At 69.9% G+C, this 55,302-nt stretch carries 55 protein-coding genes (1 of these 55 running past the window's edge); 36 read left to right on the forward strand and 19 right to left on the reverse strand.

Going from position 1 to position 55,302, the window contains the following annotated elements; all coding sequences use genetic code 11:
• On the reverse strand, window positions 1-297 hold the 5' portion of the coding sequence (locus EBE87_RS10230; protein ID WP_120636794.1) for a CaiB/BaiF CoA transferase family protein. It extends 894 nt beyond the left edge of the window; only the first 297 of its 1,191 coding nucleotides appear in the window; it begins with the start codon at window positions 295-297; the stop codon falls past the left edge of the window.
• A 247-nt stretch (window positions 298-544) separates the two neighbouring features.
• Between EBE87_RS10230 and EBE87_RS10235 the strand changes: the two genes are divergently transcribed.
• Entirely contained in the window at window positions 545-1,474 is a 930-nt protein-coding gene (locus EBE87_RS10235) for a LysR family transcriptional regulator (protein ID WP_158600807.1), read from the forward strand.
• Window positions 1,471-2,235: an enoyl-CoA hydratase/isomerase family protein gene (locus EBE87_RS10240; protein ID WP_120636796.1), complete on the forward strand. Its 765-nt coding sequence runs from the start codon at window positions 1,471-1,473 to the stop codon at window positions 2,233-2,235. The genes EBE87_RS10235 and EBE87_RS10240 overlap by 4 nt, the downstream gene beginning before the upstream one ends.
• Here EBE87_RS10240 and EBE87_RS10245 read toward each other — a convergent pair.
• A complete protein-coding gene (locus tag EBE87_RS10245; RefSeq protein ID WP_120636797.1) occupies window positions 2,222-3,019 on the reverse strand; it encodes a glycosyltransferase family 2 protein in 798 nt (265 codons plus the stop codon). The two genes, EBE87_RS10240 and EBE87_RS10245, sit on opposite strands and share 14 nt — an antisense overlap.
• 38 nt (window positions 3,020-3,057) lie before the next feature.
• Window positions 3,058-3,957, reverse strand: a complete 900-nt coding sequence (locus EBE87_RS10250; RefSeq protein WP_120636798.1) for a lysophospholipid acyltransferase family protein — start codon at window positions 3,955-3,957, stop codon at window positions 3,058-3,060.
• 69 nt (window positions 3,958-4,026) lie between these two features.
• On the opposite strand from EBE87_RS10250, the gene EBE87_RS10255 reads away from it, so the two are divergent.
• From EBE87_RS10255 to EBE87_RS10360, 22 genes are all read left to right on the forward strand, one after another.
• Entirely contained in the window at window positions 4,027-4,785 is a 759-nt protein-coding gene (locus EBE87_RS10255) for a class I SAM-dependent methyltransferase (RefSeq protein WP_120636799.1), read from the forward strand.
• 4 nt (window positions 4,786-4,789) lie between these two features.
• Complete coding sequence (locus EBE87_RS10260) at window positions 4,790-5,593, forward strand: polysaccharide deacetylase family protein (protein WP_120636800.1); 804 nt, start codon at window positions 4,790-4,792, stop codon at window positions 5,591-5,593.
• Between the two features lie 74 nt (window positions 5,594-5,667).
• Entirely contained in the window at window positions 5,668-6,369 is a 702-nt protein-coding gene (locus EBE87_RS10265; protein WP_120636801.1) for a methyltransferase domain-containing protein, read from the forward strand.
• Window positions 6,366-7,229, forward strand: coding sequence for a MipA/OmpV family protein (locus EBE87_RS10270; RefSeq protein WP_158600808.1), 864 nt, complete (start codon window positions 6,366-6,368; stop codon window positions 7,227-7,229). The genes EBE87_RS10265 and EBE87_RS10270 overlap by 4 nt, the downstream gene beginning before the upstream one ends.
• A 13-nt stretch (window positions 7,230-7,242) precedes the next feature.
• The gene (locus EBE87_RS10275; RefSeq protein WP_120636803.1) at window positions 7,243-8,478 is read left to right on the forward strand and encodes a cation:proton antiporter; all 1,236 of its coding nucleotides are present in this window, start codon (window positions 7,243-7,245) and stop codon (window positions 8,476-8,478) included.
• Window positions 8,479-8,538: 60 nt separating this feature from the next.
• The gene (locus EBE87_RS10280) at window positions 8,539-8,805 is read left to right on the forward strand and encodes a phosphopantetheine-binding protein (RefSeq protein ID WP_120636804.1); all 267 of its coding nucleotides are present in this window, start codon (window positions 8,539-8,541) and stop codon (window positions 8,803-8,805) included.
• A 23-nt stretch (window positions 8,806-8,828) separates the two neighbouring features.
• Window positions 8,829-9,467: a hypothetical protein gene (locus EBE87_RS10285; RefSeq protein WP_147465026.1), complete on the forward strand. Its 639-nt coding sequence runs from the start codon at window positions 8,829-8,831 to the stop codon at window positions 9,465-9,467.
• A complete protein-coding gene (locus EBE87_RS10290) occupies window positions 9,460-10,809 on the forward strand; it encodes an AMP-binding protein (RefSeq protein WP_120637620.1) in 1,350 nt (449 codons plus the stop codon). Before EBE87_RS10285 ends, EBE87_RS10290 begins: the two co-directional genes overlap by 8 nt.
• A gap of 2 nt (window positions 10,810-10,811) precedes the next feature.
• On the forward strand, window positions 10,812-11,099 hold the full coding sequence (locus EBE87_RS10295; RefSeq protein WP_120637655.1) for a hypothetical protein: 288 nt from the start codon (window positions 10,812-10,814) through the stop codon (window positions 11,097-11,099).
• Window positions 11,096-11,989, forward strand: coding sequence for an LpxL/LpxP family acyltransferase (locus EBE87_RS10300; RefSeq protein WP_120637621.1), 894 nt, complete (start codon window positions 11,096-11,098; stop codon window positions 11,987-11,989). The genes EBE87_RS10295 and EBE87_RS10300 overlap by 4 nt, the downstream gene beginning before the upstream one ends.
• The gene (locus EBE87_RS10305) at window positions 11,986-12,555 is read left to right on the forward strand and encodes a LolA family protein (RefSeq protein WP_120637622.1); all 570 of its coding nucleotides are present in this window, start codon (window positions 11,986-11,988) and stop codon (window positions 12,553-12,555) included. Before EBE87_RS10300 ends, EBE87_RS10305 begins: the two co-directional genes overlap by 4 nt.
• Window positions 12,552-14,903 carry an MMPL family transporter gene (locus tag EBE87_RS10310; RefSeq protein WP_120637623.1) on the forward strand — a complete coding sequence of 784 codons (2,352 nt, stop codon included), beginning with the start codon at window positions 12,552-12,554 and terminating at the stop codon, window positions 14,901-14,903. Before EBE87_RS10305 ends, EBE87_RS10310 begins: the two co-directional genes overlap by 4 nt.
• Before the next feature lie 8 nt (window positions 14,904-14,911).
• Window positions 14,912-16,111, forward strand: a complete 1,200-nt coding sequence (locus EBE87_RS10315) for a beta-ketoacyl-[acyl-carrier-protein] synthase family protein (protein ID WP_120637624.1) — start codon at window positions 14,912-14,914, stop codon at window positions 16,109-16,111.
• A complete protein-coding gene (locus EBE87_RS10320) occupies window positions 16,108-16,902 on the forward strand; it encodes a beta-ketoacyl synthase chain length factor (RefSeq protein ID WP_120637625.1) in 795 nt (264 codons plus the stop codon). Before EBE87_RS10315 ends, EBE87_RS10320 begins: the two co-directional genes overlap by 4 nt.
• On the forward strand, window positions 16,896-17,339 hold the full coding sequence (locus EBE87_RS10325) for a hydroxymyristoyl-ACP dehydratase (protein ID WP_120637626.1): 444 nt from the start codon (window positions 16,896-16,898) through the stop codon (window positions 17,337-17,339). The genes EBE87_RS10320 and EBE87_RS10325 overlap by 7 nt, the downstream gene beginning before the upstream one ends.
• Window positions 17,336-18,055, forward strand: a complete 720-nt coding sequence (fabG, locus tag EBE87_RS10330) for a 3-oxoacyl-ACP reductase FabG (RefSeq protein WP_120637627.1) — start codon at window positions 17,336-17,338, stop codon at window positions 18,053-18,055. Before EBE87_RS10325 ends, fabG begins: the two co-directional genes overlap by 4 nt.
• A gap of 76 nt (window positions 18,056-18,131) precedes the next feature.
• Window positions 18,132-19,457, forward strand: a complete 1,326-nt coding sequence (locus tag EBE87_RS10335; protein ID WP_120637628.1) for an NAD(P)/FAD-dependent oxidoreductase — start codon at window positions 18,132-18,134, stop codon at window positions 19,455-19,457.
• A 24-nt stretch (window positions 19,458-19,481) separates the two neighbouring features.
• A complete protein-coding gene (locus EBE87_RS10340) occupies window positions 19,482-20,063 on the forward strand; it encodes a hypothetical protein (protein WP_147426000.1) in 582 nt (193 codons plus the stop codon).
• A gap of 99 nt (window positions 20,064-20,162) precedes the next feature.
• Window positions 20,163-21,266: a TRAP transporter substrate-binding protein gene (locus EBE87_RS10345; protein WP_120637630.1), complete on the forward strand. Its 1,104-nt coding sequence runs from the start codon at window positions 20,163-20,165 to the stop codon at window positions 21,264-21,266.
• Window positions 21,267-21,336: 70 nt separating this feature from the next.
• Window positions 21,337-21,885, forward strand: coding sequence for a TRAP transporter small permease subunit (locus EBE87_RS10350; protein ID WP_120637631.1), 549 nt, complete (start codon window positions 21,337-21,339; stop codon window positions 21,883-21,885).
• 21 nt (window positions 21,886-21,906) lie between these two features.
• Window positions 21,907-23,319: a TRAP transporter large permease gene (locus tag EBE87_RS10355; RefSeq protein ID WP_120637632.1), complete on the forward strand. Its 1,413-nt coding sequence runs from the start codon at window positions 21,907-21,909 to the stop codon at window positions 23,317-23,319.
• Between the two features lie 299 nt (window positions 23,320-23,618).
• The gene (locus EBE87_RS10360; RefSeq protein ID WP_147426002.1) at window positions 23,619-24,644 is read left to right on the forward strand and encodes an FkbM family methyltransferase; all 1,026 of its coding nucleotides are present in this window, start codon (window positions 23,619-23,621) and stop codon (window positions 24,642-24,644) included.
• A 21-nt stretch (window positions 24,645-24,665) separates the two neighbouring features.
• Here the strand turns inward: EBE87_RS10360 and pcaF are convergent, their stop codons facing one another.
• Genes pcaF through EBE87_RS10375 form a run of 3 tightly spaced genes read right to left on the reverse strand, consistent with a single transcriptional unit; the run spans window position 24,666 to window position 27,237 of the window.
• Complete coding sequence (gene pcaF, locus EBE87_RS10365) at window positions 24,666-25,874, reverse strand: 3-oxoadipyl-CoA thiolase (protein ID WP_120637634.1); 1,209 nt, start codon at window positions 25,872-25,874, stop codon at window positions 24,666-24,668.
• Window positions 25,875-25,891: 17 nt separating this feature from the next.
• On the reverse strand, window positions 25,892-26,548 hold the full coding sequence (locus EBE87_RS10370; protein WP_120637635.1) for a 3-oxoacid CoA-transferase subunit B: 657 nt from the start codon (window positions 26,546-26,548) through the stop codon (window positions 25,892-25,894).
• Complete coding sequence (locus EBE87_RS10375) at window positions 26,545-27,237, reverse strand: 3-oxoacid CoA-transferase subunit A (protein ID WP_120637636.1); 693 nt, start codon at window positions 27,235-27,237, stop codon at window positions 26,545-26,547. The genes EBE87_RS10370 and EBE87_RS10375 overlap by 4 nt, the downstream gene beginning before the upstream one ends.
• Before the next feature lie 68 nt (window positions 27,238-27,305).
• On the opposite strand from EBE87_RS10375, the gene EBE87_RS10380 reads away from it, so the two are divergent.
• A complete protein-coding gene (locus tag EBE87_RS10380) occupies window positions 27,306-28,052 on the forward strand; it encodes an IclR family transcriptional regulator domain-containing protein (RefSeq protein WP_120637637.1) in 747 nt (248 codons plus the stop codon).
• Window positions 28,053-28,094: 42 nt separating this feature from the next.
• Here EBE87_RS10380 and rpoD read toward each other — a convergent pair whose 3' ends face one another.
• Window positions 28,095-29,897 (reverse strand): RNA polymerase sigma factor RpoD, encoded by a 1,803-nt coding sequence (rpoD, locus tag EBE87_RS10385; protein WP_120637638.1) that lies wholly within the window; start codon window positions 29,895-29,897, stop codon window positions 28,095-28,097.
• Window positions 29,898-30,450: 553 nt separating this feature from the next.
• Here rpoD and EBE87_RS10390 point away from each other — a divergent pair.
• Together EBE87_RS10390 and EBE87_RS10395 are read left to right on the forward strand one after the other, a co-directional pair.
• The gene (locus EBE87_RS10390; protein WP_158600845.1) at window positions 30,451-31,203 is read left to right on the forward strand and encodes an IclR family transcriptional regulator; all 753 of its coding nucleotides are present in this window, start codon (window positions 30,451-30,453) and stop codon (window positions 31,201-31,203) included.
• A gap of 200 nt (window positions 31,204-31,403) precedes the next feature.
• Window positions 31,404-32,558 carry an acyl-CoA dehydrogenase family protein gene (locus tag EBE87_RS10395; protein WP_120637640.1) on the forward strand — a complete coding sequence of 385 codons (1,155 nt, stop codon included), beginning with the start codon at window positions 31,404-31,406 and terminating at the stop codon, window positions 32,556-32,558.
• Window positions 32,559-32,576: 18 nt separating this feature from the next.
• Here the strand turns inward: EBE87_RS10395 and EBE87_RS10400 are convergent, their stop codons facing one another.
• On the reverse strand, window positions 32,577-33,152 hold the full coding sequence (locus EBE87_RS10400; RefSeq protein WP_120637641.1) for a DedA family protein: 576 nt from the start codon (window positions 33,150-33,152) through the stop codon (window positions 32,577-32,579).
• Window positions 33,153-33,592: 440 nt separating this feature from the next.
• Between EBE87_RS10400 and EBE87_RS10405 the strand changes: the two genes are divergently transcribed.
• From EBE87_RS10405 to EBE87_RS10425, 5 genes are read left to right on the forward strand one after another with little or no spacing between them, the layout of a single operon-like run.
• Window positions 33,593-34,645 carry an extracellular solute-binding protein gene (locus tag EBE87_RS10405; RefSeq protein WP_120637642.1) on the forward strand — a complete coding sequence of 351 codons (1,053 nt, stop codon included), beginning with the start codon at window positions 33,593-33,595 and terminating at the stop codon, window positions 34,643-34,645.
• Between the two features lie 2 nt (window positions 34,646-34,647).
• A complete protein-coding gene (locus EBE87_RS10410; RefSeq protein WP_120637643.1) occupies window positions 34,648-35,754 on the forward strand; it encodes an ABC transporter ATP-binding protein in 1,107 nt (368 codons plus the stop codon).
• Window positions 35,751-36,587, forward strand: a complete 837-nt coding sequence (locus tag EBE87_RS10415) for an ABC transporter permease (protein WP_120637644.1) — start codon at window positions 35,751-35,753, stop codon at window positions 36,585-36,587. Before EBE87_RS10410 ends, EBE87_RS10415 begins: the two co-directional genes overlap by 4 nt.
• Window positions 36,584-37,372 carry an ABC transporter permease gene (locus EBE87_RS10420; RefSeq protein WP_120637645.1) on the forward strand — a complete coding sequence of 263 codons (789 nt, stop codon included), beginning with the start codon at window positions 36,584-36,586 and terminating at the stop codon, window positions 37,370-37,372. Before EBE87_RS10415 ends, EBE87_RS10420 begins: the two co-directional genes overlap by 4 nt.
• A complete protein-coding gene (locus EBE87_RS10425) occupies window positions 37,372-38,037 on the forward strand; it encodes an RraA family protein (RefSeq protein WP_120637646.1) in 666 nt (221 codons plus the stop codon). Before EBE87_RS10420 ends, EBE87_RS10425 begins: the two co-directional genes overlap by 1 nt.
• A 20-nt stretch (window positions 38,038-38,057) precedes the next feature.
• Here the strand turns inward: EBE87_RS10425 and EBE87_RS10430 are convergent, their stop codons facing one another.
• Window positions 38,058-38,492: a DUF4174 domain-containing protein gene (locus tag EBE87_RS10430; RefSeq protein WP_158600846.1), complete on the reverse strand. Its 435-nt coding sequence runs from the start codon at window positions 38,490-38,492 to the stop codon at window positions 38,058-38,060.
• A 184-nt stretch (window positions 38,493-38,676) separates the two neighbouring features.
• On the opposite strand from EBE87_RS10430, the gene EBE87_RS10435 reads away from it, so the two are divergent.
• Complete coding sequence (locus EBE87_RS10435) at window positions 38,677-40,047, forward strand: LTA synthase family protein (RefSeq protein WP_120637648.1); 1,371 nt, start codon at window positions 38,677-38,679, stop codon at window positions 40,045-40,047.
• 91 nt (window positions 40,048-40,138) lie between these two features.
• Window positions 40,139-41,140 (forward strand): LLM class flavin-dependent oxidoreductase, encoded by a 1,002-nt coding sequence (locus EBE87_RS10440; protein ID WP_120637649.1) that lies wholly within the window; start codon window positions 40,139-40,141, stop codon window positions 41,138-41,140.
• Window positions 41,141-41,148: 8 nt separating this feature from the next.
• Here EBE87_RS10440 and EBE87_RS10445 read toward each other — a convergent pair whose 3' ends face one another.
• Entirely contained in the window at window positions 41,149-41,355 is a 207-nt protein-coding gene (locus EBE87_RS10445) for a hypothetical protein (protein ID WP_120637650.1), read from the reverse strand.
• 179 nt (window positions 41,356-41,534) lie between these two features.
• Between EBE87_RS10445 and EBE87_RS10450 the strand changes: the two genes are divergently transcribed.
• Window positions 41,535-42,026 (forward strand): hypothetical protein, encoded by a 492-nt coding sequence (locus EBE87_RS10450; RefSeq protein ID WP_199707251.1) that lies wholly within the window; start codon window positions 41,535-41,537, stop codon window positions 42,024-42,026.
• Between the two features lie 15 nt (window positions 42,027-42,041).
• A complete protein-coding gene (locus tag EBE87_RS10455; protein WP_120637651.1) occupies window positions 42,042-42,866 on the forward strand; it encodes an NADPH-dependent oxidoreductase in 825 nt (274 codons plus the stop codon).
• Window positions 42,867-42,909: 43 nt separating this feature from the next.
• Here the strand turns inward: EBE87_RS10455 and EBE87_RS10460 are convergent, their stop codons facing one another.
• The 9 genes from EBE87_RS10460 to upp form a co-directional block, all read right to left on the reverse strand.
• Window positions 42,910-43,935 carry a YihY/virulence factor BrkB family protein gene (locus tag EBE87_RS10460; RefSeq protein ID WP_199707253.1) on the reverse strand — a complete coding sequence of 342 codons (1,026 nt, stop codon included), beginning with the start codon at window positions 43,933-43,935 and terminating at the stop codon, window positions 42,910-42,912.
• Window positions 43,936-44,038: 103 nt separating this feature from the next.
• On the reverse strand, window positions 44,039-47,122 hold the full coding sequence (locus tag EBE87_RS10465; RefSeq protein ID WP_120637653.1) for an efflux RND transporter permease subunit: 3,084 nt from the start codon (window positions 47,120-47,122) through the stop codon (window positions 44,039-44,041).
• 3 nt (window positions 47,123-47,125) lie between these two features.
• Window positions 47,126-50,221 (reverse strand): efflux RND transporter permease subunit, encoded by a 3,096-nt coding sequence (locus tag EBE87_RS10470; RefSeq protein ID WP_120637654.1) that lies wholly within the window; start codon window positions 50,219-50,221, stop codon window positions 47,126-47,128.
• Window positions 50,218-51,546: an efflux RND transporter periplasmic adaptor subunit gene (locus EBE87_RS10475; protein WP_122139986.1), complete on the reverse strand. Its 1,329-nt coding sequence runs from the start codon at window positions 51,544-51,546 to the stop codon at window positions 50,218-50,220. The genes EBE87_RS10470 and EBE87_RS10475 overlap by 4 nt, the downstream gene beginning before the upstream one ends.
• 20 nt (window positions 51,547-51,566) lie before the next feature.
• Window positions 51,567-52,964, reverse strand: a complete 1,398-nt coding sequence (locus EBE87_RS10480) for an efflux transporter outer membrane subunit (protein ID WP_120641127.1) — start codon at window positions 52,962-52,964, stop codon at window positions 51,567-51,569.
• Window positions 52,961-53,392, reverse strand: a complete 432-nt coding sequence (locus EBE87_RS10485) for a periplasmic heavy metal sensor (protein ID WP_120641126.1) — start codon at window positions 53,390-53,392, stop codon at window positions 52,961-52,963. The genes EBE87_RS10480 and EBE87_RS10485 overlap by 4 nt, the downstream gene beginning before the upstream one ends.
• Window positions 53,389-53,790, reverse strand: coding sequence for a hypothetical protein (locus EBE87_RS10490; RefSeq protein ID WP_147465027.1), 402 nt, complete (start codon window positions 53,788-53,790; stop codon window positions 53,389-53,391). Before EBE87_RS10490 ends, EBE87_RS10485 begins: the two co-directional genes overlap by 4 nt.
• A gap of 16 nt (window positions 53,791-53,806) precedes the next feature.
• Entirely contained in the window at window positions 53,807-54,436 is a 630-nt protein-coding gene (locus EBE87_RS10495; RefSeq protein WP_120637449.1) for a sigma-70 family RNA polymerase sigma factor, read from the reverse strand.
• 81 nt (window positions 54,437-54,517) lie between these two features.
• The gene (gene upp, locus EBE87_RS10500) at window positions 54,518-55,171 is read right to left on the reverse strand and encodes a uracil phosphoribosyltransferase (protein WP_120637450.1); all 654 of its coding nucleotides are present in this window, start codon (window positions 55,169-55,171) and stop codon (window positions 54,518-54,520) included.
• Window positions 55,172-55,302 lie beyond the last annotated feature (131 nt).

The raw sequence follows: 55,302 nt of genomic DNA on the forward strand, positions 1-55,302 counted from the left end.
GATGTCGGACTTCACCGCCAGGGCGCGGATCACCGCCTGGCCTTCCGGCGTCGCGAGGTCGATCGCGACCGAGCGCTTGCCGCGATTGACGCTGAGGAAATAGCCGCTCTCCCGCGTGTCCTGGCCATCCTGGTCCTTCAGGAAAGGCGGGCCCCAGGCGCGGGAGTCATCGCCCACCTCGGGTCGCTCGACCTTGATGACATCGGCGCCCAGGTCGGCCAGCACCTGCCCGGCCCAGGGGCCCGCCAGGATGCGGCTGAGATCGAGCACGCGGATATGCGAAAGCGGACCTGCCACCTGGTGATCTTTCCTCGAAGCCGTGGTTCTTGGGACCGCGGGAGGCGGCCTTTGCCCCCATGCTACCAGCCCGCCGCGCCGGCGCCCTGGCGTGACGTGGCACAGCATCTGTGCAACAACAGCACAAGCTCTGCGGCACCAGGCCCGCGATGGTGGGCCGGCCAGCACGATCTGGGCTGGACATCGCGGCGCTGATGCGGCGAGATCAGGCAACACGACGGGCACACGTCGGATGAGGAAACCGGACTTGAATTCGCTGGCTGATCTGCAGCTCTTCATGAGTGTCGCGAGCGCGGAGAATTTCTCCGCGGCGGCGCGGCAGCTTGGGCTGCCCCCATCGTCTGTCTCCCGCCGCATCGGCGCGATCGAGAAGCGGCTGGGCGTCGCATTGTTCAAGCGCACGACACGGGACGTGACGCTGACCGATGCCGGCAGCGCCTACAGCAAATCCGTCACCCGTATCCTGGCGGATCTGCAGGAGGCGGACCTCGCGGTCTCCCGCTTTTCCCGCATGCCGGAAGGGATGCTGCGGATCGAGAGCCGCCCCGGCCTTTCGGCCTGGCTGCTGGCGCCGGTGCTGCCGCAGTTCCTGGAGCAGTACCCCACCATCCAGGTGGACCTGAAGCTGACCAACGGCACGCTGGAGACGCTTTCCCCCGGCACCGATGTCGGCATCCGCTACGGGCTGGCCAAGCCTTCCTCGCTGGTGACACGCAAGATCGTCACCACCCGGCAGGGGCTCTATGCCTCCCCGCGCTACCTGCAACGGCATGGCGAGCCGAGATCGCCGGACGAACTGCACGAGCACAATTGCCTGGTCTTCAGCCTGGGCGAGAGCCCGGTGAGCTGGCGCTTCCGGCGCGGCGACTATGATCGCACCCTGCAACTGCGCGGCAGCCTGCGCAGCAACGACGTCAGCACCCTGGCCACCGCCGTGGCCGGCGGCCTCGGCATCAGCGTGGCGCATGAATGGGTGGCGGAGGAGCATGTCCGCCAGGGGCAGGTGGTGCGCGTGCTGCCCGATTACGAAGTCACCACCATGAACAGCTTCGACCTGCATGTCTGCGCGCTGTATTCGCCGGCGCTGAAGAACGTGCAGAAGGTGCGGGTCTTCATCGACTTCCTGATGACGACGCTGCGCGCCTCCGCCGCCGCTTCGGCCGCCGCCGCCGGATGACGCCGGAACAGGGGCAGCTTCCCAGCCTCGTGCTGGAGGGCGAGCGCGCGACCATTACCCTCCGCCGCCCGCGCCACCACAACCGGCTGGAGCCGCCGGACCTCACGGAACTGCTGCGCCTGTTCCGCACCGTGGAGGAAGCGCCGGATCTGCGCGTGCTGGTGCTGACCGGCACAGGCGCCTCCTTCAGCGCCGGCTTCCATATCGGCGCCTTTGGCGAGGGTGCCGGCGCCGCCACGCTGGAAGCGGTGGTGGAGGCGCTGGAGCGGCTGCGGGTGCCGACCATCTGCGCCCTGAACGGCAGCGTCTATGGCGGCGCCACCGACCTCGCCCTGGCCTGCGACTTCCGCCTGGGGGTGGAGGGCATGCGGCTGGTGATGCCGGCGGCGCGGCTGGGGCTGCATTACTATCCCAGCGGCATGCACCGCTTCGTCAGCAGGCTGGGCCTGGCCACAGCCAAGCGGCTCTTCCTGCTGGCCGAGCCGCTGGACACCGCCGGCCTGCTGGCCTGCGGCTATCTGGACGAGGCCGTGCCCGCCGCCGAGCTGCCCGCCCGCACCGCCGCGATGGCGGCGCGCCTGGCGGAACATGCGCCGCTGGCCGTGCAGGGCATGAAGCAGGCGCTGAACGACATCGCCTGCGGCCGGGCGGAGGATGCCGCCATCGGCGCCCGCGCCGCCGCCGTTTCCCGTTCGGAAGACTTCGCCGAGGGCCGCCGCGCCTGGGCGGAAAAGCGTCCGCCGCGCTTCAGCGGCCGCTAAGGCGCTGCGTGGGCGCCGGGCCCGCCGCCGCCCCAACCCGGTGGGCCAGCAGCCAGGGCAGGCGCAACAGGAAGCCGGCACCGAGGCGCAGGTGCATCCAGCTCAGCAGCACATTGTCCCGTCCGTAGCGGAAGTGGGAGACGCCGCCTTCCTCCGGCCGCAGGTAGCGCACCGGCACGGCGACGTTGATGGCCGGCACCTGCCGCCAGCTCAGCCGCACGGCGGCCTCGGCATCGAAGTCGTAGCGCCGCATCCAGCGATGCGCCCGCATCACCTCCAGCAGCGGCCGCACCGGATAGACCCGGAAGCCGAAGAGTGAGTCGCCGATGCCGTGCCAGAGCGTCTCGAGGTCGGTGCAGAAATTCGAGATGCGACGCCCCCGCACCCGCTCGATCGGCGCCTCGGGCCCGAAGATCGGCGTGCCCAGCACCATGGCTTCCGGATGGGTGCCGGAGAGCGCCATGAATTCCGGGATGCGGTCGGCCGGGTGCTGCCCATCGGCATCCATGGCCAGCACATGCGTGAAGCCGGCGGCGGCGGCGGCCTCCAGCCCATGCAGCACGGCGGCGCCCTTGCCCTGGTTGCGCGGCAGCACCATCACCCGCAGGCCAGGGTCTGTCGCGGCGGCCGCGGCCAGTGCCTCCGCCGTGCCGTCGGTGCTGCCATCCACCACCACCCAGACCGGGTCCCAGCGCGCCCGCGCGGCCTTCACGGTGTCCAGCACCAGCGGCCCGCTGTTGAAGGAGGGGATCAGAACCAGGTGGGTGGCGGAGCGGCTGGGCATGTGGGTCAGTTCTACGGCAGAATGGTCTTAGCGCAACCTTAGCCGGCGCAGCGGCCGAGCAGCCGGGCAGGGGAGGCGAGGCTGCCACGCAGATGGCGTTCCACCTGGGTGGAAAGGCTGCGGGCATCGCCTTCCGGCTCGAAACGCCTGCCCAGGCGGACACGGTAGCGCAACGGCAGCGCCGGCTGGCGCCAGAGCGAGACGCCCTTGCGCAGGTAGGAGGATTCGCACTCGATCAGCACCGTCTGCACCGGCGCCCCCGCCTGCTGCGCGATCAGCGCGAAGGAGCGGCTGAAGGGGCCGAGATGCTCGCCGTCCGGGCCGCGCGGCGGGCTGCGCGTGCCTTCGGGGAAGATCAGCACCTGCCGGCCTTCCAGCACCGCCTGGGTGGCGTGGCGGATCATCGGCAGCGGCGCGTCGTTGCGGACATAGCCGGCCAGCCGCATGCCGCCGCCCAGCAGCAGGTTGTCCCAGATGGAGGCCTTGGCGATGCAGACCACGCGCGGCAGGCGGGAGGCCACCAGCACCGCATCCAGCAGCGAGGGGTGGTTGGGGGCGATGACGATGCCCGGCTCGTCGCGCAGCGCATCCAGCGCCGAAAGGTCGCAGCGCAGCAGCCCGGTGGCGCGCAGCATGGCCAGGAACATGCGGAAGCCGCGGCCGATGGCGCGTTGCCCCAGCGGCTGCCCCACCGAGGGCGGCAGCAGCCGCGCCAGCAGCGCCGCCGGCAGGCTCCAGATCAGGCACATGGCCGCGAAGCAGAAGAGCAGCAGGTAGAAGAGCATGAAGTGCCGCAGCGCCCGCAGCCGGCGCCGGGCAGCAGCCAGTCCGCCTTCCGGGCGGGGTGGCCCTGGCACAGGCCCGCAGACTTCGGGCGCAGGAGATTTCATCAGGTTGATGCTGGCATTGTTACGGCGCTGCAGGCGTGTTTCCCGCATCAACCCTAGCCGAGGCGGGGCGAGCCGGTCTATCGCTGCGGTTGCCGGAACCGCGCAGGAGTTGCCCTTTTGAACGCTCCCCCTCCGACCGAGGACAGGCTCGCGCCGGCACAGGCGCCGCACCCGGATCTCACCGGCTATTACCGTGACGCGGAAGCGCGGCCCGGCTTCGTGCGGCGGCTGTTCGACGACACCGCCGCGCATTACGACCGCATCAACACCGTCTTCTCGCTGGGCACCGGCGCCTGGTACCGCCGCCATGCGCTGAAGCGCGCGGGGCTGAAGCCGGGGGCACGGGTGCTGGATGTCGCCTGCGGTACCGGGCTGGTGACGCGGGAGGCGCTGCGCCTGGCCGGCCCCGGCGGCACCGTGATGGGCCTGGACCCCAGCGCCGGCATGCTGGCCGAGGCCCGCGCCACCGGCGCGCCGCTGCTGCAGGGGCGGGCGGAGCAGGTGCCGCTGCCCAGTGGCAGCCTGGACATGCTGACCATGGGCTATGCGCTGCGCCACGTGGCCGACCTCGGTGCCGCCTTCGCGGAATTCCACCGCGTGCTGCGCCCCGGCGGCCGCGTGCTGCTGCTGGAGATCGGGCGGCCGGAAGGGCGGCTGGCCCATGGGCTGGCCCGTGCCTACCTGGGCGGCGTGGTGCCGGCGCTGTGCCGGCTGGCGGCGCCGCGCGCCGGCACGCTGATGACCTATTACTGGGACACGATCGAGGCCTGCGTGCCGGCGGAGACCATCCTGCACCACCTGCGCGGCGCCGGCTTCGGCGATGTTGGCTGCGAAACCTCGCTGGGCATCTTCCGCGCTTATACGGCCACGCGCTGAGGTCATGGCGGCAGGGCGGCCCCGCAGCTGGTCTCCCCCGGCCGCCATCCGTGCCTCGGCGGGGCTGCATCTGGGTGCGGCGGCGGCCACCCTGGCCATGCCCGCCATCTGGCCCTGGATGCTGGGCGCGGTGACGCTGAACCACGCGGCGCTGACCGTGGCCGGCATGATCCCCCGCTGCGCCCTGCTGGGGCCGAACCTGCGGCGGCTGCCGGATGTTCAGGCCGCGCGGGGGGAGGTGGCCCTGACCTTCGATGACGGCCCCGACCCCATGCTGACGCCCCGCGTGCTGGCCATGCTGGCCGAGGCCGGCGCCCGCGCCTCCTTCTTCCTGATCGGGGAGCGGGCACGGCGGCATCCGGACCTGGTGCGCGCCATCCTGGCCGCCGGCCACCGTGTCGAGAACCACACCGACACCCACCCGAACTTCTTCGCCGCCCTCGGCATGGCGGGGCAGCGGCGGCAGATCCTGCGCGCGCAGCAAAGCCTGCGGGAAGCCGGCGCCGAGCCGCGCTGGTTCCGCCCGCCCATGGGCCTGCGCAGCCCGCTGCTAGACCCGGTGCTGGCGGGGGTGGGGCTGCACCATGCCTCCTGGACTTGGCGCAGCGCCGATGCGGTGCTGTCGGATGCCGGGGCCATCCTGCGCCGGCTGCGTCGCGCCGGCGCCGGAGATGTGGTGCTGCTGCATGACGGCACCTGGCGCGCCGATGCCAGTGGCCAGCCGCCGCTGCTGCAGGTGCTGCCCACCCTGCTGGAGCGGCTGCGGCGGCAGGGCCTTCGCGGCGTGCCGCTGCCCGCGCCGGAGTAAACCGTTGCCCGGCCGTGTCAATAACGCTGCGCAACGCCTTGCCGTGACCTTGGCCGCCTTCCATAATCCGGCCGATGCCTGAGGCCGCCGTGCCGTACCCTTCTCTGCAGCCAGCCGCCTTGCCGCGGCTGATCGGCGCCGTGGCGGCCCGCTACGCTGGCGCGTCGCGCCATACGCGCCATTACGTCGGCACCAAGCTGCGGCGGGACCCGGCGACGGAGGCCATCCTGACCCTGGCGGTGGAACTGGGCGGCTTCGGCACCGTGGCCGACCTGGGCTGCGGGCGCGGGCAACTGGCGCTGCTGCTGCTGCTGGCCGGCGGTGCCGATTCGGTGCTGGGAATGGACCGCAACGGCCCGGCACTAGCCGAGGCGCAGGCCGCCGCCGAGGGCCTGCCCGCGCGCTTCACCGCCGCCGACCTCGCCACCGCGCCGCTGCCGGACTGCGACACGCTGCTGCTGGTGGATGTGCTCTACCAATTGCCGCTGGCGGCGCAGCGGGCGCTGCTGGACCGCATGGTTGCCGCTGCCCGCCGCCGCATCGTGATCCGCGCCTTCGACCCCGACCTCGGCTGGCGTTCCCGCTGCGGCTTCGTCATGGAATGGCTGAACCGCGCCGGGCGGGGCGACCTGCGCCGGGCCGCCATCGAGCCCATGAAGCTGCCCGCCCTGCGCGCCGTGCTGGAGCAGGCGGGCTTCCGGGTATCCATCACGCCCTGCTGGGGCGGCATGCCCCTGCCCAATGTTCTGCTGCTGGCCGAGAAAGGTTCGGCGTGACGATCCGACCGATCTGGGCCCCGACCCTCTGCGCGGCCATGGCGCTGGCGGGCCCCGCCCTGGCGCAGCCGGCCGTGACACGCCAGCCGGTGCTGGAAGCCGGCATCGGCGGTGGTGGCGGCTGGCTGCCGGACTACCCCGCCGCTGGCCAGAACCACCTGCAAGGGCTGGCCTTCCCCTACGTGATCTATCGCGGCGAGATTTTGCGCAGCGACGACCGTGGTGTCCGTAGCCGCTTCTACAGCAGCGAAGGCATCGGGCTGGACCTCAGTTTCTCCGGCGCCTTTCCCAGCCGCTCGGACGACAACAAGGCCCGGCGCGGCATGCCGGACCTGGACTGGCAGGCCGAGGTCGGTCCCTCCCTGCGCCTGACGCTGTGGCGGGACATGGACACGCCGCAGCGGCTGAACCTGGAACTGCCGGTGCGGGCGGTCTTCTCCACCGACCTGTCCTCCATTCACTACCGGGGCATCACCCTTTCCCCCGAACTGGCCTGGGAGCGGTTGAACCTGGGTGGTGCCGGCACCCGGCTGCGGCTCGGCCTCGGGCCCATCTTCGCCACCAACCGGCTGATGGACTATTACTACGAGGTGCAGCCGCAATACGCCTTGCCCGATCGCCCGGCCTATAACGCCAAGGGCGGCTATCTTGGCACGCGCCTGCAATTCTCCTACCGCCTGCCGCTGACGGAGCGGATCGCCATGGTGGCGGGCGGGCGGCTGGAGAATTTCAGCGGCGCCCGCAACGACGACAGCCCGCTGTTCCGGCGCGACTGGAACCTCAGCCTGGCGCTGGGCTTCTCCTGGACCCTCTACCGGTCGGAGGCCACGGTGGCCTCCACCGCCAGCCCCTTCGACTGAGGCTTCCGCGCGCATGACCCCCAAGGTTGCCCTGCTGCTGGTGACGCTGCTGCTGGTGTTGGGCCCCTGGCTGCTGTGGCGGGTGCGGGCCGTCCGCCGGATGGCGCCGCTGGCGGTGCTGCAGATCATGGCCGGCGTGCTGCTGGGGCCCACGCTTTTTGGGCGGCTGGCGCCGGAGGCCCATGCGGCGCTCTTCTCGCCCTGGGTGCTCAATGCGCTGAACGGCCTCTCCAACCTCGGCGTGGCGCTCTACGTCTTCTGCTCCGGCCTGCACCTGGATACCGCGGGGCTGCGGGACAGCGCGCGGCGCCTGGGGCCGATGGCCGCCGGCAGCATGGGCCTGCCGCTGCTGCTGGGGCTGGGAGCCGGATTCTGCATCGCCGCCTTGTGGCCGGATGCCATGGGGCCGCGCTCGGATATCGTGGGCTTCGCCACCGCCATCGCCATCTGCGTCGCCGTCACCGCCCTGCCGGTGCTGGCGGCCATCCTGCAGGAGATGGGGCTGATCACCGGCCGTCTCGGCCAGACCGCGCTGGCCCTGGCGGCGCTGAACGACATGGCGCTCTGGCTGGCCATTGCCGCGCTGCTGGCCCTGGCCCAGGGTAGTGCCGCGCATTCGCTGGCTGTTTCCGCCATGGCCCTGGCCTGGATGGGCGGCATGGCGCTGGTGGTGCGGCCGCTGCTGGCACGCCTCGCCGCCCGCGCGCCCGGAGAGGACATGGTGCTGACCCTCGCCCTGGGCGTGGCCTTCGCTTCCGCCGCCGTGGCGGAGGCGATCGACCTCGGCCTGATCATCGGTGCCTTCGGTGCCGGCGTCGCCATGCCCGCCGCCTGGCGCGCCACGCTGCTGGCGCGGGTGGAATCGCTGACCGCCGCCGTGCTGCTGCCCTTCTTCTTCGTCTCCACCGGGCTGCGCGCCTTCATCGAGCCCGGCTCCGGCGCTTTCCTCGGCATGCTGGCGTTGGTGACGGCGGCGACCGTGCTGGGCAAGGTGGCGGGCACCGCCATTCCCGCCCGTGCCGGCGGTGAAAGCTGGCGGAATGCCCTGGCGCTCGGCGCCCTGATGCAGACCAAGGGGCTGATGGAGGTGGTGGTGCTGGCGGTGCTGCTCGATGCCGGGCTGATCGCGCCCTCCATTTTCTCCGCCCTGGTGGCCATGGCGGTACTCTGCACCCTGGTAACGGCGCCCCTGGTGCGGCTGGCGCTGGCGCGGCGGAGAACCAAGGCCATCAGTTCTGTTTCGTGTTAATGGTCCCATGCGCTGGGACAGGTTATAGTGCCACCGTTATCGGCCCCTGGGAGGTTCGCGTTGAGTTCTGTTGTTGCCACTGAGGCCGAAGTCGCCGAGCTGATCGTGGAGGCCCTGCACCTGGAGGTCTCGCCCGCCGAGATCGACCCGGAAGCGCCCCTGTTCGGCGAAGGGCTGGGCCTCGATTCCATCGACGCGCTGGAAATCGCCCTGGCTGTCTCCAAGCGCTACGGCTTCCAGCTCCGCTCGGACGATGAGCGCAACGGCCAGATCTTTGCCTCCCTGCGCAACCTTTCCGCGCATATCGACAAGAACCGGGTCAAGTGATGCCGGGCGGGGTTCCGCCCCGCATGGCTTCGGCCGGTCCCTGGGGCCGGCTGCTGCGTCATGTGGCGCCGGCGCTGCCGCTGGCCGGCGGTGCCCTGGCGATGCGGTTGCTGGACCGGCCCGGCCCGGCGGCACTGCTGGCGGCCGGGGCCGTGGCGCTCTCCCTGGGGCGGCGGCTGGGCCTCGGTGCCCGGCTGGCCCTGGCGGCGGCGCTCGGTGCCCTGGCGCTGGCCTGCGCCGCCTGGCCGGAGCGCATGGCCCTGCTGGCTCGCCTGCTGCCCGTGGCCGGCGACCTGCTGCTGGCCGCGCATTTCGGCGCCACCCTGCGCCCGGGGCGGGAGCCGCTGATCAGCCGCTATACCCGCCATGATGCCGGCTCCCGCCTCGCGGAATGCGCCGGCTATACGCGCGGGCTGACCTGGCTCTGGACCCTGCTGTTCCTGGCCGTGGCGCCGCTGCACGCGGCCGCGCTGCTGGGCCTGCCGCCTTTCCCCGCCCCGGTCGCCGCGCCGCTGGTGCTGGGCCTCACCGCCGCCGTCATGCTGGCCTTTTTCCTTGGTGAGCACGTGATCCGCACCCTGCGCTTTCCCCAGTTCGGCATCGCCACCCCGGCCCGCACCCTGCGCGCCGTGCTGGCCGCGACCCTTGCCCACCATGCGTGACACCGCCCCGCTGACCGACCGCGCGCGGGGCGAGGTGATGTTCCGCCGTGGCGCCGAGGCCATCACCGTCGGCCGCTTCTTGGCCGATGTCGCGGCCCTGGCGGCCCGGCTGCCGGAGAAGCCCTTCGCGCTGAACCTCTGCGCCGACCGGTACCACGCCTTGCTGGGCCTCGCCGCCGCGCTAAGCCGCGGCCATGTGATGCTGCTGACCGCCGACCGTTCCGAGCGGCGGCAGCGCGAGATCCTGGCCGCCTATCCCGACAGCTACGTGCTGGCCGATGCCGGGGAGGAGCCGGGCTGGGCCGCGCCGCCCGGCGCCCTGCGCGTGGCCGCCGAGGGCGGGGGCGAGGACGGCCCCAACCCCGAGATCCCGCTGCAACAGGTGGCCATCATCGGCTTCACCTCCGGCAGCACGGGGGAGCCGGCGGCGCACCCCAAGCCCTGGGGGGCGCTGGTGGCCGCGACGCGCGCCGCCGCCGCGCGCTTCGGCCTGCAGGGACCGGCGGTGACGACGCTGGTGGCCACCGTGCCGCCGCAGCACATGTATGGTTTCGAGACCACCATGGCCATGCCGCTGCACGCGGTCACCGCCAGCCATGCCGGGCCGCATTTCTACCCTGTGGAAGTGGCCGAGGCGCTGCATGCGGCGCCCGCGCCGCGCGTGCTGATCACCACGCCCTTGCAGATGCGCGCGCTGCTGGGTTCCGGCGAGCCGTTGCCGGAACTGGCGGGGGTCATCTCCGCCACCGCGCCCCTGGCCACGGAACTGGCCGCCGCCTGCGAGGTGGCCTGGGATACCCGCGTGCTGGAGATCTACGGCGCCACCGAGATCGGCTCCGTTGCCAGCCGCCGCACCAGAGCCGGGGAGATCTGGAGCCTGTACGACGGCGTCGAGCTGCGGCGGGAAGGGGAGAGCGACACCGTCTGGGTCGAGGTGCCCGGCATGCCCGCCCCGGTGCAACTGGCAGATGCGGTGGAATTCCAGCCGGAGCGGCGCTTCCGCCTGCTCGGCCGCCGGGCCGACATGGTGAAGCTGGGCGGCAAGCGCGCCTCGCTGGCCAGCCTGAACCGGCTGTTGATGCAGGTGGAGGGTGTGGAGGACGGCGTCTTCGTCGCGCCCGACGACCTCGACAGCAACCCCGCCGCGCGGCTGATGGTCTATGCCGTCGCCCCTGGCCGCGACCCCGCCGCGATCCTGGCCGGCTTGCGAGAGCGGATGGAGGCGGTGTTCCTGCCCCGCCGGGTGCTGCTGGTGCCCTCGCTGCCGCGCAATGCCATCGGCAAGCTGACTCGGCAGGCGCTGGAGGATCTGCGCCGGCAGCCGGTGGCGGGCGGCGGATGAACATGGCCCGCTACAGCATGCCGGCCGCGCATCCCTGCCTGGCCGGGCATTTCCCCGGGCGCCCGCTGGTGCCGGGGGTGGTGCTACTGGATGCCGTCTTCAGCGCCATCGCGGCGGCGGGGCACGGCGCGGTGGCCCGCCTGCGCCACGCCAAATTCGTCGCGCCCGTGGGGCCGGAACAGCCGGTCGAGATCGCCCTGACCGAGCCCGGCCCCGGCCGCATCGCCTTCCGCTGCCTCTGCGCCGGCGCCCTGGCGCTTTCGGGCGAGGTGGAACTGGCACCGCCGTGATCTGGACCCGGCAAAAGGAGCGCGGCAGCATCGCCGCCCTGCGGCTGATGGCCTGGATCGTCACCAGGCTGGGCTATGGCTTTGGCTATGCGCTCCTGTGGCCGATCGCGCTGTACTTCTTTCTCTCCTCGCCCCGGCAGCGCCAGGCGGTGCGGCGGTTCCAGCGCCGGGCCCTGGGGCGGGAGCCGGGGCTCCGGGACATCTTCCGCACCTTCTTCGTCTTTTCGGCGACACTGCTGGACCGGCTCTTCCTGCTGGGCAACCGCTTCCAGGATTACGAACTGAAGGTCTTCGGCCTGGACCTGCTGAACGAGCGCATCGCGCGCGGGGAAGGCTGCATCCTGCTCGGCGCCCATCTGGGCAGTTTCAATGCCATGCATGCCGTGGCTGATACCGGCTGCCCGGTGGAGGTGGTGGCGCTGATGCACACGCAGAACGCCACCAAATCCGCCAGCTTCTTCGCGGAGCTGGACCCGAGGCAGGCCGCCGCCATCATTCCGCTCGGCCAGCCGGACGCGATGCTGAGGGCCAAGGAATGCCTGGAGCGCGGCGGGCTGGTGGGCATCCTGGCCGACCGCACCCCCGGCACCGGCAAGGTCACGCGCGTCCCCTTCCTGGGCGACCCTGCGGCCTTTCCGCTGGGGCCGCATATCCTGGCCGGCGTGCTGGGGGCACCGGTGATGATCGCTTTCGGCGTCTGGACCGGGCGCCGCCGCTACGAGGTGCATTTCGAGCCCTTCGCGGACCGCATCACCATTGACCGCCGGGACCGGCAGGCGCAGCTGGAACTGGTCGCCACCCGCTACGCCGCCCGGATCGAGCAGGTCGCGCGGCGCTTTCCCTATAACTGGTTCAATTTCTACGATTTTTGGGAGGAGATGGACGCATGATGCTCCGTCCCCTGGCAGCCTTTCTCCTGTGTTTCACCCTGGCTGGCCCGGCCATGGCCCAGGCCACGCTGGACGGCACGATGCGGGACCTGGCCAGTCTGCGGCAGGGCCTTGCCGAATTCAGCGAGCAGAAATCCATCCCCGAGCTCAGCTCGCCGCTGCCCAGCACCGGCACCCTGTCCTGGACCGCGCCGGACCGGCTGGAGAAGCACACCACCTGGCCCGCCGAGGAGACCCTGCGGGTCGAGGGCGACCGCCTGCTGCTGGCGCGCCCGGCGCAGGGCATCCGGCAGGAGCTGAGCCTGGACCAGTCCCCCGAGATCCGCCCCTTCGTCGAGGCGATCCGCGCCACCCTGGCCGGCGACCTCGCCACCCTGCGGCAGTATTACGAGGTCTCCTTCTCGCCGGAAGGCGAGGGCTGGCACATGGTGCTGACACCGCTCTCCGCCCGCATCCGCGTGGCGCTGCAACGGGTCGATATCTATGGCAGCGGCGGCTTCGTGCGGCAGGTCGAAACCCGCGGCAATGACGGCATCACCACCCTGCGGATCACGCCCCGCCCGTGAGGCCTCTGCTGCTTCGCCTGGGTGGCGCGCTGCTGGTGCTGGCGCTGGTGGGGGTCGGGCTGTTCCGCACCATTCCCATCCGCGCCGAGATGACCGACCTGCTGCCGCCCGGCCGCACCCCCGCCGCCGAATTCCTGCTGCGGGAACTACGTTCGGGCGCCGCCACCACCTTGCTGCTGGCCGGCATCGAGGGCGCGGCGGAGCCGGAGCTGGCCCGCATCAGCCGCGCCGTCGGCGACCGGCTGCGGGAGTCGGGGCAGTTCAGCTTCGTCGGCAATGGCAGCCTCGACCTCTCCGAGACCGAGAGGGACCTGATCTTCCAGTACCGCTATCTGCTCTCACCCGCCGACCCGGCGAGCTTCGAGGCGGCGGGACTGAAGGGCAAGCTTTCCGGCCTGCTGGAAGGGCTGCGCTCCGCCGCCTCGCCGCTGCTGGCGCGCTTCGGCTTCGCCGATCCGACCGGCGCATTCTTCGACCTGCTGCGCGGCTGGCTGGGGCAGAGCCGGGTGCAGTTGCGCGCTGGCGCCTGGTTCGCGGAAGGCGCCAGCCCGCCCCGTGCGCTGATCGTGGCCCGCAGCCGCGCTTCCGGTCTGGACACCGAGGCCCAGGCTGCCGCCGTCGCCACCTTCCAGGCCGCCTTCGCCGCCGCCAGCCCTGGCGATGCGCGGTTATTGCTGAGCGGCCCTGGCGTCTTCGGGGCCGAGGCCGCCGCCGCCATCCGTGCCGATGTGGAGATGATCTCCATCCTGTCCGGCCTGCTGATCCTGGGCTTCCTGTGGCTGCGCTACCGTTCGCTGCTGATGCTCTTCGCCGTGGCGGTGCCGCTGGGGGCGGGCACGCTGGCGGGGGTGGCGGCGGTGGGGCTCGGCTTCGGCGCGGTGCATGGCGCCGCCCTTGGCTTCGGCATGACCATGCTGGGCGTGGTGGTGGATTACCCCCTGCTGTTGATCACGCAGCGCCGGCCGGCGGAAAGCCTGCGCGACACGGCCCGCCGCATCTGGCCTACCCTGCGGCTGGCCGCCGGCGCCGCCGCCCTGGGTCTGACCGGCATGATGCTTTCTGGCTTTCCCATCCTGGCGCAACTGGGCCTTTTCGGGGCTGCGGGCCTGCTGGTCGGCGTGGTGGTCACGGCGGGGCTGCTGCCCTGGCTGCTGCCGGGCACTGCTCTGGTGCCAAGGCCCTTGCCCCGCGCGCTGGCCCGGGGGCTGGGCGCGGTGCGGGGCTGGCGCTGGCTCGCCCTGGTGGTGCCGCTGGCGGCGCTGGTGCTGCTGGCGCTCGGCGGCCCGCGCTGGGAGGACGACCTCGCCCGCCTCAGCCCCGTGCCGCCGGCGCAATTGCGGCTGGATGAGGAACTGCGCGGCCAGCTCGGCGCCCCGGATGTGCGTGGCATCGTCGCCCTGGCCGGCCCGGATGCCGAAGCCGTGCTGCGGAAGGCCGAGGCGGTGGAGCAGGCGCTGCAGCCTCTGGTCGCCCGTGGCCAGTTGGGTGGCTTCGACAGCCCCGCCCGCTATCTGCCCAGCGCCGCCACCCAGCGCGCCCGGCAGGCCGCCCTGCCTTCGGCGGACATCATGCGCCCCAGGCTGCAGGAGGCCTCTGCCGGGCTGCCCTTCCGGCCGGAAGCCTTCAACCGCTTCCTGGACAGCCTGGCGGAAAGCCGCACCCTGCCGGTGCTGACGGTGGAGGGCCTGCCGCGCCTGCCCATCCTGGCGGCCCGGCTGGACCCCTTGCTCTCGCCGCGTGGGGATGGCTGGCAGGGGCTGGTGATCCCGCAGGACTTGCGCGACATCGGCGCCCTCCGTGCCGCGCTGGCGGGGCTGGACGATCCCGGCATCCTCTGGGTGGACGTGAAGGCGGAAACGCAGGGCGTGGTGACCCTGGCCACGCGGCAGGCGCTGCTTTGGTGCGGGCTGGGCGGCCTCGCGGTGCTGCTGCTGCTGGCGGTGGGGCTGCGGCGCGGCTGGCGCGGCCTGCCGGCGGCGCTCTGGACCGCGGCGCCGATCGCCGGAGCCCTGCTGGTGACGGTGGCCGCCCTGGCGCTGCTGGGCCAGCGGCTGACGCCCTTTCATCTCGCGGCGCTGTTGCTGGCGGCGGGGGTCGGAATGGATTATGCGCTCTTCTTCGGCAGCGCTGCGCGGCAAGGGGCCGAGGAAGCCGACCGCACCCTGGGCGCCGTGTTCAATTGCACCATGACCACCTTGCTGACCTTTGGCCTGCTGGCCTTCTGCGCCACCCCGGTGCTGCGCGGCATCGGGCTGACGGTCGCCATCGGCGTCAGCAGCGCCTTCCTGCTGGCCCTCGCCCTTTCGCCGCCATCCGCCCTGGCGGCTTCTGAAAAGATGCCCAACTGAAATCGGACATGCCAACTTCTTTCACTCCCCTGGCGCTTTCCGCCGTCACGGCCGTCAGCGCGATGGGCACCGGCATCGCCGCCACGCGCCGGGCTCTGCATGAACGCCTGGGCGGGCTGCGGCCCGCCAGCCCCGAGGACCGGCCCGCCGCCTTTGTCGGCCGTGTGGAAGGGGTGGATTCGGTGGCGCTGCCGCCGGAACTGGCGCGCTACAACTGCCGCAACAACCGGCTGGCCGAGATGGCCCTGTTGCAGGACGGCTTTCTCGCCGCCGTGGCGGAGGCGCGGGAACGGCTGGGCGCCACGCGCATCGCCGTGGTCATGGGCACCAGCACCTCCGGCATCGCGGAAACCGAGGCCGCTTATCGCCGCCGCCCCGAGGGCAGCTTCGAGCTGCCGGAGGATTTCGACTTCGCCGCCACGCATGACCTGTTTTCGCTGCCGCGCTACGTGCGGGCGCGGCTGGGGCTGGCGGGGCCGGCGCTGACCATTTCCACCGCCTGCACCTCCGGCGCCCGCGCCTTCCTGGAGGCCGCCACCATGATCTCCGCCGGGCTCTGCGACGCGGCGGTGGTAGGTGGGGTGGATACGCTTTGCCGCATGACGGTGGAGGGCTTCGGCTCGCTGGCCCTCCTGGCGCCGGGCCCGACCCGCCCCTGCGCCGCCGACCGGGACGGCATCACGGTGGGGGAGGCCGCCGCCTTCGTTCTGTTGACCCGCCCGCAGGACGCGGCGCCTGATGCGGTGCAACTGCTCGGCGCCGGCGCCAGCAGCGACGGGCACCACATGTCCTCGCCGCATCCGGAGGGGCTGGGCGCCGTATCGGCCATGCGGGCGGCGCTGGACGCGGCGCAACTGGATGCCGCGCAGATCGACTACATCAACCTGCACGGCACCGGCACCCGCGCCAATGACGCCATGGAGGACCGGGCGGTGTCGCATCTCTTCGGCAATGCCGTGCCCTGTTCCTCCACCAAGGGCTGGACCGGGCATACGCTCGGCGCTTCCGGCGCGCTGGAGGCGGTGGTGGCCGCGCTCTGCCTGCAGGACGGGCTGGTGCCGGGTTGCCTGGGCGTGGAGCGCGTGGACCCGGAGTTCCAGGCGGATGTGGCTGTTGAGAACCGCCGGGCGCCGCTGCGCCGGGTGCTGAGCAATTCATTCGGCTTCGGCGGCAGCAATTGCAGCTTGGTCCTGGGCCACGCGGCGTGAGCGGCGTGCATTGCCATATCGGCGGCCTGGCGCTGCTGGGCCCGGGCCTGCCGTGCTGGGCGGAATCCAAGCCCGTGCTGGCGGGCCGGGTGCCGTGGCAGGAGGCGCCGCCGGTCGTGCCGCCGCCCGCCATGCTGGCGCCCACCGAACGCCGTCGCACCAGCCTGGTGGTGCGCTTGGCCCTGGCGGCGGCCTCGGGTGCCGTGGAGGCCGCCGGTGTCGCGCCGGAGGCGCTTGAGACGGTCTTCGCCAGTTCCAACGGGGATGGCGCGGTGGTCGGCGCCATCCTGGACAGCCTGGCGGCGCCGGATGGCGAGGTCTCGCCCACCCAGTTCCACAACTCCGTGCACAATGCGGCGGCGGGCTATTGGGGCATCGGCGCGCATTCCACCAAGCCTTCCATCAGCATCGGCTGCCACCAGGACAGCTTCGCCCTCGGCCTGTTGCAGGCGGCGGTGCAGGTGGCGGGCCGCGGCGTGCCGGTGCTCTTCTGCGCCTATGACGCGCCCCTGGCCGGGCCGCTGGCGCCGATGCATCCCACGGCCTTTCCCTTCGCCATGGCCTGCGTGCTGACGCCGGAACCCACCCCCGCCACCCGCGCCGCGCTGACCCTGCGGCACCTGCCCGGTGGCGCGCCCGCCGCGCCATCTCCTTGGCAGAAGCTGGCGGAAGGCAATCCGGCCGCCCGTTCCCTGCCGCTGCTGGCCGCCCTGGCGGCTGGCGGCGCCGCCAGCCTGGTCTGGCCGCTGCTGGATGATGCGCGGCTGGAGGTCGAGGTTTCACCATGCTGACGCCGCCGCTGGAGCATGAGGCGATCGCGGCCCTGGTGCCGCATGCCGGCAGCATGTGCCTGCTGGGCCGGGTCCTGGGCTGGGATGCGGAGAGCATCCGCTGCGCCGCCACCTCCCACCGCGATGCCGGCAATCCGCTGCGGCGGGACGGGATGCTGCCGGCGGTCTGCGGCGTGGAATACGCGCTGCAGGCCATGGCGGTGCATGGTGCGCTGACAGGGGGCGAGGGGCCGCAGCCGCCGGGCTATCTCGCCAGCCTGCGCAACCTGACGCTCGGCGCCGCGCGGCTGGACGACGTGGTGGAGGATCTGGCGGTGCAGGCCACGGCCCTGGCGCGGGAAGCGCGGTCCTTTGTCTATGCCTTCGAGGTCTCGGGCGGGGGCAGGGTGCTGTTGTCCGGCCAGGCCGCCATCATCCTGCCGCAGGGGGAAGCATGAAGCGCGCGCTTGTCACCGGCGGCGGCAGCCTGATCGGCGCCGCCATCGCCAGCCGCCTGGTGGCGGATGGGCTGCATGTCATCCTGCATGCCAATGCCAATATCGACCGTGCCCGCGCCCTGGCGCATGAGATCCGCGAGAGTGGCGGCAGCGCCGAGGCGGTGCAGTTCGACCTGACCAATGCCGCCACTTGCGAGGCCGCGCTGAACCAGTTGCTGGAAGCCGGCCCGGTGCAGGTGCTGGTCCATAACGCCGGCACGCATGACGACGCGCCCATGGCCGGCATGACGGCGGCGCAGTGGCACGGCGTCATCGACGTCTCGCTGAACGGCTTCTTCCATGTGGCGCAGCCGCTGCTGCTGCCGATGATCGGCACGCGCTGGGGGCGGATCATCGCCATCTCCTCCGTCTCGGCCATCATGGGCAACCGGGGGCAGGCGAATTACGCGGCCGCCAAGGCGGGGCTGGGCGGCGCGATCCGCTCGCTCTCTCTGGAATGCGCGCCGCGCGGCGTCACGGCCAATGTGGTGGCGCCGGGCGTGATCGAGAGCCCCGCCGTGGCGGCGGTGATGACCAGGGAGCAGATCGCGAGGATGGTGCCCGCCCGCCGCGCCGGGCGGCCAGAGGAAGTGGCTGATCTGGTTGGCTTCCTGGCCTCCGAACAGGCCGGCTACATCACCGGGCAGACCATTTCCATCAATGGCGGGATGGCGTGAGCCTGTCGCGTTTCGGCCCTGTTGCCGTCGGCGGGGTTGCTGCTAAACAGGCGGTGTCGTTCTGGATGAGGAACCGATGCCGCTCGACTCCATCTCCGACGCCGGAATCCTGGCGGAACGCTGCGATGTGCTGATCGTGGGCGGCGGCCCCGCCGGCTCCACCGCCGCCGCACTGCTGGCCGCCCAGGGCCGCAAGGTGGTGATGCTGGAGAAGGAGGTGCATCCGCGCTTCCATATCGGTGAATCCCTGCTGCCGCAGAACCTGCGGATCTTCGAGAAGCTGGGCGTGGCGGAGCAGGTCCAGGCGCTGGGCGTCTTCAAGCCCGGCGCTTCCTTCATCTCAGACGAGCATGGGGCGAAGGTTTCCTTCTCCTTCGCCGATGGCATCAACAAGAACTACACCCACAGCTACCAGGTGAAGCGCGCCGAGTTCGATGAGCTGCTGTTCCGCAACGCGGCGGCGCGCGGCGCCGAGACGCATGAGGGCACCCGCGTGCTGGACGTGGCGCTGGACCCGGTGCATGGCTCCCGCGTCACGGCGCGCGATGCCTCCGGCGCCACCCGCACTTGGCTGGCACGCTTCGTGATCGATGCCTCGGGGCGGGATACGCTGCTGGCGGGGCAGCAGGGTGGCAAGCAGCGCAACCCGCACAACAACACCGCCGCGCTCTATGGCCACTTCCGCGGCGTGACGCCCTGCGAAGGCTGCCACGAGGGCAATATCACTATCCACCTGCTGCCGCAGGGCTGGTGCTGGATGATCCCGCTGCCCGGCGGCATCACCAGCGTCGGCATCGTCAGCACGCCGGAATTCTTCAAGACCCGCAAGGGCGCCTTCGAGCCCTTCCTGATGGAGAGCCTGCGCCAGAGTCCCTCGATCCGTGAGCGCATGGAGCAGGCGGAACTGGTCTCCCCTGTCACTACCACCGGTAACTACTCCTACCGCGCCACCGAGATGGTGGGAGAGGGCTGGATGATGGTGGGCGATGCCTTCGCCTTCATCGACCCGGTGTTTTCCTCCGGTGTCATGCTGGCCATGGCCAGCGCCGAGCTGGGCGCCGAGGCGGTGGATGCCTGGCTGGACGACCCCGCCCGCGCCGCGCCGCTGATGCGGACCTTCGAGCGCAAGGTGAAGCGGGCCATCGCCTCCATGTCCTGGCTGATCTACCGCATCAACCGCCCGGTGCTGCGGGACATGTTCATGCAGCCCAGCAACCGCTTCCGCATGCGGGATGGGCTGGTCAGCCTGCTGGCCGGGGACGTGCACGCCAATACCAACCGGCAACTGCCGGTGCTGGCCTTCAAAGCGACCTATGGGGTGCTCTCCGTGGCGCACCGCCTGGGCTACCGCCTGCGCGGCGGCACATTGCGGAAAGTGGAGTCTGCTCCGCTGCCTGCCTGAACACCCCTCACGGAGAACCTGCCGATGCGCCGCGTGCTCGCGCTGTCGTTATTGTGCCTTGGACTTGCCGCCTGCGGCACGACTCAGATGCCGATGACCTACGCGCCGACCGTGAGGCCGGCCGCAGTGTCACGTCCTATGGTGGCAATAGGGTCCGTGACGGATCAGCGGCAGGACGGACGGGAGAACCCCTATTGGATCGGCACGATCCGCGATGGCTTCGGTATTCCGATGAAGCGGCTTGAGGCGTCGACGCCCGCAACCGAGGTGGTGCGGCAGGCCTACACCGATGCACTGGCTGCCCGGGGCATGCTGGCTCCGGCCGCGCCACGCTACCTGCTGAACGTGACCATTCTGCAATTCGATGCCAATCAATATAGCCGGCGGGAAGCCACCGCTGAATTCATGGTGACGTTAACGACCAGCAGCAATGCCCCGGTTCTGACGGCTCGGGAACGCGCCTATCAGGTTGGCGGCAGCATGATCACGCTCTCGAAAGGCATCTTCGGCTCTGTGGAAGATCTGCGAGGCATCGCGCTGAGCACGATGAGCCAAGCCATCGACCGTATCCTGGACAAGCCGGAATTCGCCGCCGCGCTGCGTTAAACGTTTTGACAAGACAAGTGACAGCGGCGCTGTTCCGCATCACACTGGCGTCAGGGACGGCATCAATGCCGCCGGGACTCCAGGAGGAGCAGAACAGGAATGATCAGCCGCCGCTTTTTGGCTGGTAGTGCCCTGGCGGGCACCGCCACCGCGCTGGCCGCCCCGGCCATTGCGCAAACCGCGCCGGAGATCCGCTGGCGCATGGCCAGCAGCTTTCCCCGCTCGCTCGACACCATCTTCGGCGCCGGCGACCATGTGGCGAAGCGTGTGGCCGCCCTGACGGACAACAAGTTCCAGATCCGCGCCTTCCCGGCGGGCGAGCTGGTACCCGGCCTGCAGGTGGCCGATGCGGTGCAGAACGGCACGGTGGAATGTGCCCATACCGCCTCCTATTACTTCACCGGCAAGGACCCGACCTTCGCCTTCGACGGCGCCGTGCCCTTCGGCCTGAACACGCGGCACACAAATGCCTGGCTGATCCAGGGTGGCGGGCGCGAGGTGTTGAGGGAGTTCTTCGAAGGCTACAACATCGTCTCCATCCCGGCCGGCAATACCGGCGCACAGATGGGGGGCTGGTTCCGCAAGGAAATCAAGACGGTCGCGGACCTCAACGGGCTGAAGTTCCGCATTGCCGGCATCGCCGGCAGCATGATGCAGAAGCTCGGCGTCATTCCGCAGCAGATCGCGGGCGGCGACATCTATCCGGCGCTGGAGAAGGGCACCATCGATGCCGCCGAATGGGTCGGGCCCTATGACGACGAGAAGCTGGGCTTCAACCGCGTTGCGCCTTTCTATTATTACCCGGGCTTTTGGGAAGGTTCGCTGAACCTCTCCCTCTACGTCAACAAGGCCAAGATGGAGGAGCTGCCGCCGCTCTACCGGGAGGTGCTGGAAAGCGCCTGCCGCGACTCCACCATCGAGACCATGGCCAAGTACGACGTGCAGAACCCCGCTGCGCTGCGCCGCTTGGTCGCGGCCGGCACGCAGCTGCGCCCCTTCCCGCGGGAGGTGATGCAGGCCTGCTACAAGGCGGCCTTCGAGCTTTATGACGAGATCTCGGCCGAGAACCCCAAGTTCAAGAAGGTCTACGAGCACTGGAAGGCCTTCCGGGACAACGAATACGGTTGGTTCCGCGTGACCGAATACAGCTTCGACCAGTTCGCCTATTTCATGTATGGGCAGGAACAGCAGCAGCGGCGCTGATGCCGGCGGCGTCGTGCGGCCGCACGGCGCCTGCCTGCCCTGAATACCAGTTCGAGGAGGAAACCGCCGGATGGGTCCCTTTCTGGCCTATAGCCGTGCGATGGATAAGGTCAGCGGTGCCTTCGGCTGGATAGCCGATTGGATGGTGCTGCTCTCCTGCGCCATCAGTGCCGGCAATGCGATGATGCGCTACACGCTGAACTACAGCTCCAATGCCTGGCTGGAAGTGCAGTGGTATCTCTTCGCCGGCATCGTCATGCTGGGCGCCTCCTACACGCTGGTGCGCAACGAGCATGTGCGGGTCGATCTGGTCTATGGCAGCCTCGGCACGCGTGGGAAGCTATGGGTCGATGTCTTCGGCATCATCTTCTTCCTGCTGCCCGCCATGATCCTGCTGACCTGGATGACCTGGCCCTTCTTCCTCGATGCCTTCATCCGCCATGAGCAATCCTCCAATGCCGGCGGTCTGCTGCGCTGGCCGGTGAAGCTGCTCCTGCCACTGGGCTTCCTGCTGCTGGTCCTGCAAGGACTGGCGGAACTGATCAAGCGCATCGCCCTGCTCCGCGGCATCCAGCCGGCGGGCGAGGTGGTGGTCGAATACGTGCGTCCCGAGCAATAAGAACCCGGAAGCCCATCCCAGATGCTCTCCCTTGAGGTGATGCCGCCGCTGATGTTCGGCGGCCTCGTCGTGTTCCTGCTGATCGGCTTTCCAGTCGCTTTCTCCCTGGCGGCGGTCGGGTTGTTCTTCGGCTTCCTGTCGATCGAACTCGGCTTCTTCACGATGGCCTATCTCGGCAACCTGCCGCTGCGCGTCTTCGGCATCATGTCGAACGAGCTGCTGCTGGCCATTCCCTTCTTCACGCTGATGGGCGCGATCCTGGAGCGGTGCGGGCTGGCCGAGGACTTGCTGGAAGGCACGGGCCAGCTCTTCGGTAAGGTGCCGGGCGGTCTGGCTTATGCCGTGATCCTGGTGGGCGCGGTGCTGGGCGCCATCACCGGCACCGTCGCGGCCTCGGTCATCGCCATGGGCATGATCTCGCTGCCGATCATGATCCGCTACGGCTACGACATGCGGATCGCGACGGGCGTCATCGCCGCCTCCGGCACCATCACGCAGGTCATTCCGCCCTCGCTGGTGCTGATCGTGCTGGGTGACCAGCTCGGCAAGTCGGTGGGCGACATGTATGCGGGCGCCATCGGCCCCAGCATCCTACAGGTGCTGCTCTTCATCGGCTTCATCGCGGCGGTGTCCATTTTCCAGCCGCACCGCGTGCCGCCGCTGCCGGATGAGGCCCTGGGCCCGCGCGGCTGGCCGCTGATCTGGCGCGTGGTGAAGGGCATGGTGCCCTGCGTCGTGCTGATCTTCCTGGTGCTGGGCACGATCTTCCTGGGCCTTGCGACGCCGACGGAGGCGGGTGCCATGGGCGCCGTGGGCGCCGTGGTGCTGGCCGCCATCAACCGCCGGCTGACCTGGACGCTGATCAACCAGGCCATGCAGAACACCATGCGGCTGACGGCCATGGTGATCTTCATCCTGGTCGGTTCCACCGTCTTCTCGCTGGTCTTCCAGGGCGTGGATGGCGGGCTCTGGATCGAGCATCTGCTGTCGCATCTGCCGGGCGGCCAGGCGGGCTTCCTGATCTTCGTCAATATCTTCATCTTCTTCCTGGCCTTCTTCCTCGATTTCTTCGAGATCGTCTTCATCGTCGTGCCGCTGCTGGTGCCGGCGGCCGCAAAGCTGGATATCGACCTCGTCTGGTTCGGCGTCCTGCTCTGCGTGAACATGCAGACCAGCTTCATGCATCCGCCCTTCGGCTTCGCGCTCTTCTACCTGCGCGGCATCGCCCCCAAGACGGTGCGGTCGCGGGACATCTATTGGGGCGCGATCCCGTGGGTGGGCCTGCAGCTGATCCTGGTGGCCATTGTCATCTTCTGGCCGCAGAGCGTGACCTACTGGCTAGACAAGGGCACGGGCGTCGACCCGAACACCGTGAAGATCGAGATCCCGAACTCCGACATTCCGGACAACGACGCGCCTATCACCTTCCCCTGAGGCGCCGGCGGGCGAGAGTTTTCCTCGCCCGCCTTTCTCATCCGCCTGATGGCAACGGCATCATTATCCGCCTGGCCGTTGCGGAGCCGGAGGAGGTGAAGCGAAGCTCCCTCCGCGGATGCCCTGCTACCTCGCGCTGCCGCCTCTGCCCCGCGCCTGCCCCCTGGAAGTCATTTTAAATTTGGAACAACATAGGGACGCCCGGCCGGCGCCGGAGGGGGAGAACCGTGTTGAGGCTCGATAAGGCACAGGAAGAACAAGCTGGCCGCCTGTATCGGTGGCTGTACAGGTTGGCCTACATGCCACACCGTACCACGGAGGCCGCCGAGCGCCTGCGCAAGCTGGAAGGCATGGTGATGGCGCTGACGCCGCCGCCTGAGCCTCCACCCGTTGCTTCCGCGCCGCCGCCGGCGACAGTTTGCCCACTGGTTGTCTATCCGGGCTACAGCGAGCAAGACCTCGCCGTCTTCGAGCCTTTCCGGAACATCCTGCGGGAACCCGAGCCCGGCAGCATCGTCAACTTCCTGGGTGCGCGGATGCGGACGGAGTTTGTCTCAACCTGCAAACACCTGGATGGAAAGGTCCTGGATCTGCCTGTGCCGGATGACGGCTGGCATTCCGAGGCGATCGAATGGATCGGCCTGCTCAAGAGCGTGCTTGCGGCCAAGGGTCGCTGGGTTTCGATGGAACTCGGCGCCGGCTGGGGACCATGGTCAGTTGGCGCGGCGGCGGCGGCACGGCATCTTGGAATCAAGGACATTAAGCTCTATGCCGTCGAGGCCGACCCGGGCCATTTCCAGTTCCTGCTGCGGCATATGCAGGACAACGGGCTCGACCCGGCTGCGCACCGGCCGATCCAGGCGGCGGTTGGTCCCGAGGCTGGGAAGGCGCGGTGGCCCAAGGTCCACGATCCGGCCGACGACTGGGGCTCACGCCCCATGGAAGTGGTGGGGCAGGATGGACAGGATCATATCGGCCGGCATTTCGAGGATTGGCTGGATGTCGATATCGTCGCCATCGGCGATCTGCTGGCCGAGCAGCCGCTCTGGGACCTGGTGCATATCGATGTGCAGGGCTGGGAAGCCAGCCTCTGCGAAGCCGCCATCGAGAGCATGAACGCCAAGGTCCGCTACGTGGTCGCCGGCACGCATGATTCCAAGCTGCACGGCGACCTCATGGACCTGTTCTTCCGCCACGGCTGGGTACTGGAGAACGAGAAGCCGCCACGCTTTGCATGGCAGCATGGCGCCAAGTCGCTGGTCGCCATGACATCGCATGACGGCACCCAGGTCTGGCGCAACCCGGCGCTGAGCAGCCCGGCCTGAAGCCGGGCTGCCCTCGGGAGATCAGACCCGCTCGAGCACCATGGCGATGCCCTGGCCGACGCCGATGCACATGGTGGCCAGGGCGTAGCGCGCCTTGCGACGGTGCAGCTCGGCCACCGCCGTCATGACGATGCGGGCGCCGGACATGCCCAGCGGATGGCCCAGCGCGATGGCGCCGCCATTCGGGTTCACATGCTCGGCGTCGTCCGGCAGGCCGAGGTCGCGCATCACCGCCAGTGCCTGGGAGGCGAAGGCCTCGTTCAGCTCGATGACATCGATATCGGCGAGGGTCAGCCCGGCCTTCTCCAGCACCTTCTTGGTCGCCGGCGCCGGGCCGAAGCCCATGATGCGCGGCGGCACGCCGGCCGTCGCCATGGCCACCACGCGGGCGCGTGGCGTCAGGCCATAGCGGCCGGCGGCGGCCTCGCTGGCCACCAGGATGGCGGCGGCGCCGTCATTGACGCCGGAGGCATTGCCGGCGGTCACGGTGCCGCCTTCCTTGCGGAAGGGCGTGCCGAGCTTGGCCAGGGCTTCCAGCGTCGTCTCGGGGCGCGGGTGCTCGTCCTTCGAGAAGATGATCGGGTCGCCCTTGCGGCGCTTGATCTCGACTGGGACGATCTCTTCGTCGAAGCGGCCGGATTCCATCGCCGCCTTGGCGCGTTGCTGGCTGCGGAAAGCGAAGAGATCCTGGTCCTGGCGCGAGATCTGGAAATCCTGCGCCACGTTCTCGCCGGTCTCCGGCATGGAATCGACGCCGTACTGCGCCTTCATCAGCGGGTTGACGAAACGCCAGCCGATGGTGGTGTCATAGATCTCGGCGGCGCGGCTGAAGGCCTCGGTGCTCTTGCCCTGCACGAAGGGCGCGCGGGTCATGCTCTCGACGCCGCCAGCCAGCATGATCTCGGCCTCGCCAGACTTGATGGCGCGGGCGGCGGTGCCCGTCGCATCCATGCCGGAGCCGCAGAGGCGGTTGATGGTGCTGCCGGCGACGGTATCCGGCAGGCCCGCCAGCAGGGAGGACATGCGGGCGACATTGCGGTTGTCCTCGCCGGCCTGGTTGGCGCAGCCGAAGATCACGTCATCCAGCGCCGACCAGTCGAGGCCGGGGTTGCGCGCCATCAGCGCCTTGATCGGGACGGCGCCCAGGTCATCGGCCCGCACGGGCGCGAGGCTGCCGGCATAGCGGCCGATGGGGGTACGGATGGCGTCACAGATGAAAGCTTCGGTCATCAACGTTTCCTCTTTTTTCAGGCAGCCAGCCGCAGCTTGGCGCCGGTCTGCGCCTGCAGCGCCTCCAGCGTCAGGCCGGGCACCATGTCCAGCACCGTGAAGCCCTGCGGCCCCACCTCGATCACGGCCAGGTTGGTGTAGATGCGCGTCACCGCGCCCAGCGCCGTCAGCGGATAGGAGCAGCGCTCCACCAGCTTCGGCTGCCCGTCCTTGGTGGTGTGCTCCATCAGCACCCAGAGCTGCTTGGCGCCGGCGGAAAGATCCATCGCACCGCCCACGGCCGGGGCATTGTCGGCCGCCGAGGTCGCCCAGTTGGCGATGTCGCCATTCTCCGCCACCTCGAAGGCGCCGAGGACGCAAAGGTCCAGATGGCCGCCGCGGATGATGGCGAAGCTGTCCGCCTGATGGAAGAAGGAGCCGCCGGGCCGCAGCGTCACCTGCTGCTTGCCGGCATTGATCAGCCAGGTGTCGGCCTGGTCCGGGGCAGGGGCGGGGCCCATGCCCAGCAGCCCGTTCTCGGAATGGAAGATCACCTCGCGCTCCGGCGGCACGAAATCGGCCACCAGGGTCGGCAGGCCGATGCCGAGATTGACGTACCAGCCCTCGGGGATGTCGCGCGCCATGCGTTCCGCCATCTGGCGGCGGGAAAGCGCCTGAAAGGACACGTCGTTCATGCCGCCTTCTCCTGCGCCGCGCCATCGACCGGCACATGCACGACGCGGTTGACGTAGATGCCGGGGGTGATGACCGCTTCCGGCGGAATGCTGCCGAGTTCAACCACCTTGTTGGCCTGCACGATGGTCATCGTCGCCGCCGTGGCCATGACCGGGTTGAAGTTGCGGCCGCTGCTGCGGAAGGTCAGGTTGCCCCAGCGGTCCGCCAGTTCCGCCTGCACCAGGGCCACGTCGCCCTTCAGCGCGGTTTCCAGCACGCAGTGCTTGCCCTCAAATTCGGCGGTCTGCTTGCCCTTGGCCAGCAGCGTGCCATAGCCGGTGGGCGTGAAGAAGGCGGGGATGCCGGCGCCGGCAGCGCGCAGCCGCTCCGCCAGCGTGCCCTGCGGCACCACTTCCAGCTCGATCTCGTGGTTGCGGAAGAGTTCCTCAAAGACCACCGAGCCGGCGCTGCGCGGATAGGAGCAGATGATCTTGCGCACCCGCCGCAGCTCCAGCAGCCGCGCCAGGCCGACACGGCCCGCGCCGGCATTGTTGGCGACGACGGTCAGGTCCTTCGCGCCCTGCTCGATCAGCCCGTCGATCAGCGCATCCGGCTGCCCGACGGAGCCAAAGCCGCCCACCAGCACCGTGGCGCTATCCTGAATGCCCGCCATGGCTTCCGCCATGTCACGGACCTGCTTGTTGATCATGCCATCGTCCTCCCGATCGCTGACCAGGAAGTTGACTCCTTTGGGCGATATCCGCAACGCTGTGCGCTATGCGAACAGAACTGGACAAGGCCGATACCCTGGGAGGACTGGCGCGAGGGCTCTCGGTCATCGAAGCCTTCAATCCGCAGCGGCCGCGCGCCAGCATCGCCGACATCGCCCGCGCCACCGGCCTGACCCGCGCCGCCGCCCGCCGCTGCCTGCTGACGCTGCAAAGCCTTGGCTATGCCGAGTTCGATGGCAAGTTCTTCACCCTGACGCCGCGCGTACTGCGGCTGGGGGGTGCCTATCTCTCCTCCACCGCCTTGCCCGAGATCCTGCAGCCCGAGCTGGAAGCGGTGCGGGAGGCGGTGCATGAATCCTGCTCTGCCGCCATCCTGGACGGGCCGGATGTGATCTATGTGGCGCGCAGCGCGGCGCGGCGGATCATGTCGGTGTCGCTGGGGGTTGGCAGCCGGCTGCCGGCGCATTGCACCTCGCTCGGGCGGGCGCTGCTGTCGATGCTGCCGGAGGCACGGCTGGAGGCTTTCCTGGCCAGTCTGCCGCCGGAGGCTGCTGGGCATACCCGTGCCGCGGTGCTCGCCGCCCGTGCCGCCGGCTATGCCCTGGTGAACGAGGAACTGGAGCCCGGCCTGCGCTCGGTGGCCATGCCGGTGCGGGACATGCGGGGCCGCTGCGTCGCCGCCATCAATATCGGCGCCCATGCCGGCCGCGCCACGGATGAGGTGGTGGAAACGCTCTTCCTGCCCGCTCTGCGCCGTGCCGTGGTCCGGCTGGCGGAGCGCATCCCCGGATAAGGAAAGGGCGGGATGGTTACCCATCCCGCCCTTGCTCATTTCTTACGCCAGGAAGGAGCGAAGCGCCCGGCCCCGCCGGGACTGCTGCAGCTTCTTCAGCGCCTTCGCCTCGATCTGGCGGATACGCTCGCGGGTCACGTTGAAGGTGCGGCCCACCTCTTCCAGCGTATGCTCGTTCTCGGCACCGATGCCGAAGCGCATGCGCAGGATGCGCTCCTCACGGGGGCTGAGGCCGGAGAGCACGCTGGTCGCCGCGTCACGCAGGCTGGAACGGGCCGCCGCATCGAACGGCATCACCGCGTTCTCGTCCTCGATCAGGTCGCCCAGGCGGCCGTCGTCCTCTTCGCCAATCGGCGCTTCCAGGCTGATCGGCTCGCGCGCCAGGCGCTGCACCGTGCGGACCTTGTCCGGCGACATGCCCAGCTCGCCCGCCAGCTCCTCCGGCGTCGGCTCGCGGCCGGCCTTCTGGGCGAAGCGGCGGCTGGTGCGCGCCACCTTGGCCGCCGTCTCCGTCATGTGGACGGGGACGCGGATGGTGCGGGACTGGTCAGCGATCGAGCGCGTGATCGCCTGCCGGACCCACCAGGTAGCGTAGGTGCCGAACTTGAAGCCACGACGCCAGTCGAACTTCTCGACCGCGCGCATCAGGCCGATATTGCCTTCCTGGATCAGGTCGCCAAACATCAGGCCGCGGTTGCGGTAGCGCTTGGCGATATGCACCACGAGGCGGAGGTTGGCTTGGACCAGCTCCTCCTTGGCGCGGCGCATCTGGCGCTCACCCTGGGCCACGGCGTTGCAGACCTCGCGCAGGCGCGGCGCCGAGAGGCCATTCTCAGCCTCCAGCTTGGCGATCTCGCCACGCACCTTCATCAGCTCGCCCTGCAGGTCAACCACCGGGGCGCCACGGCGGCGCGGCTTCTCCAGCTTCAGGATCGGCGCGATCGTATCGACGCTGCCGTCCCAGAGCCGCAGGAAGTCGGTGGCCGAGACGCCCACCGACTGCGCCACGCGGGAAGCGCGGCCGTCCAGCGCCATCAGCTTGCGCTTGGCGTCCCGCACAGTGGCAACCAGCTGGTCCAGGCGAGCCGGGCGCAGGTGGACATTGGCCAGCAGGCTCGCCAGCTCCAGCTTCAGCGCATGGGCTTCCTCGCCGGAAACCTCCGGCAGGCGCTTGCGGGCCTCGAACAGCGCCTCAAAGGAAGCCAGGACCTCCGGCTTCATCTTCTCTTCGAGGGTGGAGTGCAGGCCGGGCTCCGCCTCATCGCCCTCGGGGCTGGCTTCCACGGACTGCGCGGCGTCGGCGGCGGCCATGGCCTCCACTTCCACCATGTCGCGCAGCGGCGCCTGACCCTGCACCATGGCATCGTACCAGGAGGTCAGCATGGTGAAGGTGCCAGGGTGCTCGCACAGGCCCGCCAGCATGTCGTCGCGGCCGGCCTCGATCCGCTGGGCGACGGCGATTTCCGCCTCGCGCGTCAGCAGATCCGTGCCGCTCATCTCGCGCAGGAACATACGCACCGGGTCGTCGGTGCGGCTCATCGTGGCTTCGTCTACGTTGCCGTCGGAGCCCTGGCCATCACGCGCCGTGGTCGCAGCGCCATCCTCGGCGGAAACCTCGGCGCCTTCCTCGGCTTCCTCGGCCTCGTGCTGCTCCTCGTCGGGCTCAGGCTGTCCTTCGCCTTCCTCACCCACCCAACGGCTGGGGGCCTCGGCGGGGGTATCGCCCTCGCGGCGGCCCCAGGCACCTTCATGGAAATTCTCGTAGGAGCCAGTGCGCGCGCGCAGTGTGGGCTCGTTTTCCACTTCGTCCTGATCCATCGCCGCCTGCGTAAACATCCCGTCCATGCTCAGACACGCGCCCTTTCTATCTTGGGGAAGCGGAGGACCGCCCCGCCGGCTGCGTCATTACCCGGCCCACCGACAACACGGCGTCCGTTGCCGCAGGGGAGCGGACGGACATTCCGACGTCGAGGGAAGGGCGCGATTCGCGACCGGCGCCATACATAGGCAGTACGGAGACTGAACACACCCCTAAACTGTCATACTGCCCATTCGTTGCCGATGATCAGGCATGCGGAAAGAACAGGCACGGTGGGGCTAACCGGGCGGGGGCTGTCTGTTCCAGGCTTCCGTCGGGGCGGGAGCCCTATGTCTTTGACGCTTGCAGGGCCCCGATGCAAGGGGGCGGACATGCCCCCTCTGGTGCCATTTAAAGGAACAGGATGCACAGCGAAGCATCACGTCCCTGGCTGGCGGCACAAGAATTGGCTGCCGTACGAACAGAATCGTGCTTGCCCGGCGCGGCGGGTGGAGCGGAGAGTAAGACCCTTACTCCCTTTCCTTCCAGCGGATGAAACGTTTGGCCGCCGAGATTGAAGCAGACAGCAGTCTTCGTACCTTGTCCCGGGCCTCCAGCCTGCTGCGGCATCTGGCCGGCGCGCCCATGCGTTGCTGGCGGCTGACGGATCTTGCCACCGCATCCGGCCTGCACAAGGCCACCGTGCACCGCTTGCTGGGCGGTCTGATGGCGGAGGGCCTGGCCCAGTCCATCCCCGGTGGCTACACGCTGGGGCCGCAGGCCTGGCTGATCGGCCGGGCGGCGGCGCAGCGCTTCGACCTCAGCAGCTTCGGCACACCCCTGCTGCGGCGGATTGCCGACGAAACCGGGGATGTGGCGCTGCTGGCGGTGCTGACCGGCCACCACGCCCATTGCGTGGCGCGGGAGGAGGGAGATTCGCCCATCCTGCCGACCTCGATCCGCGTCGGTGCGGTGCGGCCGCTGGGCTGCAGCGCCCATGCCCTGGCCCTGCTGTCGGCGCTGCCCGATGCGGAGGTGGAGCGCGCCATCGCCGCCACGGCCCCAGAGCGGGTCGGCCGCTATGCCCCGATCACCGATGCATACCTGCGCGCCGGCGTGGCCGAGACGCGGGTCCAGGGTTATGCGGTGAACCAGGGCGTGATTGTCAGCGGCATGACCGCGCTGGCTGTGGCGGTGCGCGACGCCTGGGGGCGGCCGATCGCCGCCATCAGCTGCTCGGCCATTTCGGATCGGCTGCTGCCTGAACGCCACCCGGCCGTGGTCACCCTTCTGCGGGAGGAAGCGCAGAAGCTGGAAGCGCGCCTGCATCCCGCAAATCTCGAAACGGCCTGAGCCGCAGCGTTTGCGCGCTCCTATCGTGGGATTGGCGCTGACCTTTGGGCGGCTGCCGTGCTGATGGGGTGCCGTATGGTGCGGAGCCATTGATGCGCCGAGAAATGGCGTTTCTCATATGTGATTTGCGAATCAACACGAAGGGAATAGGGTATTAAGCGGATTGCCCCGACAACCGCTGACCTTTGCAAGGCCCTGCCATGTCCCTCGCCTTCGCGCTACGACCCTCTGGTGCCGACCTTGCAGCGCTCAGCAGGGACTTTGCCAGCCGGGCCGATGCGCATGACCGTGACGGCAGCTTTCCACATGAGAATATCGCCAAGCTGCACCAGGCCGGGCTGCTGGCCCTGACAGTGCCGCGCCAGAATGGCGGCGCCGGCGCCGGGTTGACCGAGGCGGCGGAAGCCATCGGCGCCGTGGCGCAGGGCTGCGCCTCCACGGGTTTGGTCTTCGCCATGCAACTGACCCAGCAGGCGGCCCTGGCACGCGAGGAAGTGGTGCCGCATGCGCTGCGCGCACGCGTGGCCATGGATGCCGTGCGGGAAGGCGCGCTGCTCAATGCGCTCAGGGTGGAGCCGGAACTGGGCTCACCCTCCCGCGGCGGGCTGCCGCAGACCATCGTGCGTCGGCAGCCGGATGGTAGCCTGCTGCTGACCGGCCGCAAGATCTATTCGACCGGCGCGCCGGGCCTGTCCTGGATGCTGGTCTGGGCCCGCGATGATGCGGAAGAGCCGCGTGTCGGGCCTGTGCTGGTGCCTGCCCGCGCGCCGGGCGTGCGCATCGTCGAAAGCTGGGACCATATCGGCATGCGGGCCACCGGCAGCCATGACGTGGTCTTCGAAGGCGTCAGCCTGCCCGCCGCCCATGCCGCCGCCCTGCGCCCGCCAGCCAGCAGGATCGGCGCCGACCCTGGCTTCGGCAGCTGGAACGCCGTGACCCTGGGCGCGCTTTATACCGGCGTGGCCCGTGCGGCGCGGGAATGGGTGATCACCTTCTTGCGGGAGCGGGTGCCGAGCGGGCTGGGAAAGCCCTTGGCGACCTTGCCGCGCATGCAGGAGAAGGTTGGCGAGATCGAGGGCCTGCTGGCCGCCAATGCGCGGCTGATCGCTTCCCTCGCCCATGACTTCGATGCCGGTCGCCCCGCTGCCATGGCGGAGGCGCATCTGCTGAAGGTGGTGCTGGTCGAGAACGCGGTGCGGGCGGTGGAGACTGCCGCTTCCCTGGCCGGCAACCATGCCCTGAGCCGCCACAACCCGGTCGAGCGGCATTTGCGGGACGTGCTGTGCAGCCGGGTTCACGTGCCTTCGGCCGAGGCGGCGCAGACCGCCGCTGGCCGTGCGGCCCTGTTGCCCTGAGGGGCGGGCAGGGGCCGCTCAGGTCTCCTCGGTCACCGGAGGCGCGGGCGGGCGGCGCCAGTACTGCACCAGCTTGAAGCCGAGATAGAGCACCACGACGACGCCGATGGAGCCGAGGGCGTAGATCGTGCCCTTCTCCCCCAGCCAGCCGACAATGTACCAACCGGCACTGACAAAGGCGCTGGCCCAGAGGCCGGCGGCGATGAAGTTCAGGCACGCGAAGCGCAGCCAGGGCATACGTGCCACGCCGCAGGCGGCCGAGGCCACGTTCCGCACCCCATAGACGAAGCGGAAGGTCAGCACGAACAACACGCCGTAGCGCTCCAGGAACGCGATGGCGCTGGCCATCTTGCGCTCCGCGCCCGGGATCTTGCGCACCGCCCGGGTGCCGTACTTGCGGCCGAGGGTGAACCAGAGCTGGTCGCCCAGGAAGGAACCGATCCAGACCGAGAACATCAGCAGCCAAGGGTCTATCAGTGCTGTGGCCCGCCCTGCGGCGGCGGCCAGCAACACGAAAGTCTCGCCTTCAAAGAACGCCCAACCGGCGGCGGCCAGATAGGCCAGTGCACCCCAGTCCGCCCACAACTCCGCCACTCGTATTCATCTCCCCGGCCAGAAGCGGATGGAGGGCGACGATGCCCTAAACAGGGCCACGAAGGAATAACTCTCTCACAGTCATGTGAGCCTTTTCGCGACATGGCGCTGCTTTTGAGCGGAATCGCTCCGTTTCCGACAGAAGGCCAAGATACCGGGCAAGCCAGGTTAAGGCGCTTAAGTTTCATTGTGCGATAATGGTGCGACAGCGTAACTCATGGGGTGCGAATCGCCCCAAGTTGGCGTCTCTCGACATGACGCTGGGCGTTTCAAGCTGTCAGTCAGGCATCAGGATGCGCAGCGAATGGGCGGCGGTTGCTGATTTCCGCCCGGAATTCAGGCGCTTCAGGTTCAGAAAGCCTCGGCTTGGCGGATTAGCGGGTTGCCCCTGCTCTGGCCTGCTGATCATGATGCCGTACCAAGGAAGAACGGGGGCTCACATGACCAGATGGATCGGGGCAATGCTTGGTGTCGCCGGCCTGACGGCGGCAGCGATGCCGGCCATGGCGCAAGGCAATGGCCAGATCACCGTGATGGCCTACGGTGACTCCATCTTCAGGGACAACTACGTCTCGGCCGTGATCGAGCCTTTCCAGAAGGCCAGCGGCACGCAGGTGCAGTATTTCGCCAATCCCGGCAGCGCGCAGATGCTCGGCACCCTGCGGTCCCAGAAGGGCGACCCGCAGGTGGATGTCGTCATCATGGACACCACCACCGCCGCCCTGGCCTGTGCCGAGGGACTGGTGGAGAAGGTGACGGCGCAGCAGCTTCCGCTGCTGAACGACATTGCTCAGCAGGCACGGGATGCCGGCGGCGAATGCGGCCCGGGTGTGACCTTCGACAACCTGGTCATGATCTACAACACCGACAACGTGAAGACCGCGCCGACGGCCTTCGCGGATATGGCCGCCCCGCAATGGCGCGGCCGCGTCGGCCTCGGCGGCCCGCCGAACATCCAGGGCCTGGCCCTGACCGCCATCCTGGCGCATGCCAATGGCGGCAGGTGGAACGACATCTCCAAGGCCCTGCCGGCGCTGAAGGCCATCGCCGCCAATACCCAGACCTTCGACCCCAAGCCCGATGCCGTGACGGTGGTGGTCAGCGGTCAGGTGGACTTCACCACCAACTGGAATGCCCGCGCCCAGCTGGCCAGCATCCAGTCCAAGGGCCGCGTCGGCGTGGTGCTGCCGAAGGAAGGCACGGCCTTCCAGATCAACACCATCAATGTGGTCGCCGGCAGCAAGAACGCCGCCCAGGCGCGCGCCTTCATGGCCTATGCCCTGGGCACCGAGGCGCAGAAGGCCTTCACCGAGCGCGTGTTCTATGGTCCTACCAACACCAAGGCGCAGATTGCGCCCGAGGCGCTGAACCGCACCGCCATGGCACCGCAGTACCGCGACAGCATCGTGAACATCGATTGGGCCGAGATGCAGAAGCTGCGCGACAGCTGGAACCAGCGCTGGCGGCGCGAGGTCGTGACGGCGGCGCCGTGACCTTGGCTGCCACTGATACCGCGCCGCATCTGCGGCTGGATGGCCTGGTCCGCCACTATGCCGGCGCACCCGCGCCGGCGGTGGACCGGGTTTCGCTGGGCCTGCCGCGCGGCGCGCTGCTGGCCCTGCTGGGGCCTTCGGGCTGCGGCAAGACCACCACGCTGCGCATGATCGCGGGGCTGGAGACACCGGATGCCGGCCGCATCCTGGTCGGCGGGCGGGATGTCACCGCGCTGCCGCCGCACAAGCGGCATATGGGCGTGGTTTTCCAGTCCTACGCGCTCTTTCCGCACATGACGGCCGCCGGCAACGTGGCCTTCGGGCTGGAGATGCAGGGCATGCCGCGCGCCGAGCGCGCGCGCCGCGCCGAGGCGGCACTGGAACTGGTGGGCCTTGCCGCCCTGGCCGCGCGCAAGCCGCGCCAGCTTTCCGGCGGCCAGCAGCAGCGCGTCGCACTGGCCCGCGCCCTGGCCATCGAGCCCGACCTGCTGCTGCTGGACGAGCCGCTCTCCGCACTGGACGCCAAGCTGCGGGAAGGGGTGCGGGACGAGATCCGCGCCCTGCAACAGCGGCTTGGCACCACCACCGTCTTCGTCACCCACGATCAGGTCGAGGCGCTGGCCATGGCCGACCTCGTGGCGGTGATGAATGCCGGCAGGGTCGAGCAGCTCGCCGCCCCCGAGGAGATCTTCGAGCGCCCGGCCACGCGCTTCGTCGCCACCTTCGTCGGCCGCGCCGCGCGCATCAGGGGCGTGCTGGAACCCGGTGGGGTGCTGCGGGCGGAGGGCGGCGCCGCGCTGCGCGCCGCCGGTGCCGCGCTGGTCGGCCAGGTGGAAGCCTTCCTGCGCCCCCACCGCGTGCGCCTGCTGGGCGCAGGCGAGGCGGCGCCCGCCGGCATCGAGAATTTGCTGGAAGGCACCCTGGCCCGCCGCGTCTATACCGGCGAGGTCGTGTCGCTGGAGGCGCAGACCGCCGCCGGCCCCGTCACCGCCGAGGTGCATGCCAGTGCCGAGGGCGCCTGGCGTGAGATGCAGCCCGGCGCGCCGCTGCGGCTGGCCTTCCGCGCCAATGACCTGCTGGTCTTCCCGGCGCAGGGGGCGGCGGCGTGATCGGCTGGCTGCTGGCGCTGCCGGCGCTCTGCATCCTGGGCATCGCTTTTCTCTGGCCGCTGGCCGCGCTCTTCCGCATCAGCCTGAACCGCACGCTGGACAGCGGCGCCATGGAAGTGGCCGTCACCGGCGAGAGCTATGCCAAGCTGCTGGGCGACGACTTCACCTGGCAACTGGTCTGGGACACGGTGACGCTCGCGGCCAGCGCCTCCGCCATGGCGGTGCTGCTGGCGCTGCCGGTGGCGCTGCTGGTGCGGGCGGCCTCGCCGCGCTGGCGGGGCGTGCTGGCGCTGATGGGCATCGCGCCGCTGCTGATCTCCGGCACCGCGCGGCTGGTGGGCTGGATGGCCATTCTGGGCGACCAGGGGCTGATCAACGTGGTGCTGCAAGGCATGGGCGTGATCGGCGAGCCGCTGCGCATGATCAACAATTGGACCGGCGTGCGCATCGGCCTGGTGGAAAGCCTGATGCCCTATGCCGTGCTGGTGCTGCTGGCCGGGCTGGGCCGGCTGGACGGGCGGCTGGAGGAAGCGGCGGCGACGCTGGGCGCCAACCGTGTCCGCACCTTCTTCCGCGTCACGCTGCCGCTGGCGGCGCCGGCACTGCTGGCAGCCTGGCTGCTGGACGTGGTGCTGGGCATTTCCGCCTTTATCACGCCCAAGCTGATGGGCGGCGGCCGTGTCTTTGTGCTGGCCACCGAGATCTATGACCTGGCGCTGGAAAGCGTGAACTGGCCCGCCGCCGCCGCGCTGGCGATGCTGCTGCTGGCCGGGTTGCTGGCGCTGCTGCTGCTGCGCGGCGTCTTCAGTTGGCTGCCAGGGAGGCGCGCATGAAGCCGACCTGGATGCTGCGGGTCTTCGCGGCCATCGGCTATGCCGTCCTGATGGCGCCGGCGGCGCTGGTGCTGGTGCTCTCCTTCAGCGCCGGGGAATACCTGACCTTTCCGCCGCCGGGCTTTTCCACCCGCTGGTATGTGGCGCTGGCCTCCAATGGCGTGCTGATGTCCGCGCTCGGCACCAGCGCCATCCTGGCCAGCGTGGTGGCGGCGGTGGCCCTGCTGGCGGGCGGGCCGGCCGCCTATGCCATCGCCCGGCTGGAATTTCCCGGCCGTGGCGTGCTGGCGGCGCTGCTGGCGGCGCCGCTGCTGCTGCCGACGCTGGTGCTGGGCCTCGCCCTGCTGCTGGTGCTGCAACCGCTAGGTCTGGCCGCCACCTGGCCGGGGCTGGTGCTGGGGCATTGCCTTGTCGCCATTCCCTTCGCCGTGCGGATCATGACCACCGCCTTCGCCGCCGTGCCGAAGGAACTGGAAGCGGCGGCCTGGACGCTGGGCGCCACGCCGCTGCGCGCCGCGCTGCGCATCACCCTGCCCAATGCAGCGCCGGGTGCCATCGCTGCCGGGGTGCTGACCTTTCTCGTGTCCTTCGACGAGACGGTGATCAGCCTCTTCCTGGTGGGGCCGCGCCTTTCGACCCTGCCGGTGGAGATGTTCCGCTACGCCGACCAGTCCGCCGACCCGCTGATCGCCGCCCTGGCGATGAGCCTGATCGCCTTCGCCTTCCTGATGGTGCTGATCGTTGAGCGCCTGATGGGTTTCTCGAATGCCATGGGACGCAATTGATGCCGAAATATGTTGTTGAGCCGATGCCGGGCCAGATCAGCGCCGAGGTGATCGAGCTGCTGGAGAAGACCGAGACGGCGACCGTCGGCCACTGGCGCCACTGGGGCTTCGTGAACCGTGGCATCCAGGGCCTGCTGCGCCGCCGCGTGGCCGGCACCGCGGTGACGCTGCAGATCCCCGGCCCGGATTCCACCCTGCTGCACCACGCGCTCGGCCTGCTGCGCCCCGGCGATATCCTGCTGGTGGACCGGCTGGGCGATGACCGCCATGCCTGCTGGGGCGGCGGCGTGACCGTGGCCGCCAAGGCGGCCGGCGCCAAGGCCGGCGTGGTGGATGGCCCCTGCACCGATATCGAGGAGATCGAGGCTTCCGACTTCCCGATGTGGTGCCGTGGCATGGCGCCCATCACCACCCGCATCTACGACCTGGGTGGGCGGATGAACGTGCCGGTCGCCATCGGCGGCGTGGTGGTGAACCCAGGCGACGCGGTGCTCTGCGACGATTGCGGCGTGCTGGTGCTGCCGCCCGAGGAAGCCGAAGCCGAGGCCCGGCGCGCCATTGAGACCCAGGCGCGCGGCCTGGAAGGCCAGACGCTGGTGGCCAAGGGCGCCAAGCTGGGAGAGCGTTCCGGTGCCTCTGCCAAGGTGCTGGCCGGCCTGAACTAAACCGGGCAGGGGCGGGCGGTTCAGCCGCCCGCCGCTTCCCGCCGCCGCATCGGCATGCCGTCCACCAGCCCGATGACGGGTTCCAGGTCGGATGGCTCCTGCGCCGACCATTTGGTGCCGCCGTCCTTGCCAACCAGGAAGATGGCAAAGGCCTGCCCGGCCGGCACCTTGAAATGCTGCCGCAGCGCCGCCGCCTCGCCACCACGGTCGGGGCCCATCCAATGCTCCACCCGGTCGGCGCCGATCACGGCCAGCACGGCCATGTCGCGCTCCTCTAGCGCCGGGCGCGCGGCTTCCAGCCGGCGGCGCTGCTCGGCCAAGGCCTTGCCGGCGCGGTCGGCGAAGACCACGATGACGCGGTCCTTCCAGGCATAGGCGCCCAGGCTGGCGGCAGTGCCGGCGGCAGCGAAGGCCATGTTCACTGCCAGCCCGGCGAAGAGGGGTAGCAGGCGCATGGCACGGCTCCTTCTTGCTTCCCGCTGCCGGGCAACGCGGCAGGGTGGTGAAGGATGCGCTGATGGCCCGGCCCTGGCTGGTGTATAGAACCGCCGCACTGCACGGCCTCCGACCCTGACCTCCATTCTTGCCTCCCTGCCAGCCTTTCTCCTGCCGCTCCTGGCCTGGTATGCCGGCCGGCGTGTGGCGCGGACGCGTGGGGCGGCGGCGCTCTGGCTGGACCTCGCCTTTCCGCTGGCCACGGCGGCGGGGCTGCTGGGGCTGACGGGGCTGCCCTGGTTCGCCGGCGTCTCCGCTGCGCTGCCCATGGCCGGGCTTACCCTGGCGGACGCCACCAAGCGCGCGGTGCTGGATGAGCCGGTGGTCTTCAGCGATGCCGCCATGCTGCCGCTGGTGGTGCGGCACCCCTCGCTCTACCTGCCTTTCGCGGGCACGCACTGGGTAGTGGGCGGCTTCCTGTTCGGCGTGGCCGCTTTGGCGCTGCTGCTGTCAGCCGAAAGCCACCCGACGCCTTTGTCCTGGGCCGCCCGCGCCGCCCTGCTGCTGGTGGCCCTGGCCCTGACGCTGGCCCTGTTCAACCCGCCGCGCCGGTTGCGCCGGGCCATCTCGCGCGACCCCTTCGCGGATACGGCGCGCTTCGGCATGATCGGCACGCTGTCCCTCTACCGCGCCGTGGCGGCGGAGGAACGCGCGGCCCGGCGGGCAGCCCATCCCGCCGCCCCGCCCACCTTCCGGCCGGCGGAGCCGCTGCCGCATGTGGTGCTGGTGCAGGCCGAATCCTTATGGGACCCGCGCGGCACGCTGGCGGACCTGCCGCCGGACCTGCTGCCGCATTGGGACCGGCTGGGGGCCGAGGCCCTGGCGCGTGGCCGGCTGGTGGTGAACGGCTTCGGCGCCAATACCATGCGGGCGGAATTCGCGGCGCTGACCGGCATCGCGGCAGAAGCGCAGGGGCTGGACCGCTTCAACCCCTATTACCGCCTGGCCTCGCCACTGCTGCGGTCCCTGCCGCGCACGCTACGGGCGGCGGGCTACCAGGCGCTGATGCTGCATCCCTTCGACCGGCGCTTCTTTGGCCGGCACCGCGTCATGCCGGCCCTGGGCTTCGGACGTTTCGACAGCATCCGCCAGTTCCGTGCCGGCCCGTGCGTGGGCAAGTATGTCGCCGATGCCGCCGTGGCCGCCCGCATCGTGGAAGAACTCTCCGGCGCCGCTGGTCCGGTGCTGGTCTTCGCCGTCACCATGCAGGCCCACGGCCCCTGGCCCCGACCCGACCCGCAGGCACGCTGGCTGGAGCATCTGCGGGATGCCGATGCCATGCTGGGCGCCCTGGCGGATGCGGCGGCGCGGCTGGACCGCCCCCTGCTGCTCTGCGCCTATGGCGACCACCAGCCGGCGCTGCCCGGCGCGACGGCGCGGCCGGACCGCCGCACCGACTGGCTGCTCTGGCGCAGCGACCGGCCGGGGCAGGGGAAGCAGCGGGACATCGGGGCCGAAGGCATCTTCGAGGCTCTGGCGGAAGCCCTGCGCGGCGGCCCCAAAGGGCAGGAATGACGCCCCGGCCCTGGCAGGGCGGCACCTGCGGACACATCTGAAGCGGTGACGCGCGGCACAGGCCGCTCCTTCACTACCGAAAGTGTTCCGCATGATTCCCTTTTCCGTCCTCGACCTCGCTCCCGTGCCCGCTGGCTCGGACGTGTCGCAGGCCTTCCGCAACAGCGTCTCCCTGGCCCAGAAGGCCGAGGCGCTGGGCTACCACCGCTTCTGGCTGGCCGAGCACCACAACATGCCCGGCATCGCCAGCGCCGCCACGGCGGTGGTGATCGGCCATGTGGCGGCGCATACCCAGCGCATCCGCGTCGGTGCCGGCGGCATCATGCTGCCCAACCACGCGCCGCTGATGGTGGCCGAGCAGTTCGGCACGCTGGAGGCGCTCTTCCCTGGCCGCATCGACCTCGGCCTGGGCCGCGCGCCGGGCACGGACCAGCGCACCATGCGCGCCCTGCGCCGTAACCTCGATGCCCATGGCGACAGCTTCCCGCAGGATGTCGTGGAACTGCTGGCCTATTTCGAGCCCGCGCAGCCCAACCAGGCGCTGCGGGCCGTGCCGGGCAATGGGCTGCGGGTGCCGGTATGGCTGCTGGGCTCCAGCCTCTTCAGCGCGCAGCTTGCGGCGATGCTGGGGCTGCCCTTCGCCTTCGCCTCGCATTTCGCGCCGGACATGCTGATGCAGGCGCTGCAGATGTACCGGGACGGCTTCAAGCCTTCCGAGACCCTGCAGAAGCCCTATGCCATGGTCGCCGCCAACGTGGTGGCGGCGGAGACGGATGCGGAGGCGGCGCGGCTCTTCACCTCCCTGCAGCAGCAGTTCGTGAACCTGCGGCGCGGCACGCCCGGCCTGCTGCCGCCGCCGGTGAACCGCATCGAGGATTACGCCGCGCCGCATGAACTGGCCGGCGCGCAGCGGGCTCTGGCCTGCTCCTTCGTCGGCGCGCCGGAGACGGTGCGGCGCGGCCTCGATGGCTTCCTGCGCGAAACGGGGGCGGATGAGCTGCTGGTCACGGCGCAGATCCACGACCATGCCGCCCGCCTCCGCTCCTTCGAGCTGGTGGTCGGGCTGCGGGAAGGGCTGGCGCAGGCCGCCTGACCCATCCTTCAGACGGAAGCGCGTGTCGGCCGGTCCGATACCGCTTCCGCCTGCCAAAGCTGCTCGGCGATGCGGTCGATCTCCCGCGGGTCGAGCGGCAGGCCGGCTGGGTCGCGCCGCAGGGCGCCGCTTTGCAGCGGTTTGGGCTGCGCCTGCCGGTGTGCCGCCATCAGGGCGACGAGGCTGGTGGTGCCAATGGAACGATGGTGCTGCATGGTGCTTTCCTGCGGCTATGAGCTCATTCAAATGAGAATGAGAGCGATTCGCAAATGGAGCATCCGTTACCACTGGCATGTGGTGCGCTCGGTTAACGCCAAGCTCAGGCCTGAAACGGTCGCGTGATGGCACTGATCAAGGATTCACACAGTCGATTCAGCATGCTAGCCATGTTTCCATGCCGATCCGACCGGAAATGCGCCGCCTTTACCCCAGCAACTGGGCGGCGATCAGCAGCGCGGTCCGCTTTGGCCGCGCTGGAGGGCAATGCGAATACTGCGGCAAGCCGCATGGCGCCCGCATCGTCCAGCTTCGGGATGGCCGCTGGACCGCCGGCAACGGCGAGTGGTTCGACCGCCGCGGCCGCCCGGCACCGACACCCGACATCCTGGACTATGGCGATGGCCGCGCCTGGCGGCGCCCGGTCTCCCTGGCCTGCTGCCACGCCAAGCACGACCCGCGTGAGAGCGACCCGCGCGTGCTGGTCGCGGCCTGCAATGCCTGCCACCTGCGGCTGGACCGGGAATGGCACCGGCGGCAACGCTGGGTGACCTGGCGCTCGCGCTATGCCATTGGGGATCTTCTTGAGGGAATGTACGAGGCCCTGCGCCTGCCGGTGCCACCGGCGCCGCGTGGCGTCCGCCGCCGTTCCCGCCGCGCCGCTGTCTGATTGGAAGAAGCCCTGATGGACCACAGCCTTTCCACCCTGTTCCAGGCCCGCTACGGCGCGGCCGCGCCGGAAGCCGCGATCCCCTCCAACGCGGTGCTGGAGGCACTGCTGTCGCACCGCTCCGTGCGCGCCTTCCTGCCGGACGCGCTGCCGGAAGGCACATTGGAGACGCTGGTGGCGGCGGGCCAGTCCGCCGGCACCTCCTCCAACCTCCAGGCCTGGAGCGTGGTGGCAGTGGAGGACCCGGCGCGCCGGGCGCGGCTGGCGGAACTGGCCGGCCGGCAGGGCTTTGTGGCCAAGGCGCCGCTCTTCCTCTGCTTCATCGCCGATACCTCGCGCCTGCGGCGCCTGGGTGAGCGGCAGGGCCAGCCGATGGAAGGGCTGGATTACCTCGAAGCCTTCATCGTGGCTGCCGTGGATGCGGCGCTGGCGGCGCAGAATATCGTGGTGGCGGCGGAATCGCTCGGCCTCGGCACCGTCTATGTCGGCGCGCTGCGTAACAAGCCGGAGGAAGTGGGCGTAGAACTCGGCCTGCCGCCGGGCGCCGTGGCGCTCTTCGGCCTCTGCGTCGGCCGCCCAGACCCGGCGGCGCCCGCCGCCCAGATCAAGCCCCGCTTGCCGCAGGCCACCGTGCTGCACCGGGAGCGCTACGACGCCTCGGCCGAGGCGGCGGCGGTGGAGGACTACGACAATACCCTGGCCGGCTTCTCGACGGCGCAGGGCATCGGGGCCCAGGGTTGGGTCGGGCGGATGCTCAAGCGCGTCGGCACCGCCGCCGACCTGCATGGCCGCGACACCATGAAGGCGACGCTGCGCCGCATGGGCTTCCCGCTGCGCTGAGGCAGCGGCGCGGCCGCTTCGGGGAAGCGGCCGGCTGCTTGCCTCAGTGCTTCGCGACCGTATCCGCCATCGTGGCGCCGCGGTCGCCCAGGCGCTTCTCCGGGCCGGTGGTGGTGTCGCGCGCCGTCTGGTGTTCCATCTCGGCATTCAGTTCGGCGCCGACCAGCACCACGATGGACGAAATCCAGATCCAGGTCATGAAGCCGATGACGGCGCCGAGCGAGCCGTAGGTCGCGTCGTAGTTGCCGAAGTGGCCGACATAGAAGGTGAAGCCGGCGGAGACGATGACCCAGAGGATGGCGGCGAAGACACCGCCATAGCTCACCCAGCGCCAGCGCGCGGGTTCCCGGCTTGGGCCATAGCGGTAGAGCACCGCCAGCAGCACCGTGATGGCCACCAGCAGGATCGGCCAGCGCGCCAGCCTGATGACGGTTTCCACGCCCTCGCCAAGCCAGAGGAAGTTCAGCACCACCGGCACCGCGATGACGCCGGCCATGGCCACGATCACGAAGATCAGCGCGCCGAAGGTCATGCAGAGGGACAGCACGGTGCGGTAGATGAAGCCGCGCTTCTCGTCCTCCTCATAGACGATGTTCAGCGCGTCCATCATCGCCTTGGTGCCCTGGTTGGCGCTCCAGAGCGCCGCCAGCAGGCCGACGACGGCGCCGAAGCCCAGGGCTTCCTGCGGGCTGGAGACCAGCCGCTCCAGCTGCTCGTTGATGATGTTCATGCCGCCTTCAGGCAGGAAGCCGGACAGGTCGGCAAGATGCTTCTGGATGGTCGCCCGATCGGCGAAGAGGCCGTAGATCGAGACCAGCGCCGTCAGCCCTGGGAAGAGGGACAGCAAGGTATAGAAGGTGATGCCCGCCGCCTCGGTCATCACGCGGTCGTTGTTTGTCTCGGTGGCGACGCGCTTGGCGATGGACCACCAGCCGGGGCTGGGGATCTCGCTCGGGGTTGTCGCGTCGCGGCCCTGCGGGCCCTTGGCTCCGGAAGGGGCCTTGCCGCCGCCATTGACCTGCTCCAGCCGCTCGCGGAGCCTTTCTTCGACAGAACTGCGCTGCCTCATCGGATGCCTGCTCCTCTCGCCCCGTCCCGCCATGCGGAACATCCAGTTGCAGGCAAAACGCCAAGCTATCCGGCGGGTTCCATTTCCAGGGCGGACCGATGGCTCACTCGGCCGGCGCGGCGGCAGGGGCGGGGCGGCGGCGCCGGAAGCGGTCCAGCGCCAGGTAGACCACAGGGGTGGTATAGAGCGTCAGCAACTGCGACAGCAGCAGGCCGCCGATGATGGTGATGCCCAGCGGCCGGTGCAGTTCCGAGCCCGGGCCGGAGGCCAGGGCCAGCGGCACGGCGCCGAAGAGGGCGGCCAGCGTTGTCATCAGGATCGGCCGGAACCGGTCACGGCAGGCGGCAAGGATGGATTCCATGCTGCCGGCGCCGGTGGTCCGCTCCTGGTCCAGCGCGAAGTCGATCATCATGATCGCGTTCTTCTTCACGATGCCCATCAGCAGGATGACGCCGATCAGCGCGATCACCGACATCGGCGTATTGGTCGCCAGCAGGGACAGCAGCGCCCCGATGCCCGCCGTGGGCAGGGTGGAGATGATGGTCAGCGGGTGGATGAAGCTCTCGTAGAGCACGCCCAGCACAATATAGATCACCGCCAGCGCCGCCAGGATCAGCATCGGCATGTCCCGCGCGAAGGACTGCGCGGCGGCGGCATTGCCGCCATACTGGCCGCGGATGGTGTCGGGCAGCCCTGCTTCCAGTTCCGCCTTCTGCAGCAGCGCCGGCACCTCCCCCAGTGCCAGGCCGGGCGAGAGGTTGAAGCTGATGGTGGTGGCCGGATACTGGCCGCGATGCGTCACCCGCAGCGGCGCCACGTCCCGCACCACGCGCGCCAGGGACTTCAGCGGAACCTGGGTGCCGTCGGCGGCGGGCACGAAGATGCGGTCGAACTGCGTCGCATCCTGCTGCAGCGCCGGGTCGATCTCCAGCACCACCTTGTACTGGTTGCGCGTGCCATAGATCGTGGAGACCTGCCGCTGCGAGAAAGCGTCGTTGAAGGTGTTGCTGATGTCGTCGATGCCGACGCCGAGCCGCGCCGCCGCGTCACGGTCGATCACCAGCCGGTTCACCAGCCCTGTCCGCTCCTGGTCGGAGGAAACGTCGTTGATGCCGGGCACGGTGCGCAGCTTTTCGACCATGATCTCGGTCCAGCGGCGCAGCTCCTCCAGGTCCGGGCCCAGCAGGCTGTAGGAATAGGCGGCATTGCCGGGCCGGCCGCCGATCATCAGTTCCTGCTGCGCGCTGAGGAAGACCGAGGCGCCGGGGATGGTGGAGAGCGGGCCGCGCAGCCGCGCGATGACCTCGTTGATGGGCGGCCGCTGCCCCAGCGGCTTCAGCGAGATGAAGAACTGCCCGGAATTGGTGGAAGAATTGAAGCCGCTACCGATGGAGCCGCTGATATTCTCCACCGCCGGGTCGGCGCGGATGATGTCGGCGGCGCGGGTGTGCAGCACCTGCATCGCGGCGAAGGAGGTGTCGGGGGAAGCCTGCACCGTGCCGCGCAGCAGCCCGATATCCTGTTCCGGAAAGAAGCCCTTGGGCACGATGACGTAAAGCCAGACCGTCAGCGCCACCAGCCCCAGGGTGCCCAGCAGCGAGAGCCAGCGGAAGCGCAGCACCACGCCCAGGCTGCGGAGGTAGCCGCGCACCAGCCATTCCATCAGCCCCTCGAAGGCGCGGCCGAAGCGGCCGGGCGGGCGCTGCGCCGCGCCCGCCAGCCGCGCCGCCACCATCGGCGTCACGGTGAGGGAGACGATGCCGGAGAGCACCACCGCCGTCGCCAGCGTGACCGAGAATTCGCGGAACAGCCGGCCGATCACGCCCCCCATGGCCAGCAGCGGCAGGAAGACCGCCACCAGGGAAACGGTGATGGAGATGATGGTGAAGCCGATCTCCCGCGCGCCTTCCAGCGCCGCCTGCATCGGCGGCATCCCGCGCTCCCGCAGCCGGGCCATGTTCTCGATCATGACGATGGCGTCGTCCACCACGAAGCCGACCGAGATGGTCAGCGCCATCAGCGAGAGGTTGTTGAGCGAATAGCCCAGCCACCACATGACGCAGAGCGTGCCCAGCAGCGACAGCGGCACGGAGATGCTGGCCGCCAGCACCGAGGACTTCCGCCGCAGGAACATCGCGATCACCACGATGACCAGCGCGATGGAGATCAGCAGCGTCTTCTCCACCTCATGCACGCTGGCGCGGATGGTGGTGGAGCGGTCGTTCTGCACTTCCAGGCGGGTGCCGGCGGGAAGGTAGGATTCCAGTTCCGGCAGCAGGGCGCGCACGCCGTCCACCACCTCGATGACATTGGCGTCGGGCTGCTTATAGATCTGCAGCAGCACGGAAGGCCGGTCGTTGTACCAGGCGGCCTGCCGCCGGTTGCGGCTGCCGTCGGTGACGCGCGCGATGCCGGAGAGGCGCACGATGCCGGTGTCGGTGGCCTTGATCACCAACGTGGCGAACTGCTCGGCCCGGCCGAGCCGGTCGTTGAGGGAAAGCGACGCCGACTGCCCGGCGCCCTCGATGCTGCCGATGGCGCCGGTAACATTGGAACTGGTGATGGCGGTGCGGATATCCTCCAGCGAGATGCCGGCCGCCGAGGCCGCCGCCGGGTTCACCGCCACCCGTACCGCCGGCTGGTCCGCGCCGCCCACCTGCACCTGCGCGACGCCCGTGACGCGGGACAGCAGCGGGCCCACCGTGCTGTCCGCCAGGTCATAGAGGCCGGTGCCGGGCAGGCGGTCCGAGGTGATGGCCAGGATGAAGACCGGCGAATCCGCCGGGTTGAACTTGCGCACGGAAGGCGGCGTCGGCATGCCGGAAGGCAGGTCCTGCCGCGCCGCGTTCACCGCCGCCTGCACGTCCCGCGCCACATCCGCCTGGCTGCGGGAGATATCGAATTGCACGATGATGTTGCCGCTGCCGGTGGAGGCATTGGACGTCATCTCGGTGATGCCGGCGATCTCGCCGATGCGGCGTTCCAGCGGCGCGATGACGGTCGCGGCCAACGTCTCCGGATTGGCGCCGGGCTGGCTGGCGGTGACCAGCACGGTCGGGATATCGACGCGGGGCAGCGCCGAGACCGGCAGCCGCATGAAGGCGACCGCGCCAAAGAGCGCCAGCCCCACCGCCATCAGCAGCGTGGCAACAGGCCGCCGGATGAAGGGGGCGGAGACGGAGAACATCGCTTATTCCGCCGCCGCCGGCTTCGGCTGCCGCCAGCGCTCGAACCGCGCCCGCGCACCTTCCATGGCCAGGTAGATGGCGGGCGTGGTGAAGAGCGTGATGACCTGGGAGAGCAGCAGCCCGCCGACAATGGAGACGCCCAGCGGCTGACGCAGCTCCGACCCCGTGCCGCTGCCCAGCATCAGCGGCAGGGCGCCCAGCAGGGCGGCGGCGGTGGTCATCATGATGGGGCGGAAGCGCAGCAGGGCGGCCTCGCGGATGGCCTCGCGTGGGGCCATGCCATGGTCGCGCTGCGCCTCCAGCGCGAAGTCGATCATCATGATGGCGTTCTTCTTCACGATGCCCATCAGCAGGATGATGCCGATCAGCGCCACCACCGAAAGGTCCATCCCGAAAAGCTCCAGTGCCAGCAAGGCGCCGATGCCGGCGGAGGGCAGCGTGGAGAGGATGGTGATGGGGTGGATGAAGCTCTCGTAGAGCATCCCCAGCACGAGGTAGATCACCACCACCGCCGCCAGGATCAGCAGCGGCTGCCCGGCGAGGGAGCTGGTGAATTCCGCCGCATCCCCGGTGAAGCGCCCGGCGATGGTGGAGGGCATGCCCAGCTCGGCCTCCGCCGCGCGCACCGCCTCCACCGCGGCGCCCAGCGCATAGCCTTCCGCCAGGTTGAAGGAGAGGGTGACGGCGGGGAACTGGTTCTCCCGCGTCACCAGCAGCGGGCCGTTGGTGCGGGTGACGCTGGCGATCTCGGCCAGCGGCACCTGGCCATTGGCGCCGGTGATGCGAAGCTGGCCAATGGCCGAGGCATCAGTGCGGATGCGGTCGCTGGCCTCCAGCACCACGCGGTACTGGTTGCTCTGGCCATAGATGGTGGAAATCTGCCGCTGGCCATAGGCGTCGTAGAGCGCGTTGACCACCGCCTGCATGGAGATGCCGAGCCGCGCTGCACGGTCGCGGTCCACCTGCACCGCCATGCGCAGGCCCTCGTTGCGCTGGTCGCTGGCGACATCGCGCAGTTCAGGCCGGGCGCGTAGGGCTTCCAGCAGGCGCGGCGCCCATTGGGCCAGCTCGTCGGCATCGGCATCGGTCAGCACATACTGGTACTGCGTGGTGGCGGCCCGCGCACCGATCTGGATGTCCTGCACCGCCTGCGGGTAGCCGACGATGCCGGGCACCCGCGCCATGGCGTCCTTCAACCGTGCGATGACGGCGAAGGCATCGGCATCGCGCTCGTCACGCGGCTTCAGCACGGCGGTGATGCGGCCGGTGTTCTGCGCTGGGTTCAGCGTGCCGGAACCCGCCACTGAGGCCACCGAGGCCACCGCCGGGTCCTGCGCCACCACGGCCGCCATCGCATCCTGCATCTCGACCAGTCGGGCAAAGGAGACATCCTGCGGCGCCTCGGTATTGATCACCACCAGGCCGGTATCCTGCTGCGGCAGGAAGCCCTTGGGCATCACGACGTAAAGCCAGCCCGTCAGCGCCACGCTGGCGGCGGCCACCAGCAGCGTCGCCACTTGGTGCCGCATGGTGAAGGCCAGGGCGCTGCCATAGCGGTCCCGCAGCCAGTCGAAGGAACGCGTGGTCCAGCGGGCGGCGAGACCGGGCTTGCTGTCCTTCGGGTCGCGCAGCACCAGGGCGCACATCATCGGCGTCAGGGTGAGGGAGACGACCATGGAGACCAGCACCGTCGCCGTCAGCGTTTCCGCGAATTCGCGGAACAGCCGGCCCACCACGCCCTGCATGAACAGCAGCGGAATGAACACCGCGATCAGCGACAGCGTCAGCGAGACGATGGTGAAGGCGATCTGCCGCGAGCCCTCATAGGCGGCTTCCAGCGGCTTCTTTCCTTCCTCCATCAGGCGGACGATGTTCTCGATCATCACGATGGCATCGTCCACGACGAAGCCCGCCGCGATGGTCAGCGCCATCAGGGAAAGATTGTCGAGCGAATAGCCCATCGCCGACATCACCGCGAAGGTGCCGATGATGGAGAGCGGCAGCGAGACCGCCGGCACGAAGGTGGCGCGCAGGCTGCCGAGAAACAGGTAGATCACCCCCACCACCAGCGCCACGGAGAGCACCAGGGTGAACTGCACTTCATGCACGCTGGCGCGGATGGTCTCGGTGCGGTCCGACACCATCTCCAGCCGCGCGCCAGCCGGGATGGCGGTGCGGAGCTCCGGCAGGATGGCCTGAATCTGGGAGACGGTATCGACGATATTGGCGCCCGGCTGGCGCTGCACGTCGATCAGGATGGCCTCGTGGCCATTGTGCCAGGCACCGTTGCGGGCATTCTCCAGCGCCTCCACCGCTTCACCCACGTCGCGCAGCCGCACGGGCGCGCCGTTCTGGTAGGTGATGATGACATCGGCGAACTCGGCCGGCGTGGTGATCTGGTCATTGGCCAGGATGGTGGAGGACTGGCGCGGCCCGTCCAGCGAGCCCTTCGGCGAATTCAGGTTGGCATTGGTGACGGCGGTGCGCACCGCCTCCATGCCCAGGCCATAGGCAGCCAGCCGCGCCGGGTCGATGCGCAGCCGCACGGCGGGGCGCATGTTGCCCTGCACCGTCACGCGGCCGACGCCGCTGATCTGCGCCAGCTTCTGCGCCAGCAGCGTATCGGCGGTATCCGAGAGCCGCGCGATGGGCAGGGTGTCGGAGGTGAGCGCTAGGGTGACGATCGGCGGGTCCGCCGGGTTCACCTTGGAATAGACGGGCGGGTAGGGGAGGTTGGAGGGCAGGGTGCCGCGCGCGCCGTCCAGCGCCGCCTGCACGTCCTGCGTCGCCTCGTCCATGCTCTTGTTCAGCGCGAATTGCAGCGTGATGCGGCTGATGCCCGGCCCGCTGACCGACGACATGCTGGACAGGCCGGAGATCTGCGCCAGCTGCCGCTCCAGCGGCGCCGTGATCAGCAGCGCCGCCGTCTCGGCGGAGGCGCCGGGCATCTGCGTGCTGACCTCGATCGTCGGGAAATCCACGATGGGCAGGGCCGAGACCGGCAGCCGCAGATATCCCATGACCCCCGCCAGCAGCACCGCGATGGCCAGCAGCGTGGTGGCCACCGGGCGGGAGATGAAGGGGGCGGAGATATTCACGACGCATTCCCCGTGGTGGCGCCAGGGGCAGTGGCCGGCGGCTGCGCCGGGGCAGCACCAGGCTGCGGCGGGTCGCGCCGGCGCTGGCCGGGCTCAACGGCACCCGCTGCCGGCGCGGCGCGGGGCGCCGCCGTCTGCGGCTCGGCGGGCGTGACGCGGCTGCCGGCATTCAGCCGCAGCGCGCCGGAGGTCACCACCTGCTCCCCGGGCGCGAGGCCCTGGCGCACCGCCGCCTCGCTCTGCGTGACGGCGCCGAGCACGATGTCGCGCATCTCCACCGTGTTGTCCGGCTTCACCACGAAGGCATAGGCGCCGCGCGGGCCCTGCTGCACCGCCACCAGCGGCACCACCACCGCATCCTGGATCACTTCCATGCGGATGCGCAGGTTGACGAAGGCGCCCGGCCAGAGCCGCCCGCTGTCATTGGGGAAGGTAGCCTTCACGCGCACGGTGCCGGTGGCGGCATCCACGGCATTGTCCACGGTCAGCACGGTGCCGCGCTCCACCGGGTCGCTGGCCTGGGCGGGGATGCTTTCCACCGGCACCGGGCCCGCGGCCATGGCGCGCAGCAGCCGCGGCAGCTCCTGCTGCGGCAGGCTGAAGGTGGCGGCAATGGGCCGTAGCTGCGTGACCGTGACAAGACCCTCGGCATCCGAGGAACGCACGATGTTGCCGGGATCAACCTGCCGCAAACCGACGCGCCCATCGATGGGGGAACGGATCACAGTGTAGTCGAGCTGTGTCTTGGCACTGTCGATGGCGGCCTGGTCCTGCTGGATCTGCGCCTCGAACATCGCCACCTGGGCGCGCTGGGTATCCACCTGCTGCCGCGTCACGCCACTGGCGGAGAGCAGCTGCTGGTAGCGCGCCAGGTCCACCTTGGCATTGGCCAGCTGGGCGGCGTCATAGGCCTTCTTGGCCTCGGCCTGGGCCAGGGCGGCACGGTAGGTGCGGTCGTCGATGCGGGCCAGGATGTCGCCGGCCTTTACCTCCTGCCCCTCCCGGAACAGCAGCTCCATGAGCTGGCCTTCCACCTGCGGCCGCACCACCACGCTGGCGAGCGCGGAGACGGTGCCCAGCGCATCGAGCGTCAGCGGCAGGTCGCGCTGCTCGGCGGTGGTCATGGTGACGGGAATGGCCACGGCGCCGGGAGCACCGGGGCCGCCGCCAGGGCCACGCCCGCCACGCCGGCTGCCGGGAACGGCGGCAGGGGCGCTGTTGCCGGCCTCCTGCGCCGCCGAGCGCTGCTGCCACCACCACCAGCCGCCGGCCAGCACAGCGGCCAGCACCAGCAGCATCACGAGGAAACGGAAAAATCGAGACATGAGGCTTCCTCGGGGAAAGGTCAGGGCCGCCTGGCCGCGCCGGGCTGCCAGCCGCCGCCAAGGGCGCGGAAAAGGCCGACCGCGGCCTGCAGGCGCTGCAGCCGCGCCTGCACCAGCTGGTTGCGGGCCGTGAACAGCGTCTGCTGGGTGTTCAGCAGCGTGATCAGGTTGATGGTGCCGGCGCGAAGCTGCGCTTCCGCGATGTCGGAGGCGCGCTGGGCACGGCTGGCGGCTTCCCGCCGCAGGTCTTCCTGCGCCGTGGTCTCGCGCAGCGCCACCAGCGCATCCTCCACATCGCTGAGCGCGGCGACGATGGCGCGGCGGTATTCCACCACCAGCTCCTCCTGCTGCGCACGGCTCAGTTCCACCCGGCCCTGGCGGGCGCCGTTGTCGAAGATCGTCTGGGTCACGCTGCTGGCCAGCGACCAGAACTGCGCCTCCGGCCGCAGCAGCGTGCCCAGCACGAGGCTGCTGAAGCCGCCCTGGGCCGAGAGCGTGACGCTGGGCAGCAGCGCCGCGCGGGCGGCGGCGACATCGGCATTGGCGGCCGCGAGGCTGGCTTCCGCCGACCAGACATCCGGGCGGCGGGCCAGCAGCTCGGCGGGCAGGCCGGGGGCGGCGGCGGGTACCCGCAGGGTGTCCAGCCCACCGGGCAGCACCTGCACATCCTCCGGCGGGCGGCCGACCAGCACGGCCAGGGCATTGATGCTCTGGGCGATGCTCTGCCGCAGGGAAGGCAACTGCGCTTCCTGCTGCGCCACCACTGTTTCCTGCTGCGCCAGGTCCAGCCCGGTGGCTACCCCCGCCGCGACCTGGGAGCGGATGACGGACAGGATGCGCCGCGCGGCCTGCAGGTTCTCTTCCTGCACCCGCAACTGCTCGCGCGTCGTCAGGATGTCGAAATAGGTATTCGCGACGCTGGACTGGGTGGTCAGCATCACCGTGGCGGCGTCATAGCGGCTGGCCTGGGCCGAAAGGCGTGCGGCCGCCGCCGTGTTGCGGTTCAGGCCCCAGAAATCGACCTCGTAGCTGGCCGAGAGGCTGAGGTCGTAGGAAGTCGTGCGCCGGTTGCCGCCGCCGGTCTGGCGCCGGGAGGCATCTGCCCCGCCGGTGACCGTGGGCAGCAGCGCGGCACCAGCGATGCGCGCCTGGGCATCGGCCTGCCGCACCCGCGCGGCGGCGACGGCGATGTCGAAGGCGCCTTGGCTGGCCTCCTCCATCAGCCGGTTCAGTTCCGGGGCATTGAAGCCGCGCCACCAGTCGGGGTCCGGCCACTGGGCCGGCTGCCGCGCGGCGGCATCGCGGAAGCTGCTGGGCAGGGTGAGGCCGGATGGCGTGGCCTCGGGCCGGATGGCGCAGCCGGTCAGGGCCAGCAGGGCCAGGAAGCCGGCGGCCGGGAGGCGGACGGCGGTGGTCATTCGCGATTCTCGGGCATGTCGGCCAGCAGCCTGCGCCGGCCTTCGGGCGAAATCGCGGCGGTGGCCCGGGCCAGGCTGTCTTCATAGGCTTCGCTGAAGGCCGCCCAGCGGTGGCGCCCCTCGGCCATGGCGGCGCGCAGGGCTTCCTCGGAGAAGGGCTCGGCCCCGATGGCGCGGCCCACCTGCGGCCGGGCCTGCCACATGTCGCGCCGCAGCGGCTCCCAGCGCGGGCGGCTTTCCTCCATCACGCGGTGGAAGGTGGCGCGGTCCTCGGGGCCGAGCACGCGCTCCATCCGCGCCTGCAGGCCGCGCACGCCATGCGGCCGGCCCGCGTCGGGCCAGAACAGCAGCGCGCCGAAGACGAGGTTCAGGGCCAGCGACGCACCCAGCGCCGCCTTTAGGATCAGCTTTGCGGAAGAAGATGTCACTCGGTGCTCTCGATCATCGCGATCTGGCGCGGGGCGCTGAAATCAGGCGCCTCGGAAAGGGGGGCGAAGGTCAGCCAGAGGCCGCAGGCCAGCAGCGTCGCAAGGGCGCCGCCGCCGAAGGGCAGCAGCGGCCGCAGCCAGGCCAGGGCGCCGGGGCGTTCCGGCAGCGGCATGCGGGCCACCCGCCCGGCCACATGCGTCCGCATCCGGGCCAGGGTGGCGGCGTCGGGCAGGGCGCGGCTCTCCCGCAGGGCATCCTCCAGCGTGGCGGCGCGGTGCAGCAGCGCCTGCGCCTCCGGGGAGGCCATCAGCAGGACGCGGGCGGCCTGCGCCTCGGCCGGCGGCCAGCGGCCGAGGTCGGCGCCATGGGCGTCCAGCAGGTGTTCGAAACGGGACATGCGCATCGGGGCCTCCTCAGCCACCACCCAGCCGTGCCGCCAGGAAGTGCCGCGCGCGCCGCAGCAGCCCTTCCAGCGCACGGGGGGAGACGGAGAGCGCCGCCGCCGCCTCGGCGCCCGGCATCTCGGCGTCGTAGAACAGGGCCAGGGCGGCCCGCTGCCGCGCCGGCATCTCGTCCAGCGCACCGGCCAGCATGGCGCGCTGCTGGCGGGTGGCGGCGCGCTGCTCCGGGTCGGCCTCCGGGGCCGGGGTATCCTCGGAAGGCGCGGGGGCCACGCGGCCGGCGGCGCGGGCATGGTCGATGGCCAGGTTGGTGGCGATGCGGTGCAGCCAGGTGGAAAAGCGCGCCTTTGAAGGGTCGAAGCGCCCGGCGGCCTGCCAGGCGCGCAGCATGGCCTCCTGCGCCACGTCCTCGGCGGCGGCGGCATCCCCGGTGACGCGATACGCCAGCCTGTAGAGCCGGGGCAGGTGGCGCAGCGAGAGCTGGTCGAAGGCCAGGCGGTCGCCATCCGCCGCCCAGGCGATCAGCGTCTCGTCACTCGCGCCGTTGCGGTCACGTTGCAGGATGGCGGAAGTCTCGGCACGAGGCGCGATGGCGGGCTCGATCCGGCCGGGGGCCGCGTCCAGGAGGAAGGAAAGAAACATGGGCTGCCGTTGTTCTCCCCGGTGATACGGCGAGCCAGCGCGCAACCCATGCCATCAAACGCAGAAATTTTGTATCGGTTGTTACTTGGTGCCGTAGAGCCGGTCGCCGGCATCGCCCAGGCCAGGGCGGATATAGGCGTGGCTGTCCAGTTCGCGGTCGATGGAGCAGGTGAAGACCGGCACGTCCGGATGCGTCTCGGTCAGCACCTTCATGCCTTCCGGGGCCGCCAGCAGGCAGGCGAAGCGCAGCTGGGTGGCGCCGGCCTGCTTCAGCCGCGTCAGCGCGGCGGCGGCGGAATGGCCGGTGGCCAGCATGGGGTCCACCACGATCACCAGCCGCTCGCCCACGTCCTCGGGCAGCTTCAGGTAGTATTCCACCGGCTCCAGCGTCTTGGGGTCGCGATAGAGGCCGATATGGCCGACGCGGGCGGAGGGGACGAGGTCCAGCATGCCTTCCGCGATACCGTCGCCGGCACGCAGGATGGAGACGATGCAGAGCTTCTTGCCCGCCAGGATGGGCGCCTGCATGGTTTCCATCGGCGTCTCGATCTCGCGCGTCTCCAGCGGCAGGTCGCGGGTCAGCTCATAGGCCATCAGCAGGCTGATCTCGCGCGCCAGCTGGCGGAACTTGCCGGTGGAACTGTCCTTGTGCCGCATCAGGGTCAGCTTGTGCTGCACCAGCGGGTGGCCGATGACCGTCACTTGCTTCGGTGTCTGGGCGGGGGGCTCGGCCATGGAAAAGGGTTCTCCTGTCAGGGGGGGGCGGCTTTGGGGGCTGCTCTTCCGTCACGACGGCTGCCATGTCCAGACCCATGTTGGTTTGGAAGTTTCGTGCGAAACGTTCCGTGGAATTTTCCATAGAACGA

Source organism: Teichococcus wenyumeiae (genome assembly GCF_003696345.1).
GTDB classification, from domain to species: Bacteria; Pseudomonadota; Alphaproteobacteria; order Acetobacterales; family Acetobacteraceae; genus Pseudoroseomonas; species Pseudoroseomonas wenyumeiae.

Coding starts and splice junctions, on each gene's coding strand:
- EBE87_RS10240 (WP_120636796.1), top strand. CDS start 1,471: ATGACGCCGGAACAGGGGCAGCTTCCCAGCCTCGTGCTGGAGGGCGAG.
- EBE87_RS10245 (WP_120636797.1), bottom strand. CDS start 3,019: ATGCCCAGCCGCTCCGCCACCCACCTGGTTCTGATCCCCTCCTTCAAC.
- EBE87_RS10250 (WP_120636798.1), bottom strand. CDS start 3,957: ATGCGGGAAACACGCCTGCAGCGCCGTAACAATGCCAGCATCAACCTG.
- EBE87_RS10260 (WP_120636800.1), top strand. CDS start 4,790: ATGGCGGCAGGGCGGCCCCGCAGCTGGTCTCCCCCGGCCGCCATCCGT.
- EBE87_RS10265 (WP_120636801.1), top strand. CDS start 5,668: ATGCCTGAGGCCGCCGTGCCGTACCCTTCTCTGCAGCCAGCCGCCTTG.
- EBE87_RS10275 (WP_120636803.1), top strand. CDS start 7,243: ATGACCCCCAAGGTTGCCCTGCTGCTGGTGACGCTGCTGCTGGTGTTG.
- EBE87_RS10285 (WP_147465026.1), top strand. CDS start 8,829: ATGGCTTCGGCCGGTCCCTGGGGCCGGCTGCTGCGTCATGTGGCGCCG.
- EBE87_RS10290 (WP_120637620.1), top strand. CDS start 9,460: ATGCGTGACACCGCCCCGCTGACCGACCGCGCGCGGGGCGAGGTGATG.
- EBE87_RS10295 (WP_120637655.1), top strand. CDS start 10,812: ATGGCCCGCTACAGCATGCCGGCCGCGCATCCCTGCCTGGCCGGGCAT.
- EBE87_RS10305 (WP_120637622.1), top strand. CDS start 11,986: ATGATGCTCCGTCCCCTGGCAGCCTTTCTCCTGTGTTTCACCCTGGCT.
- EBE87_RS10315 (WP_120637624.1), top strand. CDS start 14,912: ATGCCAACTTCTTTCACTCCCCTGGCGCTTTCCGCCGTCACGGCCGTC.
- EBE87_RS10325 (WP_120637626.1), top strand. CDS start 16,896: ATGCTGACGCCGCCGCTGGAGCATGAGGCGATCGCGGCCCTGGTGCCG.
- fabG (WP_120637627.1), top strand. CDS start 17,336: ATGAAGCGCGCGCTTGTCACCGGCGGCGGCAGCCTGATCGGCGCCGCC.
- EBE87_RS10335 (WP_120637628.1), top strand. CDS start 18,132: ATGCCGCTCGACTCCATCTCCGACGCCGGAATCCTGGCGGAACGCTGC.
- EBE87_RS10340 (WP_147426000.1), top strand. CDS start 19,482: ATGCGCCGCGTGCTCGCGCTGTCGTTATTGTGCCTTGGACTTGCCGCC.
- EBE87_RS10345 (WP_120637630.1), top strand. CDS start 20,163: ATGATCAGCCGCCGCTTTTTGGCTGGTAGTGCCCTGGCGGGCACCGCC.
- EBE87_RS10350 (WP_120637631.1), top strand. CDS start 21,337: ATGGGTCCCTTTCTGGCCTATAGCCGTGCGATGGATAAGGTCAGCGGT.
- EBE87_RS10355 (WP_120637632.1), top strand. CDS start 21,907: ATGCTCTCCCTTGAGGTGATGCCGCCGCTGATGTTCGGCGGCCTCGTC.
- EBE87_RS10360 (WP_147426002.1), top strand. CDS start 23,619: ATGCCACACCGTACCACGGAGGCCGCCGAGCGCCTGCGCAAGCTGGAA.
- pcaF (WP_120637634.1), bottom strand. CDS start 25,874: ATGACCGAAGCTTTCATCTGTGACGCCATCCGTACCCCCATCGGCCGC.
- EBE87_RS10370 (WP_120637635.1), bottom strand. CDS start 26,548: ATGAACGACGTGTCCTTTCAGGCGCTTTCCCGCCGCCAGATGGCGGAA.
- EBE87_RS10375 (WP_120637636.1), bottom strand. CDS start 27,237: ATGATCAACAAGCAGGTCCGTGACATGGCGGAAGCCATGGCGGGCATT.
- EBE87_RS10380 (WP_120637637.1), top strand. CDS start 27,306: ATGCGAACAGAACTGGACAAGGCCGATACCCTGGGAGGACTGGCGCGA.
- rpoD (WP_120637638.1), bottom strand. CDS start 29,897: ATGGACGGGATGTTTACGCAGGCGGCGATGGATCAGGACGAAGTGGAA.
- EBE87_RS10395 (WP_120637640.1), top strand. CDS start 31,404: ATGTCCCTCGCCTTCGCGCTACGACCCTCTGGTGCCGACCTTGCAGCG.
- EBE87_RS10405 (WP_120637642.1), top strand. CDS start 33,593: ATGACCAGATGGATCGGGGCAATGCTTGGTGTCGCCGGCCTGACGGCG.
- EBE87_RS10420 (WP_120637645.1), top strand. CDS start 36,584: ATGAAGCCGACCTGGATGCTGCGGGTCTTCGCGGCCATCGGCTATGCC.
- EBE87_RS10425 (WP_120637646.1), top strand. CDS start 37,372: ATGCCGAAATATGTTGTTGAGCCGATGCCGGGCCAGATCAGCGCCGAG.
- EBE87_RS10430 (WP_158600846.1), bottom strand. CDS start 38,492: ATGCGCCTGCTACCCCTCTTCGCCGGGCTGGCAGTGAACATGGCCTTC.
- EBE87_RS10440 (WP_120637649.1), top strand. CDS start 40,139: ATGATTCCCTTTTCCGTCCTCGACCTCGCTCCCGTGCCCGCTGGCTCG.
- EBE87_RS10445 (WP_120637650.1), bottom strand. CDS start 41,355: ATGCAGCACCATCGTTCCATTGGCACCACCAGCCTCGTCGCCCTGATG.
- EBE87_RS10450 (WP_199707251.1), top strand. CDS start 41,535: ATGCCGATCCGACCGGAAATGCGCCGCCTTTACCCCAGCAACTGGGCG.
- EBE87_RS10455 (WP_120637651.1), top strand. CDS start 42,042: ATGGACCACAGCCTTTCCACCCTGTTCCAGGCCCGCTACGGCGCGGCC.
- EBE87_RS10460 (WP_199707253.1), bottom strand. CDS start 43,935: ATGAGGCAGCGCAGTTCTGTCGAAGAAAGGCTCCGCGAGCGGCTGGAG.
- EBE87_RS10465 (WP_120637653.1), bottom strand. CDS start 47,122: ATGTTCTCCGTCTCCGCCCCCTTCATCCGGCGGCCTGTTGCCACGCTG.
- EBE87_RS10475 (WP_122139986.1), bottom strand. CDS start 51,546: ATGTCTCGATTTTTCCGTTTCCTCGTGATGCTGCTGGTGCTGGCCGCT.
- EBE87_RS10480 (WP_120641127.1), bottom strand. CDS start 52,964: ATGACCACCGCCGTCCGCCTCCCGGCCGCCGGCTTCCTGGCCCTGCTG.
- EBE87_RS10490 (WP_147465027.1), bottom strand. CDS start 53,790: ATGTCCCGTTTCGAACACCTGCTGGACGCCCATGGCGCCGACCTCGGC.
- EBE87_RS10495 (WP_120637449.1), bottom strand. CDS start 54,436: ATGTTTCTTTCCTTCCTCCTGGACGCGGCCCCCGGCCGGATCGAGCCC.
- upp (WP_120637450.1), bottom strand. CDS start 55,171: ATGGCCGAGCCCCCCGCCCAGACACCGAAGCAAGTGACGGTCATCGGC.